55 protein-coding genes and 3 pseudogenes (1 of these 58 only partly in view) are annotated in these 57,318 nt (G+C 59.8%); 19 read left to right on the forward strand and 39 right to left on the reverse strand.

Annotated features, from left to right (window positions below; all coding sequences use genetic code 11):
* From HNW77_RS04825 to HNW77_RS04865, 8 genes are all read right to left on the reverse strand, one after another.
* A partial coding sequence (locus HNW77_RS04825; protein WP_172155764.1) for a transposase occupies window positions 1-239 on the reverse strand: 239 nt, incomplete at its 3' end.
* A gap of 644 nt (window positions 240-883) precedes the next feature.
* A complete protein-coding gene (locus HNW77_RS04835; protein WP_241694302.1) occupies window positions 884-1,093 on the reverse strand; it encodes an efflux RND transporter permease subunit in 210 nt (69 codons plus the stop codon).
* A 93-nt stretch (window positions 1,094-1,186) separates the two neighbouring features.
* A complete protein-coding gene (locus tag HNW77_RS04840; protein ID WP_172155766.1) occupies window positions 1,187-1,705 on the reverse strand; it encodes a Fur family transcriptional regulator in 519 nt (172 codons plus the stop codon).
* Window positions 1,706-1,750: 45 nt separating this feature from the next.
* Window positions 1,751-2,632, reverse strand: coding sequence for an energy transducer TonB family protein (locus tag HNW77_RS04845; RefSeq protein ID WP_408886763.1), 882 nt, complete (start codon window positions 2,630-2,632; stop codon window positions 1,751-1,753).
* A complete protein-coding gene (exbD, locus tag HNW77_RS04850; protein WP_172155768.1) occupies window positions 2,629-3,138 on the reverse strand; it encodes a TonB system transport protein ExbD in 510 nt (169 codons plus the stop codon). The genes HNW77_RS04845 and exbD overlap by 4 nt, the downstream gene beginning before the upstream one ends.
* Before the next feature lie 4 nt (window positions 3,139-3,142).
* The gene (gene exbB, locus HNW77_RS04855; protein ID WP_172155770.1) at window positions 3,143-3,883 is read right to left on the reverse strand and encodes a tonB-system energizer ExbB; all 741 of its coding nucleotides are present in this window, start codon (window positions 3,881-3,883) and stop codon (window positions 3,143-3,145) included.
* Window positions 3,880-4,134 (reverse strand): hypothetical protein, encoded by a 255-nt coding sequence (locus HNW77_RS04860; RefSeq protein WP_172155772.1) that lies wholly within the window; start codon window positions 4,132-4,134, stop codon window positions 3,880-3,882. The genes exbB and HNW77_RS04860 overlap by 4 nt, the downstream gene beginning before the upstream one ends.
* Window positions 4,131-5,369, reverse strand: a complete 1,239-nt coding sequence (locus HNW77_RS04865) for a PepSY-associated TM helix domain-containing protein (RefSeq protein WP_172155774.1) — start codon at window positions 5,367-5,369, stop codon at window positions 4,131-4,133. The genes HNW77_RS04860 and HNW77_RS04865 overlap by 4 nt, the downstream gene beginning before the upstream one ends.
* A 467-nt stretch (window positions 5,370-5,836) precedes the next feature.
* Between HNW77_RS04865 and HNW77_RS04870 the strand changes: the two genes are divergently transcribed.
* The 4 genes from HNW77_RS04870 (at window position 5,837) to HNW77_RS04885 (ending at window position 11,498) form a co-directional block, all read left to right on the forward strand.
* Window positions 5,837-6,343, forward strand: a complete 507-nt coding sequence (locus HNW77_RS04870) for a sigma-70 family RNA polymerase sigma factor (protein ID WP_172155776.1) — start codon at window positions 5,837-5,839, stop codon at window positions 6,341-6,343.
* An 85-nt stretch (window positions 6,344-6,428) separates the two neighbouring features.
* Complete coding sequence (locus tag HNW77_RS04875; RefSeq protein ID WP_172155778.1) at window positions 6,429-7,418, forward strand: FecR family protein; 990 nt, start codon at window positions 6,429-6,431, stop codon at window positions 7,416-7,418.
* A gap of 276 nt (window positions 7,419-7,694) precedes the next feature.
* Window positions 7,695-10,232 (forward strand): TonB-dependent siderophore receptor, encoded by a 2,538-nt coding sequence (locus HNW77_RS04880; protein WP_172155780.1) that lies wholly within the window; start codon window positions 7,695-7,697, stop codon window positions 10,230-10,232.
* A 282-nt stretch (window positions 10,233-10,514) separates the two neighbouring features.
* The gene (locus HNW77_RS04885) at window positions 10,515-11,498 is read left to right on the forward strand and encodes a LysR substrate-binding domain-containing protein (RefSeq protein WP_172155782.1); all 984 of its coding nucleotides are present in this window, start codon (window positions 10,515-10,517) and stop codon (window positions 11,496-11,498) included.
* On the opposite strand, the gene HNW77_RS04890 is transcribed toward HNW77_RS04885, so the two are convergent.
* The 13 genes and pseudogenes from HNW77_RS04890 to HNW77_RS04950 form a co-directional block, all read right to left on the reverse strand.
* Window positions 11,449-11,691, reverse strand: coding sequence for a DUF2274 domain-containing protein (locus tag HNW77_RS04890; protein WP_172155784.1), 243 nt, complete (start codon window positions 11,689-11,691; stop codon window positions 11,449-11,451). The two genes, HNW77_RS04885 and HNW77_RS04890, sit on opposite strands and share 50 nt — an antisense overlap.
* On the reverse strand, window positions 11,684-12,895 hold the full coding sequence (locus tag HNW77_RS04895; protein WP_172155785.1) for a TrbI/VirB10 family protein: 1,212 nt from the start codon (window positions 12,893-12,895) through the stop codon (window positions 11,684-11,686). The genes HNW77_RS04890 and HNW77_RS04895 overlap by 8 nt, the downstream gene beginning before the upstream one ends.
* A complete protein-coding gene (trbG, locus tag HNW77_RS04900) occupies window positions 12,892-13,884 on the reverse strand; it encodes a P-type conjugative transfer protein TrbG (protein ID WP_172155787.1) in 993 nt (330 codons plus the stop codon). The genes HNW77_RS04895 and trbG overlap by 4 nt, the downstream gene beginning before the upstream one ends.
* Window positions 13,881-14,564: a conjugal transfer protein TrbF gene (trbF, locus tag HNW77_RS04905; RefSeq protein ID WP_172155789.1), complete on the reverse strand. Its 684-nt coding sequence runs from the start codon at window positions 14,562-14,564 to the stop codon at window positions 13,881-13,883. The genes trbG and trbF overlap by 4 nt, the downstream gene beginning before the upstream one ends.
* A 5-nt stretch (window positions 14,565-14,569) precedes the next feature.
* Complete coding sequence (trbL, locus tag HNW77_RS04910; RefSeq protein WP_172155791.1) at window positions 14,570-15,997, reverse strand: P-type conjugative transfer protein TrbL; 1,428 nt, start codon at window positions 15,995-15,997, stop codon at window positions 14,570-14,572.
* Between the two features lie 5 nt (window positions 15,998-16,002).
* Window positions 16,003-16,737, reverse strand: coding sequence for a P-type conjugative transfer protein TrbJ (gene trbJ, locus HNW77_RS04915; RefSeq protein WP_172155793.1), 735 nt, complete (start codon window positions 16,735-16,737; stop codon window positions 16,003-16,005).
* Window positions 16,734-19,174: pseudogene (gene trbE / locus HNW77_RS04920) on the reverse strand (conjugal transfer protein TrbE). The gene trbJ and the pseudogene trbE overlap by 4 nt, the downstream one beginning before the upstream one ends.
* A gap of 13 nt (window positions 19,175-19,187) precedes the next feature.
* A complete protein-coding gene (locus HNW77_RS04925) occupies window positions 19,188-19,463 on the reverse strand; it encodes a VirB3 family type IV secretion system protein (RefSeq protein WP_172155795.1) in 276 nt (91 codons plus the stop codon).
* Window positions 19,463-19,831, reverse strand: coding sequence for a TrbC/VirB2 family protein (locus tag HNW77_RS04930; RefSeq protein ID WP_172155797.1), 369 nt, complete (start codon window positions 19,829-19,831; stop codon window positions 19,463-19,465). Before HNW77_RS04930 ends, HNW77_RS04925 begins: the two co-directional genes overlap by 1 nt.
* Complete coding sequence (gene trbB / locus HNW77_RS04935) at window positions 19,828-20,832, reverse strand: P-type conjugative transfer ATPase TrbB (RefSeq protein WP_172155798.1); 1,005 nt, start codon at window positions 20,830-20,832, stop codon at window positions 19,828-19,830. Before trbB ends, HNW77_RS04930 begins: the two co-directional genes overlap by 4 nt.
* A 130-nt stretch (window positions 20,833-20,962) precedes the next feature.
* Complete coding sequence (locus HNW77_RS04940; RefSeq protein ID WP_172155799.1) at window positions 20,963-21,406, reverse strand: ribbon-helix-helix domain-containing protein; 444 nt, start codon at window positions 21,404-21,406, stop codon at window positions 20,963-20,965.
* A gap of 2 nt (window positions 21,407-21,408) precedes the next feature.
* Window positions 21,409-23,418 (reverse strand): conjugal transfer protein TraG, encoded by a 2,010-nt coding sequence (locus tag HNW77_RS04945; RefSeq protein ID WP_172155800.1) that lies wholly within the window; start codon window positions 23,416-23,418, stop codon window positions 21,409-21,411.
* A gap of 117 nt (window positions 23,419-23,535) precedes the next feature.
* On the reverse strand, window positions 23,536-23,826 hold the full coding sequence (locus tag HNW77_RS04950; RefSeq protein ID WP_172155801.1) for a DNA -binding domain-containing protein: 291 nt from the start codon (window positions 23,824-23,826) through the stop codon (window positions 23,536-23,538).
* Window positions 23,827-23,969: 143 nt separating this feature from the next.
* On the opposite strand from HNW77_RS04950, the gene HNW77_RS04955 reads away from it, so the two are divergent.
* Entirely contained in the window at window positions 23,970-24,170 is a 201-nt protein-coding gene (locus HNW77_RS04955) for a helix-turn-helix domain-containing protein (RefSeq protein ID WP_241694303.1), read from the forward strand.
* Between the two features lie 20 nt (window positions 24,171-24,190).
* Here HNW77_RS04955 and HNW77_RS04960 read toward each other — a convergent pair whose 3' ends face one another.
* The 13 genes from HNW77_RS04960 to HNW77_RS05020 form a co-directional block, all read right to left on the reverse strand.
* Entirely contained in the window at window positions 24,191-24,535 is a 345-nt protein-coding gene (locus HNW77_RS04960; RefSeq protein ID WP_172155803.1) for a type II toxin-antitoxin system RelE/ParE family toxin, read from the reverse strand.
* 5 nt (window positions 24,536-24,540) lie between these two features.
* Window positions 24,541-24,810 carry a ribbon-helix-helix domain-containing protein gene (locus tag HNW77_RS04965; protein WP_241694304.1) on the reverse strand — a complete coding sequence of 90 codons (270 nt, stop codon included), beginning with the start codon at window positions 24,808-24,810 and terminating at the stop codon, window positions 24,541-24,543.
* A gap of 19 nt (window positions 24,811-24,829) precedes the next feature.
* Complete coding sequence (locus HNW77_RS04970) at window positions 24,830-26,629, reverse strand: DUF3363 domain-containing protein (protein WP_276592044.1); 1,800 nt, start codon at window positions 26,627-26,629, stop codon at window positions 24,830-24,832.
* A 462-nt stretch (window positions 26,630-27,091) separates the two neighbouring features.
* Window positions 27,092-27,781 carry a lytic transglycosylase domain-containing protein gene (locus HNW77_RS04975; protein WP_187353181.1) on the reverse strand — a complete coding sequence of 230 codons (690 nt, stop codon included), beginning with the start codon at window positions 27,779-27,781 and terminating at the stop codon, window positions 27,092-27,094.
* Window positions 27,778-28,119: a DUF736 domain-containing protein gene (locus HNW77_RS04980; protein ID WP_172155805.1), complete on the reverse strand. Its 342-nt coding sequence runs from the start codon at window positions 28,117-28,119 to the stop codon at window positions 27,778-27,780. The genes HNW77_RS04975 and HNW77_RS04980 overlap by 4 nt, the downstream gene beginning before the upstream one ends.
* A 58-nt stretch (window positions 28,120-28,177) precedes the next feature.
* Window positions 28,178-28,804, reverse strand: coding sequence for a S26 family signal peptidase (locus HNW77_RS04985; RefSeq protein ID WP_172155806.1), 627 nt, complete (start codon window positions 28,802-28,804; stop codon window positions 28,178-28,180).
* The gene (locus tag HNW77_RS04990) at window positions 28,801-29,289 is read right to left on the reverse strand and encodes a DUF2840 domain-containing protein (RefSeq protein WP_172155807.1); all 489 of its coding nucleotides are present in this window, start codon (window positions 29,287-29,289) and stop codon (window positions 28,801-28,803) included. The genes HNW77_RS04985 and HNW77_RS04990 overlap by 4 nt, the downstream gene beginning before the upstream one ends.
* Window positions 29,286-30,356 carry a replication initiator protein A gene (locus tag HNW77_RS04995; RefSeq protein ID WP_172155808.1) on the reverse strand — a complete coding sequence of 357 codons (1,071 nt, stop codon included), beginning with the start codon at window positions 30,354-30,356 and terminating at the stop codon, window positions 29,286-29,288. Before HNW77_RS04995 ends, HNW77_RS04990 begins: the two co-directional genes overlap by 4 nt.
* The gene (locus HNW77_RS05000; protein WP_172155810.1) at window positions 30,356-30,616 is read right to left on the reverse strand and encodes a helix-turn-helix transcriptional regulator; all 261 of its coding nucleotides are present in this window, start codon (window positions 30,614-30,616) and stop codon (window positions 30,356-30,358) included. The genes HNW77_RS04995 and HNW77_RS05000 overlap by 1 nt, the downstream gene beginning before the upstream one ends.
* Before the next feature lie 272 nt (window positions 30,617-30,888).
* On the reverse strand, window positions 30,889-31,377 hold the full coding sequence (locus tag HNW77_RS05005; protein ID WP_172155811.1) for a DUF2285 domain-containing protein: 489 nt from the start codon (window positions 31,375-31,377) through the stop codon (window positions 30,889-30,891).
* Window positions 31,378-31,465: 88 nt separating this feature from the next.
* On the reverse strand, window positions 31,466-31,666 hold the full coding sequence (locus tag HNW77_RS05010) for a transcriptional regulator domain-containing protein (protein ID WP_144032620.1): 201 nt from the start codon (window positions 31,664-31,666) through the stop codon (window positions 31,466-31,468).
* Window positions 31,667-31,828: 162 nt separating this feature from the next.
* Window positions 31,829-31,966, reverse strand: a complete 138-nt coding sequence (locus HNW77_RS05015) for a hypothetical protein (protein WP_172155813.1) — start codon at window positions 31,964-31,966, stop codon at window positions 31,829-31,831.
* A 344-nt stretch (window positions 31,967-32,310) separates the two neighbouring features.
* Window positions 32,311-32,634, reverse strand: coding sequence for a DUF736 domain-containing protein (locus HNW77_RS05020; protein WP_172155815.1), 324 nt, complete (start codon window positions 32,632-32,634; stop codon window positions 32,311-32,313).
* An 884-nt stretch (window positions 32,635-33,518) separates the two neighbouring features.
* Between HNW77_RS05020 and HNW77_RS05025 the strand changes: the two genes are divergently transcribed.
* Window positions 33,519-34,121: a plasmid pRiA4b ORF-3 family protein gene (locus HNW77_RS05025; RefSeq protein WP_241694305.1), complete on the forward strand. Its 603-nt coding sequence runs from the start codon at window positions 33,519-33,521 to the stop codon at window positions 34,119-34,121.
* Between the two features lie 209 nt (window positions 34,122-34,330).
* Here the strand turns inward: HNW77_RS05025 and HNW77_RS05030 are convergent, their stop codons facing one another.
* Together HNW77_RS05030 and HNW77_RS05035 are read right to left on the reverse strand one after the other, a co-directional pair.
* Window positions 34,331-35,266, reverse strand: coding sequence for a DUF2493 domain-containing protein (locus tag HNW77_RS05030; protein WP_172155817.1), 936 nt, complete (start codon window positions 35,264-35,266; stop codon window positions 34,331-34,333).
* A gap of 310 nt (window positions 35,267-35,576) precedes the next feature.
* Window positions 35,577-36,656 (reverse strand): DUF7146 domain-containing protein, encoded by a 1,080-nt coding sequence (locus tag HNW77_RS05035; RefSeq protein ID WP_172155819.1) that lies wholly within the window; start codon window positions 36,654-36,656, stop codon window positions 35,577-35,579.
* A gap of 89 nt (window positions 36,657-36,745) precedes the next feature.
* Here HNW77_RS05035 and HNW77_RS05040 point away from each other — a divergent pair, with 89 nt between their 5' ends.
* Window positions 36,746-37,021: an HU family DNA-binding protein gene (locus HNW77_RS05040; protein ID WP_007400755.1), complete on the forward strand. Its 276-nt coding sequence runs from the start codon at window positions 36,746-36,748 to the stop codon at window positions 37,019-37,021.
* Between the two features lie 77 nt (window positions 37,022-37,098).
* Here HNW77_RS05040 and HNW77_RS05045 read toward each other — a convergent pair whose 3' ends face one another.
* Both HNW77_RS05045 and HNW77_RS05050 read right to left on the reverse strand, forming a co-directional pair.
* The gene (locus HNW77_RS05045; RefSeq protein WP_172155820.1) at window positions 37,099-38,286 is read right to left on the reverse strand and encodes a DUF932 domain-containing protein; all 1,188 of its coding nucleotides are present in this window, start codon (window positions 38,284-38,286) and stop codon (window positions 37,099-37,101) included.
* Window positions 38,287-38,424: 138 nt separating this feature from the next.
* Window positions 38,425-40,506 (reverse strand): ParB/RepB/Spo0J family partition protein, encoded by a 2,082-nt coding sequence (locus HNW77_RS05050; RefSeq protein WP_172155895.1) that lies wholly within the window; start codon window positions 40,504-40,506, stop codon window positions 38,425-38,427.
* Between the two features lie 368 nt (window positions 40,507-40,874).
* On the opposite strand from HNW77_RS05050, the gene HNW77_RS05055 reads away from it, so the two are divergent.
* Both HNW77_RS05055 and HNW77_RS05060 read left to right on the forward strand, forming a co-directional pair.
* Window positions 40,875-42,641 carry a caspase family protein gene (locus HNW77_RS05055; RefSeq protein WP_172155822.1) on the forward strand — a complete coding sequence of 589 codons (1,767 nt, stop codon included), beginning with the start codon at window positions 40,875-40,877 and terminating at the stop codon, window positions 42,639-42,641.
* Between the two features lie 119 nt (window positions 42,642-42,760).
* The gene (locus HNW77_RS05060) at window positions 42,761-43,498 is read left to right on the forward strand and encodes a hypothetical protein (RefSeq protein WP_196781819.1); all 738 of its coding nucleotides are present in this window, start codon (window positions 42,761-42,763) and stop codon (window positions 43,496-43,498) included.
* Between the two features lie 284 nt (window positions 43,499-43,782).
* On the opposite strand, the pseudogene HNW77_RS05065 reads toward HNW77_RS05060, so the two are convergent.
* Window positions 43,783-44,970 (reverse strand): annotated as a pseudogene (locus HNW77_RS05065) (IS3 family transposase).
* Window positions 44,971-45,044: 74 nt separating this feature from the next.
* Here HNW77_RS05065 and HNW77_RS05070 point away from each other — a divergent pair.
* The 10 genes and pseudogenes from HNW77_RS05070 to HNW77_RS17650 all read left to right on the forward strand — a co-directional run.
* A pseudogene (locus HNW77_RS05070) lies at window positions 45,045-45,799 on the forward strand (IS5 family transposase).
* An 80-nt stretch (window positions 45,800-45,879) separates the two neighbouring features.
* The gene (locus HNW77_RS05075; protein ID WP_172155826.1) at window positions 45,880-47,226 is read left to right on the forward strand and encodes a GTPase-associated system all-helical protein GASH; all 1,347 of its coding nucleotides are present in this window, start codon (window positions 45,880-45,882) and stop codon (window positions 47,224-47,226) included.
* Between the two features lie 102 nt (window positions 47,227-47,328).
* Entirely contained in the window at window positions 47,329-48,198 is an 870-nt protein-coding gene (locus tag HNW77_RS05080) for a TRAFAC clade GTPase domain-containing protein (protein WP_196781820.1), read from the forward strand.
* The gene (locus HNW77_RS05085; protein WP_172155829.1) at window positions 48,195-49,037 is read left to right on the forward strand and encodes a TRAFAC clade GTPase domain-containing protein; all 843 of its coding nucleotides are present in this window, start codon (window positions 48,195-48,197) and stop codon (window positions 49,035-49,037) included. Before HNW77_RS05080 ends, HNW77_RS05085 begins: the two co-directional genes overlap by 4 nt.
* Window positions 49,038-49,043: 6 nt before the next feature.
* Window positions 49,044-51,521 (forward strand): GAP1-N1 domain-containing protein, encoded by a 2,478-nt coding sequence (locus HNW77_RS05090; RefSeq protein ID WP_172155831.1) that lies wholly within the window; start codon window positions 49,044-49,046, stop codon window positions 51,519-51,521.
* Between the two features lie 33 nt (window positions 51,522-51,554).
* Window positions 51,555-52,619 (forward strand): caspase family protein, encoded by a 1,065-nt coding sequence (locus HNW77_RS05095; protein WP_172155832.1) that lies wholly within the window; start codon window positions 51,555-51,557, stop codon window positions 52,617-52,619.
* A 632-nt stretch (window positions 52,620-53,251) separates the two neighbouring features.
* Window positions 53,252-53,449 (forward strand): hypothetical protein, encoded by a 198-nt coding sequence (locus HNW77_RS05100; protein WP_172155834.1) that lies wholly within the window; start codon window positions 53,252-53,254, stop codon window positions 53,447-53,449.
* Window positions 53,450-53,544: 95 nt separating this feature from the next.
* Window positions 53,545-55,233, forward strand: coding sequence for a recombinase family protein (locus tag HNW77_RS05105; protein ID WP_172155835.1), 1,689 nt, complete (start codon window positions 53,545-53,547; stop codon window positions 55,231-55,233).
* A gap of 174 nt (window positions 55,234-55,407) precedes the next feature.
* Window positions 55,408-56,577 carry a site-specific integrase gene (locus HNW77_RS05110; RefSeq protein WP_034931190.1) on the forward strand — a complete coding sequence of 390 codons (1,170 nt, stop codon included), beginning with the start codon at window positions 55,408-55,410 and terminating at the stop codon, window positions 56,575-56,577.
* 478 nt (window positions 56,578-57,055) lie between these two features.
* A protein-coding gene (locus tag HNW77_RS17650) for a DUF2946 family protein (protein ID WP_228122168.1) crosses the window boundary here: on the forward strand, window positions 57,056-57,318 show its 5' portion. The gene runs 109 nt beyond the window's last position; only the first 263 of its 372 coding nucleotides appear in the window; its start codon is at window positions 57,056-57,058; the stop codon falls past the right edge of the window.

Consider the following 57,318-nt stretch of genomic DNA (forward strand, 5'->3'; position numbering starts at 1 on the left):
CAGCCGGCATCCATCCAACGACGAGACTGCTGATAAACCGCCGACCACGGCGGCAGATCGTTTGGCATCGCGCGCCAGGCAATCCCGTAGCGGATCACGTAGCGCAACCCGTTGAACAGTTCGCGCAAGTCATGGCGCCGCTGTTCCGCGTCTTCACGCATCAGGACCAGATACGGGACAACCAACGACCATTCTTCGTCTGATACGTCAGATGGATACGGCTTGCGGGCTTGCGTCATTCAGCATTACTGAACCAATCGCGCACGAAAGTACATAACACCCTCTAGATACACTGGGTTCACGTATACGGATAACGTCGAGTCTTTTAAGACACGACCCTATATTTTATTTGATGCCGGTGTTCATTATGATTTTGGACAGACAATTCCTTTTTTGAGAGGATTAACGGCACAAGTGGCAATGTCTAATCTTGCCAACACATATTATGAAACGAGATGTTCAAAAACTGTATGTTACCTTGGTCAGGGTAGACGAATTTACGGGAACTTAACGTATAATTGGTGAAATTTTTCCGCCGAAAACTGCACCGACTTTCCTTATTTAAAATCAATGTGTTGCCCCTCATCTCGATGCCAGAGTCGTGGGGCAACATCGCTGCAAGTTCCGAGGGGCATCCCATGCAACAATCATGGGTTATCCCCGGCAATATCCATGGGGCCATCCATGCCAAACTCGAGGGACGCTCCTGTGCACTATCCGTGAGGTTACACGGCAACAGGCGTGGAATGCGCTCCCCGCCCCAAAAACTTTCGCGAAACTGGAGAAACCTGTTCGGAGATATATCCAGTGGGATCACACCAGAATGATGCGCAGAACGACCGGAACATGCTCTTCCGCCTGATCGTCAGCGGCCAGATATCCCTTACCGTTCCAGCGGGGCGGCCACCGTGCGGGCCATGACCTCGGGCGAACCGCCGGCATTTGACGCTGAGACCGAGATCACCGGCAGGTCAATATCGGGCAGGTCCGAAACCGGCAGATGGGGCAACGCCATCAGGCCCGACAGCACGGTGGAGAGCAGCAGCAGGAGTGTCGCTACCGGGCGACGGACGAACCAGGCGATGAATTTCAAGGAAGATGTCCCGTCCCTGCGGGAGGGCTCTGTCTATAAAGACGATCGGCCACTGCATTTTTTCACCGATTAGATAAAAAAATGCTTCAGCACTCAGCGAATGTCCGCATCCCCGGTGGCCGGTACCGGTGTCACGGTAATGGCGGCGGCCTGCACGGCCAGCCCGTGTTCAGCCGCGGCCCGGCGCAACAGGGCCGCCACTTCCGGCATCCGGCACGGAATCTTCCGTCCCGTGCCCGCCTCGACAAAGGTGACGGCCAGCCTGCCTTTGCGTTCGGGCGCAATGCTGTAATGCCACAGCCGGTCGGGCGAGACGTCGCGGCGCAGGATGTCGCGGGCGACGAGCAGGTTCAGGTTGCGCTGGATCGAGCCCTGGCTGGGTGGATGGCCGTCGGTCATGGTGCGCAGGGTCTTCCAGATCTCGATGGCCGTGGCCCCCGCGCCCGCTTCGAGGATGCCATGCAGCAGCACCCGGCGCAGGTCGGTCATCTTCACGCCCGCCTCCCGGCAGCGATCCTCAAGCTTGCGCACCGCACTGCGACTGGCGCCCATGCCGGGACGGATCTGGCTCAGGGCGGGCGGAGAACGACGGTGTTCGGAAAAGGCGAGCATGGTGATGATCCTGTCACGATCAGAATAAGGGAATGGCCAGAAACCTCAGTTCCTGTCGGGGTGGATGTAGAATTCGACGGGCACGGTCAGGGTGATGGGATCCCCTGCGACACTGTCCGGCGGGATGGGCAGAGGCTGGGCGCGTTTGGGGAGCGCTATGGCTTCCTGATCCAGCAGCGGATGGCCCGAGCTGCTGGCGAGTGTCACCGAGAGCACATGGCCCTTGCGGTCCATGGAGAAGGTGACGGTCGGAACACCTTCCTGATGATCGGTCATGGCGTCGGCTGGGTAGCGCTTGAACTTTTCAAGCTGCGCCAGCAGCGCACCCTGCCAGGTCACTGGGTCGTGTGACGCATGGGCCGATGACGAACCGGGGGCGGGGGCCGCCTGTGTGGGCGCGGGCGGCGCTTCCGAGGACGGTGGTGCGGTTGTGGCCTCGGCGGCCGGCGTTTTGTCCGGGATCGGCTTTTTGAGCATTGGCACCGGCTTGCTCTTCCTGACGATCTTGCGCGGTTTCTCGGGCTTGGGCACCGGAACTGGCGGATTGGGCGCGGGCGACGGCGGGGCAGTGATCTTCGGTGGCTCGACCGGGGCCGGATCGGGAATGGACTGGGTCTGCTTCAGGCCGATCGGCGCATCCGTCGGCGGCGTCGGTGTCGAGACAGGTTCCGGGGCCATGTCGATGGCAATCGCGGCTGGGGGCGGTTCCGGCACGGCCATGACCGGTGGCGGCAGGCGCATGATCCACCAGACCGCCCCGCCACTGACCGCGAGCACGGCGAGGAAGGACAGGCCCCAGCGGAGTGCATCGTGGCGCCGGGCCAGATGGGCCTGCCTTTTCTGCCACTCGGCAAAGGATGGCGGGACCGTCTCCTCTGTCACGCCAGCAGGATGTGTTGTACCCGCCATGTCAGCCGTGCCGCTCACGGGGTGCCTCCTACAGCGGGAGCCGTGGCAGAATCACTACCCGAGGTTGTGGAACCGGTCGGCACCGTTGTCGTGCCAGATGCACTGCCTTCCTCCTGTCCCTGCAGGTTGACCAGTGCGACCTTGAGGTAGCCGGCGGTGCGAAGCTTATCCATCACCCCCATCAGCGTGCCGTAATCCACCGTCTTGTCGGCGCGCAGGAAGATCCGTTCGTCCCTGTTACCTTTGGTGGCGCTTTCCAGGGCACCTGCCAGACCGTCCATGGTGATGTCATCTTCTCCCAATGCCAGGCCGTGATCGGCCTTCACCGTCAGGAACACAGGGTCGTCCGGGCGCGGCGTGGGCTTCTCGGTCGAGGATGGCAGGTCCACCGGCACGTTCACCGTGGTCAGCGGGGCGGTGACCATGAAGATCACCAGCAGCACCAGCATCACGTCGATGAACGGCGTGACATTGATCTCGCTCGCCTCATGCGGGTTCTCATCGGTATGGCGGATGCGGATCATGCCGCTACTCCCCGGCCACCGAGCGGCTATCGCGCGATGCGCCAAGCCGCACCACCTGCCCGCTGGCGGTCAGCGCCTGCATGCGGCCTAGATCGCGCGAGACCAGACGCATCACCAGCGCGGTCAGATCCGCCACCTGCGCGCGGCACGAGGCGGTCTGACGGGCGAGATGGTTGTAGATCACCACCGCCGGGATGGCGGCCACCAGACCAAGGGCGGTGGCCAGCAGGGCCTCGGCGATGCCGGGCGCGACCACGGCGAGACTGGTCGCCTTGCTGGCGGCAATGCCGGTGAACGAAGTCATGATCCCCCAGACCGTGCCGAACAGGCCGATGAAAGGCGAGGTCGCGCCAATGGTGGCCAGAACGCCGGTGCCACGCAGGAGCCTGCGCCCCTCGGCCGCCTCCAGCCGTTCGAGATGCAGGACGATGCGTTCCTTCAGCCCCTCGCTGTCGTCAGGAATGTCGGCAGAGCGTTTGCGCTCGGTCTCGGCGGCCATGACCAGCGTGTGGGCGATGGACGAATTCCCCCGTGTCCATTCCTCGCCAAGGTCCAGCGTATTGGCCTCTTCCAGCGCTTTTTCGGCCTTCTGGAGCCTGAGCCGCACGCGCAGCAGTTCGAGCGACTTGGCGATGAAGATGGTCCAGGTCAGCAGCGAGGCCACGGCCAGCAGGATCATCACGCAGCGGACGACGGGGCCAGCGTTGAGGAACATGTCCCACGGGGAGAACGAGATCGGGGTCATGACTGACCTCCTTTGACAGACGGTGTGCGGCACCATGCCCGGAGGACGCAGGCGACCGTCACGATGAGGGGAATGGAGAGGGCAGCCCAGGACAGGGCCAGCCAGACGCCATGCTGGCCCAGCAGGGCGGACAGCAGGCCGAAGATGGTCAGTAGTCCCAGTGCAATCGGCCACGGCCAGACGGCAACGGGGTGACGTGATGCCGACACAGGAAGGGATGGCGTGGGGATTTCTGGAGAGACGGCGTTCATCGCGTGCCCTCCACCAGAGCAGGCAAGTCGTCCGCATCATCCAGATCGTAACCCAGAGCCCGCAGTCGGGCGTCGGTGGCGATCCTGCGCTTGCCCGCCCACAGCGCCACACCGCTGACCAGCACGCCGATCACCACCACATCGAGCAGCGCCCACAGGATTTTCAGCGGCATGCCACCGTAATCGCCGAAATGCAGGGGGCGGGAGATTTCGAGGAAGCGAAGATACCATGGCATCGGATAGGCACCGGTCAGTTCACCCGTGCGGGCATCGACCAGAACCGGGGTGAACAGTCGGGCGCGCAGCGGGGTCGCACCCCGGGTCCACAGCACGTAATGCACGGGGCTGCCGAAGGAGGCGCCGGGGAAGGAGAGGCCGGTCACCTCATTGCCAGGAGCTGCCTTTGCCGCCGTATCGAACGCGGCCTGCACCGAGGACAGATGGTCCTGCGAGGGTACCGGCAGATTGGCGTAGGGACGTAAAATCTGCCGCACATCGGTCACGCGCCACAGACCGAACAGCGGGGTCTGGAGTTCGTTGACCAGCCCGGTGAAGCCCACGACAGTCGCCCAGACCAGTGTGGCGGCCCCCAGCAGGTTGTGCAGGTCCAGCCATGTCAGCCGCGAGGCCCGGTCCCGACGCACCGAACCGAACGGCAGCCGCTTCATGAACCGGCCATAAAGCACCGTGCCGGACACCAGCGAGGCGACGAAGACGCCGCCCATCGCGCCGAGAAACAGGCGGCCTGTCAGTCCTGCAAACAGACTTGTGTGAAGCTGGTTGCAGATGCCCATGATGATGCCGGTCCAGGTGCGCGGCTCCTTGGGCGCATCGGCGGGACGCGACTGTTCCAGCACCCTGGCCGTGCGGGCGTCGAACTTGATCCAATGACCGGAGTGGTGGTCCGGGTAATTTTCGTCGTCCTTGAGCGCCTGCCAGCTTGGAGCCATCGAGACCAGCACCGCCGGTTCATCGTCATCGGGGTTGACGCTGGTGACGATCTGCCCCGGATAGAGCGCCCGCGCCTTCTCGACGATCACATCCAGGCTGGCGTTGGGCGTACCAGGCGGCAGAACCTCATAGGGCGGGTCATCGTCGCCGACGAACGTGTCCCATATCTGCTCGGAAAACAGCAGGGGAAGGCCGGTCACGCAGACGATCAGTAGGAACAGCGTGCAGACCAGGCTTGTCCATTTATGGATCACGAACCAGCGACGAAGCGTGCGGGTGGTCATGAAAACCATGCGCTCACAAGTGCGTGTAATAGTGATTCGCAACTCTGTTTTGCGTAAAATTCTGCCGGGTCCATTACATCTACGCGCCTTCGTATGCGTCGGAAATCGGGAATATTTCGCTGATGACCGGCTGATCACAAACGGTCCGCGACAATTCCCTCACCTAACAAAGACGATCAAAAACCGGCTTTTTTCTCGGAGCCCTGAATTTTTTTAGATAATACGTTGAAACGCCTGCCTGTCACTTCATCGAACAAAGCGGATCACATCGCTTGCCGCTCCGTTCCATAGCACCAAGACATTCTGGTTTATCCCAAGCGACGGCCATTTCCTGCGGCACTGTGGAATATGAAAATATTGCGACTTTTTCTCATTTGCGTTACAGGCATGAGTCGCATTGACATGCTGCTCGTCTCTACGGATCAACCCAAACCCGTCATGACCGATGACATGAATGGACCAAGCACGTGACGTCCTGGAGCATACTTCTGACAACGCTTTTCCGCTCTGAACAGCGAAAGGTCGAGGCGCTTGCCAGGAGGAAATGTGCGGATCCGGAACAGGCTGCGGACGTGGTGCAGGATGCGTTCATGCGGCTCAGTCGGCTGGCTAAACCTGAGGCTGTCAACAATCCGGGACACCTTCTCTTCACCACGGCATCCAACATCATGCTGGATTATAACCGTCGGATCAGACGTGAACGCAACCGGGATGGAGGAAGTATAGCCCCCGATCTCCCCTGCCCCGTTCCCGATGCCGAGGTCCAGCATGCTGAAAAGCAGCGCAGGGCCATTTTGCGAGAAGCAATCGCCGCTCTCCCCGACGAGACACGTGACATCTTCATCCGCTTCCATCTCGAGGGACGCAGTTACCGTCAGATCGCGGAAGAAAAAGGGATGGACCTCCGCCGTGTCGAATATCATCTTCGTGACGCCATGAAAGCCTGCCGCCAGTACGCCCGCGACCATCAGTGACAGTCATTTACGCGTCACCGCAAACAGGATCATGGTATCCCGACCTGTCGCCTGTTACACCTGCGGAAACAATAAACGAGACAGCATGTCCGCCTTCTGGGCGACTGGATATCTGAACGTGCAGAACAGGAATGAACCGTCAGGTGACGCATTTGATGCGGCCAATGCCTGGTATCATCGCTTGCAAGGAGACAATGTCACCGAGGCAGATCGGGATGCTTTTCGTAAGTGGTGTGCACAGAGCCCTGACCATGAGGCGGCGTGGGAAGACATCCAGACTTTTGCATCGGACATCAGGATAACGCTTGCGCAAAAACCACCAGTGCCAGCGCGCAGCACCATCCAACGCCCCCGAAGTTCACGCCGTTCGGCCCTGGCGTTAGGCAGCCTTGGTCTGGCCGTCGCCTGCATCGCCATGCTGTCCAGCGGGTGGAGTGACTGGCTTCAGGCGGATTACCGCTCTGGCCAAGGCGAACAGAAAACGGTGACATTGGCGGACGGGTCTGTTGCAACGCTCAGCCCGAATAGCGCCCTGAAGATCCTGCCTGACACACATGGACGAGGCCTCGCCCTACTCCATGGAGAGGTATGGTTCTCCGTCCACCCTGATAGCGCGCACCCGTTCTACGTTCTTGCCGGCAAAGGCCGAGTGACCGATGTCGGCACGCGCTTTGATCTCAGATATCTGGACGGACAGACAAACATTGCAGTGGAAGAGGGTATGGTTGACGTTGCCTATGGCCCCCCTCCCCCCGATCACGTCAGGCTAACGGCAGGACAGAATATCTCCTACGGCACAGGCGGTCTTGGCGGCATACAGGCAGTTGATCCTGATGACATTGGCGCATGGCGCAAGGGGAACCTCGTTTTCCGTCAGAAGCCGCTTGCGGAAGTCGTCGCGGAACTCAACCGGTATGGCAGCACGACGCTCGTGCTCGCCAGCATTCAGGGGCGTAACAGGCCCGTTTCCGGCACGTTCGTCATCGGTCAGGAAGACACAGCCCTGAACGCCCTCCACGAGGCATTTGGACTCAGGATTCTACGCTTCACGCGTTATGTCACCGTCCTCTACTGATTCTTCGTCCAGCTTTGACACGCTCAGCTATGACCTGATCCAAGAGCAAGATACCCTTTCCGACACCGGACAGACCTCTCAGACAGCACTCTTTTTCACATCACAAAAAATAAATTCATAAAAATTTTCCGAAAGTGCCGGGTTCCGTCGTCTTCACAAACAAGATGCAAGTGAGAATGCTTCTCATATAAGAAAGCATTCCCGGAAGATGACAGGGAACCAGAACAGGTGAGCGGATTTCATACACACTCCAGGTGCCTCCCCTCGCGGTGCGGAATGGCGCGACTGCTGCTGACAACGTCTCTTTGCTGCTCGGTCGGCATTGTCGCCAGCATCGGGCAAGCCAAAGCAGCAGCTACCGTCAGCTCCACCGAACAAACTTTCTCCTTTTCCATTCCGGCACAATCGCTGGATGGAGCACTCGCCGCTTTTTCAAAGATCACGCATATCCAGACTGTCGCTGCGGGTGAACTGACGCGTAGTGCGCGTTCACCGGGTATCAGCGGAACTATGACACCTACCGCTGCTATGAATGTCCTGCTCGGTGGCACTGGCCTAAGCCCCCGGACAAGTGGAAATGTCATTATTGTTCAAAAAGCGGCAGCCAACATCACGCTTGGTCCCGTGCGCGTAGGCGGTAGCTTAAACGCACATGAGGCTGCAATCGGTCCCGGTGTCGGCTATGTAGCAACTTACTCCGAAGCCGGGACAAAAATGGATACTCCGATTACGGAAATCCCTAATTCAGTTTATGTCATAACTAAACAGGAAATTTTAGATCAACAAGCTCAGACAGTGAACGAAGCACTACGCTATATGCCTGGGGTGTACGCTGAAAGACTGGGGACCGCGAACGTAAGTACTGCCGGAGGAAATGCTAACGGTACCGGGTCCGTCATGATGCGTGGATTTGCCGCTACACAGTATGTTGACGGTATCATGTCTAGCTCTAGTTCAGCAGGTGAAACGGCTTTTGTCGAACGTGTCGAAACACTTAACGGCCCCGCTTCAGTTCTTTATGGCCAAGTTGGACCTGGTGGACTGATTGCCACGCGCTTAAAACAACCCGGAGAAACACCTGTACATAATGTGAGTGTTGGATTTGGTAATCACGGACGTTACGAAGCGACGTTTGATGTGGGTGATAAGATCACGAAGTCAGGAAATCTAAAATATAGAATAGCGGGAATAGGTGTTACGCAAGGATCTCAAACAGACTACCTCCATTACAAAAGAGTCGGTGTGTTGCCGTCTATAAAATGGGATATCGATGATAAGACTAGCCTTACTCTGATCGGGCAGTATATGTATACGCCAGAAGATGGACAGGATACCGGCTACCCAAGTATTGGCTCGTTAGTACCTGGCACCCATGGTTATCTTCCGAGGTCTCTCTATCTTGGAGACCCGGCATATAATACCAGCGGTGAACGAGATGCGGCTTTCGAGTATCAATTTCAACATAAATTTAATAAGTTCATAGAGTTTCAACAAACATTCCGATATGAAGATTCGTCTACACATATAAATAATTTATATTTATTTGGTTCTATTCAAGAAAATGGCAATATTAGTCGTAGGGCATGGAAGCAAAACAGCAGAGATGCCACAGTTGCACTCGACAGTAGATTTATAGAACACTGGAACACCGGTCCGGTAAAACAAACCTTCGTGGAAGGGATGGACTTTAGGCGGATATCCATTGCACAAAATATCGCTTACGATACGAGTGGAGCGGGAGCCATAAACGTATGGGATCCCATATATTACGTCACACATTTGAATTATAGTTTGTATGGACCCGATGATATAGAATTAGATAATATGAAAGAAACGCAATATCAGAGCGGTATTTATTTTCAAGATCAGATAAAATACGGACACTTGTCGGTTCTTCTTGGAGGCCGGCAGGATTGGTATAATTATAAAAATGCTTTAATTACCGGCGATAATTATGAAACAGATGCAGGGCATGGCGTTGTCACACAACCCTATGTTTATGAACGACAAAATCCATCTGATTCGAAATTCACGTGGAGAGCAGGTTTAACGTATAATTTTGATTTCGGGCTTACACCTTATTTTAGTTACGCAACATCATTTATACCGCAGACTGGAGCATTTCAGTATAATGGACAGGCAGCAAAGCCTTTAAATGGCAAGCAGTTTGAGGCTGGATTGAAATACTTGATCCCACACACAAATGTTTTCTTAACGGCCGCGGCATATCATATTCAAGAAAATCATTACCAGATCACGGATATGGAACGTCCTGGTTATGAAGCTGATGCCGGCACGGTTACTTCGAAAGGTGTTGAGTTGTCAGCTCACGCGAACGTCACAAAAGACTTGCGCCTATCTTCTTCCTATTCGTTCAACGAAACTCGCGCCACGAAAAGCGATACAAGTGTAATACTTCGTGATATGGCTGGAAACAATCTTGGTACTGTGAGTGAACAGGGGAAGTACATTGCTGGACTCCCCCGCCATATGGTGAACATGTTTGCTGATTATACTCTCCCTAGGAAGATATTTCATGGTTTGGGGGTGAACTTCGGCATCCGTTATATTGGAAGCACTTATGCAGACAACGCAAATAGTTATAAAGTTCCATCTTATCTACTGTTTGATGTTGGTGCTCACTATGATTTCGAAAATGCTTCGCCATTGCTGAAAGGTTTGCGTGCACAGTTGGCGATTTCGAACCTTGCGAACACCCGGTATGTGACATCGTGCAGTTCTGGTTACGGCGGTGGTACGTGTTATTACGGTCAGGCTCAGCGCATTTATGGTAATTTTTCCTACAGTTGGTGAAATTATACCGCCCGAGACTACACCGACTTTCCTTATTTAAAATCAACGCATTGCCCCTCGTCTCGAGGCCAAAGTCGAGGGGCAGCATCGCTGCAACTTCCGAAGGGCATCCCGTGCAACAATCATGGGTTATCCCCGGCAAGATCCATGGGGCCATCCATGCCAAACTCGAGAGACGGTGCTGTGCACTATCCGTGAGATCACACGGCCACTGGCGTGGGATGCGTTCTCCGCCCGCAAGACTTTCGCGAAACTGGAGAAACCTGTTCGGAGATATATCCAGTGGGATCACACCAGAATGATGCGCAGACCGACCGGAATCTGCTCTTTCGTCTGATCGTCAGCGGCCAGATATCCCTTACCTCGCTGGTTGAGGCTCTCGCTGTGGCGGAACATCGTAATTTCCGAAAGGCCGGTGAAACCTTACGGATTTCACAATCTGCTATCAGCAACCGGATCGCCACCCTTGAAGATATTATCGGTTTCCGCCTGTTTGAACGCCGCAACGGCGTGCATGTCACCTACGAGGGACAGCAGTTTCTCTCCGTCATCAACGAAGCGGTCAGTCTTATTGACCTTGCACTCCGTCCCACCCGCCTGCTTCCTGTCACCACTGAAAGCAGGCTGATGGTCGGTGTCCAGTCCTCAAGCGCGGGAGGATTTCTGCGCAATATCCTCGACCGTTTCGTAAAATATTCGCCTTATGTCCGGCTGGTCTCGGGCGAATTCGCCCCTGATCTGCTGATCTCCGGCCTGCGACGACGCGAGATCGATATTGCCTTTACCCCTGACATTCCACCACGTCGGACACTGGCCCATGATATTCTGTGCGTCATGCCCTTGTGGACCGAAACCATGATGGCGGCACTGTCCGAGCATGACCGGCTGGCCATGCAGGAGGCCGTGACATGGAACGATCTTGCGGATCATACCTTTTTGGTTCGCCGGGAGGGCATGGGATCGTGGCTGATGGCGCAGGCCCTTCCCTATCTCGAACAACATGGCGCTCCACCCCGGATCGAACATATGATTGTCGGGCGAGACACCCTGCTGACCGATGTCGTGCGCCGCCGGGCGGTGGCCCTGACCTCGGCCGCGACAACAAGCCTGTCGGTTCCAGGCGTGCGCCTGCTTCCTCTTGCAGGTGATCCCATCACCCTGACCTTTCATGCCCTGTGGTCACGCCAGAACCACAATCCAGCGCTCCAGACGCTTCTTAAACTGGTGAGGACGGTGAAGGACCCAAACGTTTCTGACGCCATCTGAGAAAAGCCCTGTCGGAGAGCATAAATTTCTCGATCATTGGGGCTATCAATTTCTGTGGCGTGACACTCTGCTGGTGCAGGGCGTTCATGGCGTCCGCATAAGCCAGAAGATCCCGATGCACGGACGCGGGCAGATCGATTGTAAGCCGAACCGGTTTTTCATCGGGCAGAGCACTGATTTTCAGATCACTCATGATCCGTTTCTCCTTTTACATGCCATGGTCGCACAACCAGATCCCGATTCAGAACCAGGGTAAATGGCAGGCCGGGCCGGTCGGTCAGGGTGGGCTGGACGTTGAGACTTCGGTCAATCAGCCGGTTGCCGACCATGGAAAAGCCGTTGCTAGCGCCGGAGCGGATTGCCTGGGCCAGATTGTTTTCGCTCTGGCTGGTGCCCGCCTCGGAGCCGACGCTGAGGAGCGTGGTCACCAGGGCCGCTTTGAAAAGCTGGCCCCAATGATTGTCGACCTCGTCAGACAGGCCGGACTGGCCGATGGCGTCACCACCGGACAGCTTCTCCAGCACGAGGCTCTCGCCGTCGGGGTATAAGAGTCGCGTCCAGATGATCTGCGTGCGCTGCTGCCCGAAGGAAATCCCGCTGTTATAGGCTCCGAACAGCGTGCTGCCCTGCGGGATCAACAGATAACGACCGGTCGGGCTGTCATAGACGTTCTGGGTCACATGACCCACGATCTGGCCGGGCAGATCGGAACTGATTTTCGTGTTCAGTGCGCCAGCGATCACCGTGCCCGCCTGGAGGACATAAGGTGAGGCAGGCGGCGCAATGCGGTCCGGGCTGGTCGTCGCGCGGTCGGGCTGCCCTTCCAGAAAGGCAAGGTTCCCAGCCTGTGGCCCGGTCGTGGTGGAAGCCCGCCCTTGAGTGGCAGGAGCGCCCGGCGCGGGCGGCATCGTCTGTTCGCCGGCGCGGTCACGTTCCCCCGTCTGCACGAACAGCCGGCTGGCGATCGCGGCCTCGACTTCCTGTTGCGCGCGCCGGTCGTCGCTACCCGACGCCGCCTTTCCCTGCTCCTGTGCCTTCAGGATAGTGTATCCCGGATCTCCTGGCAGAGCAGGACCGAGCTTCGGCACGCCGTTGCCGACATAGTCTGAGGGCAGCCCCGTCAGCCCATCGGCGGACGGGCGCACATCCGTGTCCTGGCTGGCGGCGGGTGGCGCTTTGTGGCTGCTGTTCTCCAGCGCGTAGCCAAGTGCGAGACCAATGGCGAGCATCCCTGCCCCACCGAGCGCCCAGACCACGGTGCGGTTAAGACGCACCACGCGCGGCCGTTCCGCCCGCAGGCGCAGATCGGGAGGAGAAGGCGAGGATGATGGTCCCGATCCGCTTCCGTCGGCCGACACGTCCCCACCCTCATCCTGACGATCCTGCGTGTCGGTCATGACTTCCTGCCATCTGTGCGTACGATACGCACCCGCTGCTCGGAATGCTTATCGCCCAGCCGCAGTTCGGCGGCCGCGAACAGCCGGTCCACGATCATCCAGTTCTGCCGCACCCGGTAATTGACCAGTTCCGGGCCGCCATCGGCTCCCAGCACAAAGAGCGGCGGCAGTTGCCCCTGCCCTATGCCGGCCGGAAAGGCGATGTAGACCTTGTGGCCGTCATCGAACGCCCGGCTCGGAAACCAGGGCGGTGTGGCGCCTTTAACCGGGTTGATGGCATAGCGGAAATTCAGCGCGTCGAGATTCAGTCCCGCATCCACAGGGGTGGCATCATCAGCGTCACTGTCCCGCCGATGCAGGGCGATCAGGTCATCCTCGGGATAGTCCCACGACACCGATGCCATGTAAGTCGCGGGCGTGGAGCGCAGTTCGGCGAGATAGGTCCGCCGGTCGGTATTGACGATCAGATTGGTGGTCAAATCCGGCCGCGTCGGCTTGACCAGGATATGAATCCGCTTTGTCGCCCCAGCCCCGCTTTCGGTATCGCCGATGATCCAGCGCACGGTGTCACCGGCCGCGACAGGCCCGGTGCCGACCAGCTTCTCCCCCTGCTGGAGCATGATGTCGGTGATCTCGCCTGGCGAAGTATAGACCTGATAGAGAGCGCCGGGGCTGTAGGGATAGACCTGCACCGCGTTGATAAACCCGGCTCGCGTGGGCTGAATGCGCGCCGCCAGATTGGCCTGCGTCACGCGCGCGGTCGGATCGGCAACTTCGGGGGCCGGATGTGTGACGCGTCGTGATGGCAGCGGCTTGAGCTGGCCCGGCAGGGGAAGTGGCTGCGGGACTTCAACGACCTGTACCGGTTTCGGCGGATCCGGCAGACGCGTGGCCTGAACAGCATCATCGTACCGGATGACCGGCGGATGGTAATGCTGCGCGCATCCGGCCAGAGGCAGGACCAGCAGCGGGAGAGCACGACGGATCATTGGCCCAGCTCCTTCGACCAGTTGATGGCGGAGACGTAGATGCCCAGAGGATTTTTCCGAAGATGATCAGCGTCGCGCGGCGTGCGCAGAACGACCGAGACGATGGCGGTCCAGCGCTCGGTGCCGGTGAACGCGCCGTCACGGTAATGGCGCTCGGTCCAGGCCACACGGAAGCTGCCGGACGAGGCCCGGATCACCGAGGCGATGTCCACCTCGACCTGCTCGTGCCCGATGCGCGAGAACGGATCGTTGAGGCGGGCGTAATCGTTAAGCGCCTGGGCGCCCAACGTGGTGGTGAAATCATAGGACCGCAGCCAGTTCTGCCGGACCACAACGGGGTCCGACGACAGGGCGCGCACGTCGTGGACGAACTGCGCCAGATACCAGGAGATCTGCGGATCGGCGGGCATATAGCCCGCTGTCGCGGGGGCCACGACCTGCGCCTGCCCCAGCCGGTCCACCTGCACCACCCACGGCGTGATGGTGCCGCGCGCGGACTGCCAGACCAGCCCGGCCCCGAGCCCTGCCGAGAGGAATAGCGACCCGAACGCCATCAGCCGCCAGTTGCGGGCCTGGATGCGGGCGGAGCCGATCCGCTCGTCCCAGATCTGGGCGGCTTTCTGATACGGGGTCACAGGTTCGGGCGTGGTCCCGTAGCGGGTGGTGGAGCGACGGAACATCGTCCTCATTCCTTTTCTGACAGATCGATTGAGGAAGATCCGCCCCCGCCGTCGGCGGAGCGGATGACATGGGCGGCCTCGGCGGCATGGGTCGCTGCGTTACGGCGCTTCATCTTCTGCGCCCAGCGGGGCGGTTCGCCGGAACCGCCACCATCTCCACCAGATGGACCCTCACCGGTAGGGCCGCCACCCGTGGGGCCACCCCCTTCTCCGGCAGGACCACCCCCACCTGATGGAAACGGCCCGCTGCCACCGGTTTCGTCACCCTCTCCACCGCCCATCCCGCGTGCGGCCCAGCGTCCACCGGCGGCATAGTTTTCTTTGAGGGATGAACCGGCACGGGAGGCCGCTCCTTTGACGGCATTCGCGACGTTCCCACCGACAGCCCGGCCCATGCCGCCGATCCCGGCGGTCATGCTGCCCGCGCCGCCAGACGCGCCAGCAGCACCAGCCGAATAGGCGGAGGTGGCGGCCCCGGCGATCGCGGCCCCGCCCCGCGCGGCGGCAGCTGTAGCGCCCAGCGCAGCGGCACCTCCGGAAATTGCGGCAGCGGGCGCGGCAACAGCGGCAGCCCCCATGGCGCCAACCGCCATGCCGGTACCGACTGCCGCGCCCGCACCAAGCTGCGGGGCACCGGAAATCAGGCCATTGGCGATGCTGCCGCCATAAATGGCGAGCCCGACGATCGAAAGCGACGCCAGCACAACCGAGACGGCCTGGCCGATGGTCGGCACATCGCTGCCGTAGGACGTCGTAAACTGGGCGAACAGAACCGACGCGATGGCGGAAATGATCGCCAGCACCATGATCTTCACACCGGACGATACGACATTGCCCAGCACCTTCTCGGCCAGAAAGGCGGTGCGATTGAACAGGGCGAACGGGATCAGCACGAAGCCTGCCAGCGTGGTCAGCTTGAACTCGATCAGCGCCACGAAAAGCTGCACGGCCAGAATGAAGAACGCCGCCAGCACGATCAGCCAGGACAGACACAGCACGAATATCTGGATGAAGTTGGTAAAGAAGGCGACCGGACCAAGGAGATTGTGAACAGAGTCCAGAAGCGGCTGCGCTGCCGTGAACCCCGTGGAGGCCAGACGACCGGGCCGCAGGAAGTCTCCCAGCGCCAGACTGCCACCGCCGACCTTCAGTCCGAGGGCCGCAAAACTGTCGAAGAGGATCTTCGAGAGCGCATCGAAATCGTTGATGACCCAGGCGAAGAAGCCGATATAGAGCGTCTTCTTCACCAGACGCTGGATGATGTCCTCATCCGCAGCCCAGGCCCAGAACAGGCCAGCAAGAGCAATGTCCAGCACAGACAGCGTACCTGCCAGCGAGATCACATTCCCCTTCACCAGACCGAAGCCCGTATCGATCGTGGTGGTGAAGGTGTTCAGAAAGGTATCGATAACGCCGACATCGTTCATGGCCATGATGGTCAGTTCCCGCTACTGCCGAACATGGAAACCGAAGTCGGGCTATAGGCGTTATATTGGGAAAAATGCTGATACTGAGCTTCGCTCTCGACTTCGGTGGCCGCATTCCGCGCCCGCTCCAGCGCCGTGGCCCGCCCGTTGGCGGCGAGTTCGGCCTGGATGTCGGACAACTGGCGCGACTGAAGCGCGAGAAGCTGATTGCCGGCCTGCGCCGCCTGCAGAGCACCTGTGGAATCCTGGCTGGCCGAAACAAGCTGGGTCATGGCACTGCTGTCGGAAGGAATATTCCCCACAACACGCGCCTGCAGTTTCAGGGCATCCTCAAAGCCGCCTACGGAATTCTGCCACCTTGTCTGCGCCTGGCTGAACAGGGCGCTGTCGGACATGCCCGATGAGACCGACGTATAGGATTGCTGGTACTGCTGCTCGACGGACTGGACGCTGTAGGCAATGTTCTGCGCCTGCGCGAGCAGTGCCGTAGTCTGGGAAATCGTCGATTGCAGCGATGACAATGTCGAAAGCGGCAGGCTCGCCAGATTACGTCCCTGATTGACCAGCATCTGTGCCTGGTTGGCCAGCGAGGTGATCTGATTATCGATCTGCTGGAGGGTCCGTGCCGCGATGAGAACATTCTGGACATGGTTGGCTCCATCATACACCGCCCATTGTGCCCGGGCCTGTGGAACGCCAAGCGACAGCAGGGCCGCCGTACCGCAGAGAAAGACCGCCTGCCTCATGACACAGATCCTTCCCGCAGAAGGTCCGCAGCCCACGTTATACCGCGCGCCTCAAACCAGGCCGGGAGAAATCCGGGACGGCCATGTTTCGCCAGCACTGCATCGATCAGCCGGTGATCGTCCTTGCCGGATGCCGCACACAGGGCAAGTGCTACCGGCCCGAGCCCCAGTTCAAACAGCCGGTTTCCCCGCTGCGTCTGGCAGTAATATTCCCGCTTCGATGCCGCACGAGCGATGATGGCGGTCTGCCGGTCGTTGAGACCAAAATCGCGATAGAGGACCGCGATCTGCGGCTCGATCGCCCGTTCATTGGGCAGGAAGATCCGTGTCGGGCAGCTTTCCACTACGGCCGGGGCGATCGGGGAATTGGCAATATCCGATAGGGACTGCGTGGCGAAAATTACCGATGCGTTCTTCTTGCGTAGGGTTTTCAGCCATTCCCGGAGCTGGCCGGCAAAGTCCCCGTCGTCCAGGACCAGCCAGCCCTCATCGATGACCAGCAGCGTCGGCCGGCCGTCCAGACGGCCCTCAATGCGGTGAAACAGATAGGACAGCACGGATGATGCCTCGCCCGAGCCGATCAGACCTTCGGTCTCGAACACCACGACATCGGCGTCGCCCACCGCTCTGCGTCCGCGTCGAGCAGGCGGCCATAGGGACCACCCAGGCAGTATGGTGCCATTGCCTGCTTCAGGGCGTTGGACTGGAGGAGTGCTACCAGACCTGAGATCGTGCGTTCATGGGTGGGCGATGATGCCAGGGAATTCAGGGCCGACCAGAGGTGAGACTTCACCTCCGGGGTCAGCGCCACGCCCTCTCCGACAAGGATCTGGCCGAGCCATTCGCTGCCCCATTTTCGCTCATCCGGATCATCAATCCGCGCCAGCGGCTGGAGCGATACACTGCCACTCTGTTCTCCCGACAGATCAGCGTCTGTCAGCCCACCGCCGAGATCATGCCAGTCCCCATTCATCGCCAGCGTCGCGGCCCGCATCGACCCGCCGAAATCAAAGGCAAAAATCTGCGATCCCGCATAGCGACGGAACTGCAACGCCATCAACGCCAGCAGGACAGATTTGCCCGCGCCTGTCGGTCCTGCGATCAGCGTATGACCCACATCGCCGACATGCAGGGAGAACCGGAATGGCGTGGCACCCGCCGTCCTGCCGTAGAACAGAGGGGCTGCCCTGAAATGCCCGTCCCTCTCCGGCCCGGCCCACACGGCTGAGAGTGGAATCATATGCGCCAGATTCAGTGTCGAGATCGGGGGCTGACGCACATTGGCGTAGACATGCCCCGGCAGAGATCCCAGCCACGCTTCCACCGCGTTGAGGCTTTCCGTCATGCAGGTGAAGTCGCGCCCCTGGATGATTTTTTCGACGAGGCGAAGTTTTTCCGCCGCTATGCTGGCGCTGCCATCCCACACCGTCACCGTGGCCGTGATGTAAGCCTGCCCGACATCATCCGCGCCCAGCGACTGCAACGCCAGATCGGCATCGGCTGCCTTGTTGGCGGCATCGTTATCCACGAGAACTGATGCCTCATTGGTCATCACTTCTCGGACAATGGCTGCGATACTCTTGCGTTTTGCGAACCACTGGCGCCTGATTTTCGTCAGCACCTTGGTGGCGTCGGTCTTGTCGAGCAGGATCGCGCGGGTGGACCAGCGATACGGCATCGCCAGCCGGTTCAGGTCATCCAGGATTCCGGGGAAAGTCCGCGACGGGAAACCGGTGATGGTTAGCGTCTTGAGGAAAGCATCGCCGAGTTTCGGCTCCAGTCCGCCCGAGAGCGGCTGGTCCACCAGGAGCGCATCAAGATGCATCGGGATTTCCGGCACCCGCACGCGCTGGCTCCGGGTCGAAATGGTCGAGTGCAGGTGGGTCAGGGTCTCCCCGTCATCCAGCCACGCCGCTTCGGGCATGAACCCGTCCAGCAACGCCAGAAGCCGATCACTGCGATCCACGAAGGCATGGAGCATGCCGTGTGGATCTGGGCCGCCCCGTTCCCTGCCCTCATAGAGAAAACGCTCTGCACGCCCTGAAGATTCCGCAGGTGGCAGCCAGACCAGGGTGAGGAAATACCGGCTCTCGAAATGCGCGCCCTCATCTTCGAAGGCTTCCCGGCGCTCAAGGTCCACCATGTGCGAAGCGGCATCCGGAAAATCGCTCTCGGGATAGAGCGTGGCGGGAACGCGCTGCGCTTCCACGAACACGGCCCAGCCGGAGCCAAGGCGACGCAGGGCATTGTTCAGCCGCCCGGTGACACCGACCAGTTCGGCAGGGGTGGCGCTATCCAGATCGGGACCGCGTATCTTTGCCGTGCGCTGAAGGCTGCCGTCTTTGTTCAGGACCACGCCTTTCTCCACGAGCGCCGCCCATGGCAGGAAGTCGGACAGGAGGGCAGCACGGCTGCGATATTCACCAAGGGACATCATGGCCCTCCCCTTCCTATGAGCGAAGCCAGGCGGGATAGCGCAGATGCCGCCGCCCTACCTCGATGAAGAAAGGGTCGCGCTTCGCCCCCCAGACCGCGAGCCCATGCCCCACGATCCAGAAGACGGCTCCGATCAGCCACAGCCGCAGGCCCAGCGCGATCGCCGCCGCCAGCGTGCCGTTGGCGATGGCGACAGCACGGGGCGCGCCACCCAGCAGGATGGGATCGGTCAGCGAGCGATGCACCGGGACATGGAACCCCGGCACCGCGTCATCGTCATATCCCACCATCAGATCAGTGCCCCGCCGGAGAACGAGAAGAACGACAGGAAGAAGCTGGACGCGGCAAAAGCGATGCTGAGTCCAAAGACGATCTGGATCAGGCGGCGGAACCCGCCAGATGTTTCGCCAAAGGCCAGGGTCAGACCGGTCACGGTGATGATGATCACCGAGATGATCTTGGCCACCGGCCCCTGCACGGATTCCAGGATCTCGTTCAGGGGCGTTTCCCACGGCATGCTGGATCCTGACGCCCATGCCGATGACGCGAAAGCAAGCCACAGCAGCATGGAGGTTCCGAACACACGCAGATCCGGCACATGCCGGTCAGAACGTGCGACAGCGCACACGACGGCGCGCAGACGTGAAGGCGGCATCATGATGACTCTCCATTGGCAGAGCAGGATGTTTCGGGAGAAGAGAGGCTGACCGGACGGATGCGATAGGCGCCCGTCACGGGATCGAGGCCGTCGATTTCCGCCAGTTCGGACAGGCGGCGTGCCGTGCCGCGTCCGGACAGCACGGCGATGACATCGATGGTTTCGGCGATCATGTCGCGTGGCACCGTGACCACCGCCTCCTGAATCAGCTGTTCCAGACGATACAGGGCCGCCAATACCGATCCGGCGTGCAGCGTGCCGATGCCACCCGGATGGCCAGTCCCCCATGCCTTGATCAGATCAAGGGCTTCGGCCCCACGCACCTCACCGACGGGAATACGGTCTGGGCGCAGACGGAGACCGGAGCGGACAAGGTCCGAAAGGGTAATCACGCCTTCACGGGTCCGCAGGGCTATGAGATTGGGCGCCGTGCATTGCAGTTCGCGCGTATCCTCGATCAGGACGACGCGGTCATCGGTTTTTGCCACCTCGGCCAGCAGAGCGTTGACCAGCGTCGTCTTGCCGGTGCTGGTCCCGCCTACGACCAGGATATTCTTCCTGTCCGAGACCGCATGCCGCAGGAAATCTGCCTGGGCATCGGTCATGATCCCGGCTGCGACATAGTCATTGAGCGTGAACACGGCGACAGCGGGCTTGCGGATCGCGAAACTTGGGGCGGTCACAACGGGCGGCAGCAATCCCTCGAACCGTTCGCCGGTTGGCAACTCGGCCGAGACACGGGGTGCTGTTTCATGCACCTCAGCCCCGACATGGTGGGCCACGAGACGCACGATGCGCTCGGCATCGGCTGGCGTAACCCTGTCGCCGGTATCGCCCAGCCCCTCGGACAGACGGTCGATCCACAACCGCCCATCGGGATTGAGCATGACCTCGACCACGGTAGGATCAGCGAGATGCCCCGCAATCGCCGGTCCCATCGCCGTGCGCAGCATGGACATGCCGCGCTGTCGGGCACCACTTTCAATCGGTGTAACCGCCATGGGAATCCCCGTCTTTACGGATCATCCGGCCTCTCCGGACGACGACGGGGATTATTAGAAGGGAGCGGATTTATCTGCTGGCAACAAGGATTTCACGGGATGCGGTAAAAGCGTATGTAATTGGGAGCGTTCAGGCGGGATCGGTGCCCGACGGATCCTGTCGTGCCGCGACATCACGCTGACGGTCGCGCAGGAATCGGTCCCCCGTCGCCAGCCGCCGCTCCAGCGCGGTCAGGAAGCCCTCGAACCGCTCCAGCCCCATGGCCCGAGCAGAGGCCCGGGCGCTATCCGGGAGCGGTGGTGTGCTGGTCAGCCAGAACCGGATGAACAGGGTCAGTGTCTCGGCCATGATCGAGACGTCTTCCTCCAGCCCGGCCATCTGGCGCGACAGCCGGTCGAGACGCCGCGACGTCGCGGCTTCCTGTCTTTCCGCGGCATCGTCCGTCAGGAACGACAGCACCGCCGTCTCCACCAGCGCGGATTTCGAAATATCCCGCCGCACGGCACGGGCCTCAAGCTGCTTATGGATATCGGGATCGAAATAGACGTTCAGGCGTCGGCTGCGCTTGTGCATGGTCAGTTTCCTCCCAGTTCCAGACCGTCATTGCGATCCATGCCGGCCTGACGGATGATGTTCCCCTGTCGGCGCAGTTCCGCCGCGCGCTGCACCTCGGCCTCGGGATCGCTGTCGGGAATTTCGAACTCGGCGGCCGGATCAGGCCGCTCAGGCGCAATATCCTCATGCTCGGGCAACTCCGGCTCCCGGCGGACGCCACTGTTGGCGTCGTCGGTATCGTCGGCATTGGATCCGGCATCCGGGGGCGACGGCACACTCGGCATATCCTCTGCGACCACCCGTCCACACCACACATCGATGGCGGGATTCCCGTCCCGCACCAACGTTGCCAGATCGGGGGACGGCAGGATGCGCGTGGTAAAGCGGCGATCCTGATAGTAACGGACTTTCAGGGCGCGGATCGGTGGGCAGCCCGACAGCATCACCAGTTCCTCATGGTCGGGTAACTGCTGGACCTCGCCCACGGTCAGGAGCGGCCTGGCAGTTTCCTGCCGGGAAACCATGAGGTGCCCGAGCCAGGGCGACAGGCGATGCCCGGCATAATTGGTGGAATCCCGCTGCTCCGTTGCCGTGCCCAGGGCATCTGACACCCGTCTGGCGGTCCGTTCGTCATTGGTCGCGAAGCTGACGCGGACCTGGCAATTGTCGAGGATCGAATTGTTCGGCCCGTATGCCTTCTCGATCTGGTTCAGCGACTGGGCGATCAGGAAGGCCCGGATCTGATAGCCTGCCATAAACGCCAGCGCGCTCTCGAAAAAATCCAGCCGCCCGAATGCCGGAAATTCGTCGAGCATGAGAAGCAGCTTTCGCCGTCTGGCCGCCGCCTCCAGATCTTCCGTCAGACGGCGTCCAATCTGGTTGAGCATCAGCCGGATCAACGGCTTGGTGCGGCTGATATCCGAAGGCGGCACGACGAAATAAAGTGAGGCCGGTCGCGCCGAGGATACGAGATCCTCAATCCGCCAGTCGCATCTTCTGGTCACCATCGCCACGACGGGATCACGATAGAGCCCGAGAAACGACATGGCGGTAGAGAGCACGCCGGAGCGTTCGTTATCCGATTTGTTGAGCAGTTCCCGTGCGGCGGACGCCACGACGGGATGTGGCCCCTTCTCCCCCAGATGATTCGTCCGCATCATGGCGGACAGGGTCGTCTCGATGGACCGTTTCGGGTCGGAGAGGAATTTCGCCACACCGGCGAGCGTCTTGTCGGCTTCGGCATAAAGCACATGCAGGATCGCGCCGACCAGCAGCGCATGCGAGGTTTTCTCCCAATGGTTGCGTCTCTCCAGCGCGCCATCCGGATCGACCAGGATATCGGCGATGTTCTGCACGTCGCGGACTTCATATTCCCCCAGACGGACCTCCAGCAGCGGATTGTAGGCGGCCGATGCCGGATTGGTCGGGTCGAACAGCAGCACGCGCCCGAAGGTCGCGCGAAATCCCGCCGTCAGTTCCCAGTTCTCGCCCTTGATATCGTGGATGATGGCCGAACCAGGCCAGGTCAGCAGGGTCGGAATGACCAGCCCCACCCCTTTGCCCGAGCGGGTGGGCGCAAAGCACAGCACATGCTCGGGACCGTCATGCCGGAGATAGGCCCGGCGGTATTTACCCAGAACGACCCCGCTCTCGCCCAGCAATCCCGCCGCACGAATATCGCGGGCGGTGGCCCAGCGGGCCGAACCATAGGTTTCGACCCGACGCCTTGCCCGCGCCCGCCAGATCGACAGGGCGAAGGCCACGGTGACGGCCAGAACAACGCCCGCAACACCAATCCGCGCGCCATGCACGAAGATGCCGGGCGCATAGGCATCGAACTCATACCACCACCAGAAGAAGAGCGGCGGCGCGTAGACAGGCCAGCGATGCCCGAGCATGAACCAGGGCGCCCCAAGCTCAGGCTGGAACCCGAGACGCCAGGCGGTCCACTCGGTCGCGGCCCACCAGAACAGCAACATGATCGTGAAGACCAGTATCACCTGGCCCCAGGCCACACGGGACGCGGACATGACGACCTCCATGACAGGATGATCCGTCCGTCAGGAGGAATAACTACGCGCGGGGCAAGGTAATTCAGGAACCGTGCGGCAATCGGCGGTCTTTGTGTAAGAAATCGGATGGAGCGTTCAATGCGGCGTCTTTCCGCCGGGAATGGTCAGGAGCTGGCGATAGCCGGTGTCACGCATCCAGCGCGCCCGCGCCATATGCGAGTCCCAGCATCGCCGCGCGCCGTCCCTGTCGGCTACCGGATCGCGGCCGAGCACGATCCGCGCCACCTCGCACCAGTCGGCGCCTGCTTCCTCGGCATCGAGGATGCGGAGATAGATGCCATGATGGAGATGGTCATACGCTGTCAGCAGTGGGCAGTCCGGTGCCTCATCGGCTGGAACGGCTTCGTTCTCGGGTTGGGACGTCATGATCCTGCCCTTTCCTTCAGGTCCGCAGATCATATCCTAAAATGGGATAATCCCGATACGGGATTATTGGGACGGTTCCTCTGTTTCAACCGGAACCGCACCCTATGCCGAAATCGCTGCGCTCTCCGCGACAGCACCGTCTCATGGAATTGCTGATCGCAGCAAGGCGCGACAAGGGACTGACCCAGGCCACACTGGCGGAGCGGCTCGGCAAGCCCCAGTCCTATGTTGCAAAATACGAGACCGGCGAGCGCCGAATCGACGTGATCGAGTTCCTCGACATCACGACCGCCATCGGACTCGATGCCGCTGACATTCTTGCCAGTCTCATGGAAGATCACTGAATCGGTTCGGCCTCATCCGGTCACTGTTCCGAACTGTCGTCCCCATCGGGATTTCGCAGCCAGCCCGGAATGTCCTGATGGGCGTGCAGAATGCGCCAGACATCCAGATGGTCCTCACGCTCCACGTAGAAAACCACGAACGGCCAGTTCCGGAAAGTGAGCGCGCGGAGCCCCGGAAGATCAAGTTCATACCCGCAACGCGGCGAGCCGATGCCAGGATATTGCCCGATCAGGGTCATCGCCTCTTCGAGCGCCCCGATAAACCGGTCCGCCACAGCGCCTCCGGCTTTCCCGACATAATCGTCAATGATCCGATCAATATCCCGCTCGGCCTGCTCGCGCAGCACCGCGCGTCTGGTCGTCATGATGATCAGACGCCGCGCACACGCGATCGCAGGCGCTCGAAATATGGGGCGTCCGCCGTGGCGCCCGGTGCGGACTGGCCCCCTTCAAGCAACAGGCCGCGCAGACGCTGTCTGTCCTGATCCTTGCGGATCAGTTCGCGCACATACTCGCTGCTGGTGCCAAACCCACGGCCGGCAACCTGCTGGTCAACGAAGCTTTTCAGGGCTTCTGGCAGAGAGATGTTCATGGTGCTCATGCGAGCAGGATAGTCGTGTATGGCAAAAATTGGCAACATGATTCACGCCTGTCCCGCATCACAATCCCAGCCCCCGCTGCCGTCCGAGTTGCCAGTCCATGGTGCCCCCGCGCATGACGCCGACAATCTCCTGGCCGATCCGGTTCTCGATGACAGGCTTCCAGGGCACCAGCACGAACTCCTGGGCATTCTCGACCAGCGCGTACGTTCCGCTCGCCAGCCGGACCTTCTCTTTCAGCGTGCCACGCATTTTCTCCCCGTCCGCCATCATGCGGTACGACATGCCGCGTGATGCCCCCAGTTCCTGGCCAACACGGTCCAGTTCCCGCCGTTCCAGCGTCGCCAGCAGCCCCTTGCGGTAGCGGACATGCCCTTCCCTGTCGTGCCAGGCGTCGCCTCGCTCGACCAGCACGTCCTGACGCTGCTTGCGGGCCTCGGTCACCTCATGACCGAACCCGGCATCAACCACATTCGACCTGCCGCGCGACACCAGCCCCCGGTCCAGCCATGTCGCACCATCCGCCGAGACCTGGGCCTCGAGATCGAGACTGGACAGGACGCGCACGGACATCTGTTTCGTGCGGCTCGTATCATACGCCGCAGCCCGTTCCAGATAGTCGCCGGGGATCTGCCACCTCCCGTCCTCGATCCGCTCGACAACGCCAGCACGACGCAAGGCTTCCAGGCGGCGCACATGGGAGGCGACATAGGTGTCGGCATCGCCTCCGGGAATACGTGGCATGGAACGTGCCTGCGCAAGATGCGCGTCCGCGCGATAGACACCGTCACGGCTCGCGACCGACACGATTTCCCGGTCGGCGGGACGGGGGCCTGTGACCTCCGGGCCAACCGCGACAATGCTCCCGTTTCGCACCCCTTCCAGGGAAACCGGGTTGATCCCGACAACATGATGGGTACGCCCGTCCACCCCGTCGATGACCAGCCCGATCTGCTCGCCCAGTTCGTCGGAGAGATGGCGGTCAAGGATCCGTCCCTCCACCGTGTCGCGTGAAGCCGGGCCATGGAACACGAACAGGCTGGGATCCGGCGCACGCCCCTGCTCGTGCATCGCCCGGTTCATGGCGCGGATGATGTCGCCCCGCTCTCCGAGTTCGCGCAGCGTTTTCTCCGTCTTCGGCGCGAGCGTCCACACACCGGGCTCGGTCTGGCTGGCGAGGCCCATCCGCTCCAGCTTCGCAAGCCGCCGCTGGCGCAGGACATGATCGCCGCCCTGCTCGCCACGCATGTCGATCGGACCATCTTCCGCCAACGCCAGCAACTGCCGGTCGATCCGTGTGTAGCGGTCCTGCCCGACCATATTCTCCAGCTTGCGACGTTGCTCCAGCACTGTTTCCGGACCCAACTCCAGCGTCACCAGTTCGGTCGCCCGTTCCCGCACGCCCTGGGTAATGTAGTCGCCATTGATGACCAAATCATCCCCGTGGTCGTCACGGCCATTGATGACGATGTGGACGTGAGGATGACCGGTGTTGAAATGATTGACGGCAACCCAGTCGAGCTTAGTGCCGAGGTCCGTTTCCATCTGCTTCATCAGGTCGCGCGTAAAGACACTCATATCCTGCACCTGCTCGGCATCCTCCGGCGAGACGATAAAACGGAACTGATGCCGGTCGTCATGCCCGCGTTCGAGGAAGGCATCGCCATCGGCGCGATCGGCTTCCGGGCCGTAAAGCTGCCCGCGCTGCCCCTCGCGGGACGTGCCGTCACGCTGGATGTAATTGAGGTGAGCGCGCGCCCTGCCATCACGGCCCGGCCCACGGATCATGCGCGACTTGACGATAACGCGGCGGCTACCGGATTTCGCATGATGCCAGCCCGCGAGATGCCGCGCCCGCACGAAGGCGGCGCCACGTCCTTTCCGGACGCCGGATCGCCCGCTGCGACGTGGGGCGGTACCCCCGGAACCACCGGGCGCATTCGTCCCAGACCCGCCGTGAGTTCGGAGCGAGCGGGACGCCCCCGACCGTCGCATAGTGGCGCGCATCCGCGAGAGAAAACTTCGTGTCTTTCCGCCCCCCTTGCCCCGGATGCGGCCCGGCCTGACGCGGAACCGCGTATCGTCGTCAGACGACATGGCCAGCACCGCGAAACACCGCCGTTTCCCGCACAGTGCCGTGGGGGATGACGGAAGCCTGCCTGTTTCCGGAAAACCGGCGCACTCCACGCGAAAAATCGACAGTGCTGCAAAGCGGGACGCCAACCCCATGTGCAGACAGAGAAAACCGCAGGTTCGGGCCGGACAGAGTGCCGCACCCTTTAATCTTGCCGTGCCTCCCTGCCCCTCTTCCCTTGCCTGATCTCATGGTTTCATGACCTCTGCCCGCACATCCCCATCCTGCTCTGGCGCAAGGTGAGAGACGAAAAAATCGGCCGGAAAGGGATGGAGAGAGACGGCATTTTTCTCCACGGAAATCGGCGTCGGCCGGATGGATTCCGGGATCATTTTTCCTGCCGCGATGAAGAGTGATCCGGCACGCCAGTCGGCCACGATTTTCGGTAGGAATCCAACGGTGGAAACGATCGGGTTTCCGATCAAAGTCCGGACCTGCGCGACATAGGAAACCGTCTCGGCGGGCAATGGCCGACCGGTCGCCAGATGGTCGTCATAACGACCGGGACCAGCGTTGTAAGCAGCGAGAAACCCTGCATCGCCGTAGCGGTCATGCAGCCATCGCAGATAGGCTGCCCCGGCCGCGATATTGTCGTGCGGATCGAAAGGATCGGCCCCCAGATTGAGTGTTCGCCGGGCATCCTTCCAAGTGCCCGGCATGAGCTGCATCAGCCCCATTGCACCGGCTCCCGAAACCGCGTGGGGATCGCCAGCGCTTTCAGCCCGCAGAACCGCCCGCACCCATGTCGCCGGGATCGCGTTTTGCTCCGCCACCTGACGCACCAGATTATCAAAATCCTGCGCCCGGACGATCGTCGGCGAGAGCGGCAGTGCGAGCACGGCCAGCACGCCCGCGGACATGAAAAACCGGGCACTCATTCCCGGCCTCCTGGGCGTTTCACAGGCCGGTTCCAGACCAGTTGCCACTCGCGGCCACCACGTCCGGCCTGGAACAGCGTTGCGCGGATTGGCTGCATGAAAGTGGGATCGTCCAGGAGCACAGAAACATACTCACCAGCACGTTCCCCGGTGCGTTTCCATCCCGCGCCCAGCTCGGGGCCAGTATCCCCGTCACCCAGGTGAATACGATAATCTGGAGCGTTTTCCGCGCCATTGTTTTCCACTGACACGAAGGTCAGTTCAGCATCCAGCAACAGGGTGCGCACACGCCCGGCAAATCCATCGGCAGTGCGGGTAAAAAATCCGATCTGGCTCATGAGAAAAATCCTTTCAGACAGAGTGGGAATGACGGAAAATCCGACGACCATGTCACCATCATTGGATGGGCGGTTCGCTCTCTTTCGCGGGCAGCATGGGCGGAGCCAGGAGCAGTCCCTTCCGCACGGCATCATCCAGGTCCGGAAGGGGATCGAAATGCGGCGGCGGCTCCGCCTTGCCAGTGCGGACATGAACCGGCACAGCACGACCGATGACAGTGTTCATCGACAGGACACCGAAATACCGTCCGTCCAGACTGGTCGGCACGGCGGTGTTCATGACGAACACCTGCCCCGGTTCGAGGCGTTGGCAGCCCTGCCAGACCGACAGCTTGCGGCCCCGATGATCGACGGTCTTCGCATCACCGGCCGGTTTCCCGTCGATGGTGACATGCACGCTGTTGCGGCACACTCTCTGCCCGGAGAGTGCTGCCACAGGCTTGAGCAACGGCACACCAAACGGCAGGTAGCCGCGTGTCGCCAGCAGCATGGCCTCGCGCTCGGGCAGGCGAAGCGCGACGATGTCGCCGACACGGAGCGGCACGGTGGGCTGGATGCGATACAGACCCACCGGAACGCTGGCCGTTTCGTTCCAGACCCAGCGCGGCGTGGGATGAAACGCCAGCGAGGCGCCCACGCCGAGCACGGCGAAATACGTGGTGAAAAACCAGCCGCGCCGGGTCATGACATGGCCCTCCGGCGCAACCACGCCTCGTGGCGTTCGCGCGTGTACGGACGTGGCTCCTGCGCCGTTGTGAGGCGATGATGCAGGTGCCGCCAGTGATCGGGACAGGCGGTCGTAGGATCAATTCCCAGCGCCTCCACGCCGTCGATCGCTTCCAGCACGCGCCGCACCTTTGGCCAGCCGCTCTGCCGCAGCAGGCTTTCGCCGCCGGGATGCACGAACGGCACGGTCTGGCAGGCTTCCTGAGCGCCCACGGCCCGCACGATGTCGATGCAGGACACCACGGTGCCGAAATCGTTCGCGGCCCAGCGGATAAACGCGAACACGCTGTCCGGCGCGAAGCTCATCAGCCTGCGCCGACGGTCGAGAATGCGATCCTCGACGGGGCGGCCGAAGCGTATCCAGTGCTCAATGCGCTTCTCGATCCAGGTCAGTTCGACCGTTGTGAGCACATGGCCCTGCGGCGAGAAAGAACGGGCGGTCATGGGACACCGACCATGCGATCCGTGACCACTTCCCGAGCCTTTTTTCCATGCCCCGACCGACCTATCGGGAAGGTGTCTGAAAGACCGAAATTCCCTACATAATAAGTTATTATATTAGTTATATAAGTTACGGGTCCATTTTCTCCTTTTGAATCAGATGCTTCGACGGGTTTTTGCACCTGTAGCAACGGTAATTCCGCACCTGCACCAACGGTATGTTCCGCATCTGAAGCAACTGTATGATCCACATGGTTTTCCCCAGGCACTGTGGATCGACCCGTTGGAACAATGCGCAGGACTCCCGGTTTTCCGCCGGGAACGAGCTGAAAATCGTATCCTGGAATACTCTGGCGGCGCACGATGGTGCCGATATCGATCATGAAATTGCGCAACGGGGTGAGACTGCCGGAACGGGCATGAAGCTCCGCCACATCGAACGTCCACCCGGCCTTCTGCCGACCGGCATGGCGGCGCGCCAGCCGGTAAAGCCAGCGTTCCAGACCACCGGCCAGCCGGAAATAGGCGGGGTCGAGGGTCAGGACGCGGGAGCAGTCGCAAACACCTTCCATGAACCAGATCGGCAGGGTCAGCGACACACCCTCCGTTCTGGAAATTCCCAAGTCACTGATCCAGGCGAAGGATTGCGCTGGCCAGTCAGGAGGGGTGCGTAGGCTGGTGGCGATCCGCGTGGTCTCCAGACGCACCAGGGCACCGCGAAGACGGCGGTACTGGTGCGCACCGTCTGCCCAGCCAAGATCGTGGAACAATTGCCAGGGCGTGAAACGGACATGGCGTGATACCCAGCGGCCATGATTGAGAGCCTCGACAATCTGGCCTGCGAGCCAGAGCAACACGTCGGCATCCCAGATTGTGGCCATACCTTCGTCCGCCGATGCCCGGACGATCACATTGATCTGTCGGGACCGGTAACGGATCGGCTCAAAGCGCGGGCGTCTCGCCAGTGCGAAGAATGGTCGGCCCATCAGATCGCGCTGGTCACGCGGGCTCGCCGGTCCGCTGACCACGAAGCGGCGGTCTGGCTCCCGCCAGCTTTCATCGGCGGCCATTACAGGCTCTCCCGTTCTTCGGGAGTCAGTGGGCGCGCCGGAAAAACACGGCTCGACGTCGTTTCCGACGGTGAATGGCGCGCCCCCCCGGCGGTCCAGGCCATCATGTCCTCGACGGAATACAGAACCCGCCCACCGACTTTCCGGTAGAGCGGTCCGGTGCCGTAAGTACGGTGTTTTTCGAGCGTGCGAAGCGAGATACCCAGAAACCGGGCCGCCTCACGAACACGCATCAGGCGTGGTGCGATCACCATGACCATGTCTCCTTTTTCATACAGATCCCGGCAAAGACCGGGGCGTATGGAGGGACGCTGGTGGATAATCGGCGGCTCAGGGAATGGACGTTTTTATCGACGGCAAAAGCGTCCATGAAATGAAACAGGAACCAGTCCTTTTCACCACCCGAACACCGCCGCTTGCCGCACGCCTTCGAAAATACGTTCCGGCAAAACTGCTTTTTGTGCTTCGCTATTATCAGGGAGACGTCATGAAAATCAGGGACAAAACAATGCGGACGGATGCGGCCCTGCACTCACCTGCGGCGCGACAGTGGATAGCCCATGAGATCGCGGTAACCGCCTTCAATCAGCCGGTCCGCCAGATTCTTGAGACGACGAAACCGCCCACGGCCGGAAATATCCGGCCAGTCATAGGCGCGCGCCGTCGGTTCACCGAGAAGACGATCGGCGATCACCCTTTCGCTCACGCCCATGGCAAGAGCGTCTTTGACACGAAGGGCGAGAATGTGGCGTGCGATGGACTGCGCCGACATCCTGTGCCAGGGACCGGGATCCGGGAATCCCGCGAGCACCCGCCAGAAGCGGATTGTCTCGTGAGCCCGCAATGGCGTGAAGCTGTCGTATGCCTGCTCGAAAACATAATGGTGCGGCCCCGGCCATTGGTGTTCCATCCAGAGCTGCCAGGTCACGCCAGCACAGACACAACAGATGTAGATTCCGTCGTATGTTTCGACGAAACGCACATCGGACAGCGTCTGGAGATCGAGACGGCGCGGGGTCAACGTCTGGGCTGGCGGCAATGGCCGGATGACCAGGATCGTCGGCAGGGCCAGACGCGACCAAAGCGCGGTCAGCCCGCTGAATCGCTGATCAGGATCGGCGGCGAAATCGCGGACCCCAGCGGCGGGCGAATTCCGCCTGGGCCGGATCGTCGGGAGACAGGTCGGCGCAGGCGCGCTGTTCGTCGCGATAGCGACGATTGCGCCGAAGATATTCCCAGCCGAGTTCCGCCGGGATCGCGTTGCGCAGATACTCGTACCGCGCCTGGTCGTGCCAGTGTGCTCCGGGCATGACGCCCTCCCTCGTTTGCCTGAGAACGGGTGGCGACGCCTGCCCGGACGTTCAGTATCCACGGCGCGTCATCCGATGAGAACCCGGCAATTGGAGATCATATGATCGTGGTGAACGATTGAAAAACTCCGTATTGCTTCGCCGCAAACCGGAAGCCCCCCGTCAGGCGGGGGGCTCGGCATCGCGTCGGGCAAGCGCCTTTTTGAGTTCGCGCTCGATCTGCCGGCGCTCGCGACGACTGAGGTGAACGCTGGTCAGTTCGGCACGCAGCATCTGGATGTGGTCGTGGTGCGTGGTCATCGTCCTGCTCCTTTCGTTTCTCGAAGACAGGACGGACGGCTCATGCCGGGGCGGACCGGGTCAGGGATCGCCGCAGGCGACCGGCCTGTCGGCGCGTGGGGGAGCCGATTTTGTTCGGCGCACCCGGCACGGGTGCATCGGGCAAAATTGGGGGGACCACGTGTCCTTGACGCGGTGCGCCCTCGCGCATGGCACAATGGGAAGGCTGAGGGAAAGCCTCGTATTCTGCCTGCGTCTCACGTCGGGCGACCAGCACGATCGCCCGCGCCCTGGAAGGGCACGTAGAAAAAGAAACCCCGGAAGGCCCCGCCCGGAGAGACCGGACGGGGTTGGGTGTGGGAGGTTCAGTCCCCGTTCCGGCTGCGGGGCCGGGTCCAGATGAGGGAGTAGCCCTCGCCTTCCTCGTCGGTGAACAGGTTGGCGAAGATCGGGGCGGCGAAGGAGGGATCATCCAGCTTCAGGCTCAGATAGGTGCGCCCTTCGCTGGAGCGGCGGCTCCAGGCCGCACCGAGTTCAATCCTGCCCAGATAGACGCGGTAGTTGGGGGCGTTGTCGTTGGGGCGGTTGGTTTCGGCCACCAGCCGGACATTGCGGGCCTGCAGGGCCAGGGTGACGATTTCGCCTTCGAAGCCTTCGCCCACCTTCTTGAAGGAACCGATGTTAGCCATTGTCGTATCTCCATGCTGTTATCGGGCCGCGACCACCGTGGCCTCGATGGCGATCGACCAGCCGGAGGCGAGCGGCAGAGCACCCCATAGGGGCCGCAGCGCAGCGGAGGACGGCAGGGCCGGAACTTTCTTGTCCCGCGAGGAATGGCGGCGCAGCCGACAGGGGAAGAAAGTTCTGGAACGCCGTTGCGGCCAGCCGATCGAGGCGTAGCCGGTCTTCGGCTAGATCAGCCATCCAACAGAGGCCATGGTGTGCGGACCCGACAGCCCCCCAGGAGATACGATGCCGGCATGGCTGGTCCTTCAGAGGGTGACGATGCAATCTGGCGCGAGACTGTCACGCTGCCACTGTTGTAAACTGGCCCCGTCCGGTGGTCGTTTCTGCCGTCCCCGATGTTACGCCCCCTTTTCACCCGCTCATGGGTAGGGTTGCGTCGTGCGGTGCGACAGGCCCCCGCTCCCGGCACAGGCGCATCCCGTCAAAGCGGACAGGATGGTCCCTCGTTAGCTGCCTGCCGTCCCGGCCCTTTCGCCGATGAGGGTGCCATGGGCTTTTCATCCCGATGGACCGTCCCCGCACGCGCACGGGGCTGCCTCGAACTCCGTCCCGCCGGTTCTCCGGGTGGGGCCTTCCGAGTGACGGGTGAACGTGCTTCCCGCCATCAGGTGCACAGGAACTGGGAAGCCGACGTCATTGCGAATCAGATGTCAGATTTCATGTATCATGACTGTTTTTACAAACCGTCGTGGAAATGATGCCCACCACGCTATGTGAAAACAGTGCGAGAAATCGGCACTGATCTTACACCTCACCACACGCAACTTTCTTGACTTTGTCAGGAATTGCCATTTTTCTTGCAATCATGTTTGGACCTCCCAATGCTATGCAGATCAGAGTCTCGATCGACGATATCAAACCAGCCGTCTGGCGGCGTCTCGTCGTGCCGAGTGAATGGAACCTAGAGCAGCTTCATCTCGCTATCCAGGCGGCCTTTAACTGGTGGAATTCTCATCTCCATGAGTTCGAGATCGGGGGACTGCGTTACGGAAATGCCATTGAGGCTGCGGAAGGATCTGCCATCGGCGATCCTCAGGTCTTTGACGCGCGCCAGGTCCGGTTGCGGGATTTCCGCAACGCGGGCACGACGTTCACCTACGTCTATGATTTTGGCGACGACTGGCATCATACTGTAGAAATCGAAGATCTGCTTTTCCTCGAAAGCGCTCCCCTGCACGCGACCTGCGTTGACGGCGCGCGAGCCCGCCCACCCGAGGACGTCGGTGGCATTCCAGGCTATGAGCAGTTTCTGGAGGTACTTGACTCCCCCAAGGATCCCGAGCATCGGGAAACCAAGGCCTGGTGTGGTGGCCATTTCGATCCCGAGTGGTTCGATCTTGCAACCGTCGACAAGGATGTCCGAAACGCGTTGAAGCCGAATGTGAAAAGAAGGCTTCATCAGCCAAAACCGAAGAAAAACAAGTTGTAGATACCACTAAGTCAATCAGGCGTGTTTTAAGGTAGAAGGCCAATGTTGTCGATCGGGATCGACGGCAGAATATGCTACAATGCGCTATTGGATAGCCGGATTGAATGCGTCGTGCTTTATTTCTTTTAGACGCTGAACAGCAGTCAACGCGCTAGCTAGATGCTACATGCTACCATGCCGATTTCTCGGCACGGTTTCTGCAAAGCCTGTCAGATGCCACTCTCTTTCTGGAACCTCCAGACCGGGATACCCATCTGCTTTGCCTTGTCGGCCAGATTGTCCTGAATGCCCGATCCCGGGAACACCATGACCCCCATGGGCAGGACTTTCAGCAGGGCGTCGTTGCGCCGGAACGGAGCGGCCTTGCCATGCCGGTTCCAGTCGGGCTTGAAGGCGATCTGCGCCACCTGCCGGTGATCGGCCCAGCGGGAGGCGATGAATTCAGCGCCCTTCGGTGAGCCGCCATGCAGCAGCACCATGTCAGGATGCTTCTCACGCACCTTGTCCAGACGCTTCCAGATCAGGAGATGGTCCTCGTAGTCGAGCCCACCGGTGACCGCGACCTTGGGGCCAGCCGGCACCAGCAGCTCCGTTTCAGCTTTCCTGCGGGCGTTGAGGAAATCACGGCTGTCGATCATGGAGGCCGTCAGGGTGCTGCGACTGACCAGCGAGCCGGAGCGTGGCCGCCAGGGCGACATCGTCAGACGTTCGAACTGGTCGCAGGCGAGGTCGCGGAAGATCTCGTACGCGTTGCGTCGCTCCAGCAGGGTCAGCCCTTCAGCAATGAGGCGTTCCAGTTCCACCGAGCGGATCTCGCTGCCATCCTGTTCCTGCTGGCTGCGTTTCTGCGCTACCTCGTTGCGGTCAAGATCGCGCTCGACCTGCCCGACCATGCGGTGGAAGACGTTGACCGTGGACCAGAGCAGCGGTTCGAGATCGGGCTCCAGCCGGGTTTCGGTCAGCGTGGCTGACAGGGCGTCGAAGATATCGGCAACCGCGCCCTCGATCTGGCTGGCGTCGGGCAGCGGCCTCGGGTCCGGTTCGTCCTCGAAGGGACGATGGCCATAAAGCTGAAGTTCGGCCAGCACGTGGGCGGTGGAAGAGGTGGCGTGTGCGGGTTCGAAATCGTCCTGTGTGCGGGTCATGGGTCTGTCCTCCGGTTCTGGCCGCGCCCCTCGCGGCCTTTCCGGGGGCGGATAGCGGCAGACGAAGGCCGGGCCGGAACCGCGCGCGGCCGAAACGCAGTGGAGGATGGCAGGGAGACGGCTATTTTGCTTCGCGATGCAAAGCGCGGCACGCGCGGCGGAAAATAGCCGTCTCCGCCATTGCAGGCCCGGTCTGGCTGACGCCCGCTCCCCTTCCAGAAAGGCCGCGGGCGCGCCCCATCCGGAAACGGGACACCCCCCGCGTCACACTGGAAAAAAGAAGCCCCTCACACCCCCTTCCCGGCCCGCCTCAGTGCATGACCGGATGCAGAAACCGCGCCACGTCCTGCGGGGCAAGCTGGGGATGCAGGATTGCCCGCATCGCCCCACGCCCGAGATAGCGGAGATCATCGTTGAAGTCCGCCAGACGCGGTGACAGCACAAGGCACTCGATCCCGGCCTCCTGCGTCCGGGCCTGCAGGGTCGTCACCGCATGGTCTCCGGCCGGGTCGTCATCGCGCAGCACGTAGAGGCGACGCAGCGTGGGCGGAAACGTCATGGCGGCGAGATGCGCCGAGGACAGGCAGACGGCCAGCGGCAGATCGGGCATGACCTCATGAAGCGAGATTACCGTCTCGATCCCCTCACCTGCCGCCAGAACGTCGGACACCGTGCCAAAGCGCACGGCATTGCCAAGCAGGTCGCCCATCGCCCGACGAGGCATGGCGACGGGCGCCTTGCCCTTTCCGTCCCGCGCCAGCCAGGTGCGGTGCACACCGGTCAGAGTGCCGTTGAGATCGGTCACGGCGGCAATCAGCGCGGGCCAGGTCTCGGTCGGGCTGTCGGCATCGGCCCGGTAGTAACAATCCGGGTGGAAACGCAGCGATGGCAGGTCCGTCAGGCGGGTGAGGTCACGATGGCGCAGCCAGGTTTCCGCCAAGGTGCCCTCAACCGGGCGGGACATGGCCCAGAGCCGACATGCGGCGTCTGCGGTGCCAGATACCTTCCCCGAAATATCGTGGCTGAACGCATGAGAACGACCACGATCAGCGGTCTGTCGTGGCTGTGGTTGCGGCAGGCAGAGAAAACGTTGGGCCTCGTCGGCGACATCGCGAAAATCCAGCAGCCCGAGGCTTTCACGGATGATGTCGAGCAGATCGCCGTGCTGTCCTGTCGCACCATCCGTCCATTTCCCAGCACGGCCACGCCCGTCCAGACCACCATGCAGGCGGACATAGAGCGACCGCCCAGGCGTGTTGTGAACGTTGCCGACCAGCCAGTAATTGCCATGCCTTCGCCCGGCTGAAAGGTAATAGCGACACACCGCCTCGGCATTTTCGGCCAGCCTGCGGGCCAGATCGCCAGCATCCCATGACTGCGCATTGGTCATCTCACCCTCCCTGCAGGCTTGATGCCGCCATGATTCCCCCGTAACGGCAAAGGCAACGGGCACAGGCCCGAATGCAAAAGGATAGTTTCATGAAGATTGCCGATCTGGTCGATCATATCGCCACCACCACCGACACAAGCAAGACCGATACCCGCAAGGTGCTGGACGCCCTGATCGAAGCGATGACCGCCGCCGCCAAGGCCGGTGATGAAATCACCCTGCCGAACTTCGGCAAGTTCAAGGTCAGGGAAGTCGCCGCCCGCGAAGGCCGCAACCCGGCCACGGGTGCGACCATCCAGATCGCAGCCTCGCGCAAGCTGGCCTTCACACCAGCCAAGGCGCTCAAGGACAGCCTGAACGACTGACCTGCCGACAGGCAAAAGGCGGCGGCCCTTGTCCGCCGCCCCTTCCCCACCACGTCACTTTCTGATGACAGGCCCGCTCATCCGACCTTCTCCATCAGCTTGCGTGCCCTGCCCTCCAGATCCAGTCGTGTGTCCTGGTTGGTCTTCGTCCGCGCCAGTGCGGTAATCCCCTGCACGAAATCGAACACGCTCTCGGGCTTGCGTCCCTCCTCGTGCAGCACTGTTTCGATGATTCTGGTGGTTTCCGGTTTCGAGAACCCGCGCCGCCGCAGGAAACTTTCGCGATCCTCATCGGTTCTGGCCACCTGCGCCCGGCGCGAGGCCTGAATGCCAGAGACGAACGACGCCGGGCTGGCCGTGGCGAAATTCCGCAAGGCCGGCGTGGCCTGATGCACGAAACGCGAGGCGGCGAACTTGCTATGCCGGATCGTGATCTGTTCGAAATTTTCGACGCCCCACAACATACGATTTTGACACACTCCACGCAGATAGAATGACGCAATGCCAAGGCTCTTGCTGCCGACTTCCGAATTCCAGGCATAGAAACCCCGGAAGTAGAGGTCGGGGTCACCATTGGGCAGGCGTCCGGCCTCGATCGGGTGTGTATCGTCCACGAGGAACAAGAACACATCGCGATCCGATGCGTAGAGCGTCGTGGTTTCCTTGGTAATGTCCACATAGGGATTATGGGTCATGGTCGCCCAGTCGATGACACCGGGCACCTTCCAGTTGGTGTCACCCGTGCCATCTCCAGCGATCTTGCGCACCGCACCGACCAGTTCGTGGTCCCAGATGCGACCGTAATCGGGGCCGGTCACGGCGCGAAGTTCCACCCGCCCGTCCTCGGTTTCCAGCGTTTTCACCAGTTCGGCGCGGTGCGACAGCAGCCCGTACTGCAGATTGATCGCCGCCAGTGGAGCCGGAAGGTTGCGCAGATAGGACGACGGTGCGCCAACAAGGCTGCACATCTGGCCGAACGACCAGTGCGTCGGTGCAATCGGCTCATTCTGCCCCGGCACGGTCAGGGTTAGACGCTCGGCATTATCGCGGGACGCCTCGACACGAATGGCGCGACTTTCCACCGTACGAGCGGTGGCCCGATCCGCCCGCGCCAGTGTGGCGGCATGCAGGTCGGACAGGGACAGGTAACGCTCGTCATCGGGACGCGAGAACCATTCGGACGATACGCGGGCACTGCGCTCCCCGCGCGATGGATCTATACGGAAGCCGCGGGACGCAGGGGGCAGGATGGTGGTCGTGGTCATGGAAAACTCTCCTCTGATGCCGGTTATTCGGCACCCAAGGCGAAGCCGACCTCTCCCTCTTTCCGGGGCGCCGGACATGAAAAAAGCGGCTTCCGGGCACCGGAAGCCGCTGTCTCAAAGTTCCAGACCTCATAAAGGCTACTCGGCGGCGATGGCCTCCATACCCTCGTCTACCGTTGCCGTTTCAACCAACACCTGCTCTGCACCACCTGTCGTGCGCAACGCTTCGGGCAACCAGCCCGAACCCTCCAGCAGTTGCTCGGCCTCGCGGGCCATGTCGGGCTTCTTCAGGTGGGCGATGCGCTCGGCCGCTTCGTCGCCACGTGCTTCCCGCACTGCCTGGAGAATACGGGCCTTGGTCACCCGGCCGAGATAGTTCTCGACGGTCGGCTGCCAGCCAGCCTCGACCAGATCGAGGCTGAGGACTGACGCCAGTCGATCAGCCCGCTTGAGGCGCTCGGTCACGGTGCGCTGGGACACTGCGCCGTAGGCGGGCATGCGCTCGTAGAGCGCGTTGATGCCGAAGGACAGGCAATGGGCCAGCAGTGCCATACGGCTGGCATCGTCTAGGCCGTCGATCCACCGCCACAGCGCATCCTCGTCATCCGGTAAATCGTGCTTCCAGCCCTCATTGCGCTGGCGCAGCGCGTGGGCAGGAAGGCTGCCGGGCATGTCGGGCGAATGGATCGGCAGCAAGATTTCCCGGACATAGGCTTCAAGGCAATCCGCACCCGGTGTCTGCCAGTATACATCGCGCACCAGTATATGCAGCAGTTCGGTCAGGGCGATGTGCGGGTTGCTGGCAAACGCATCCCGCAGGGCCAGTGTGCGCCAGGCCGTCAGTTCGGTGAGAAGCCGGTCAGGCAGTGGTTTGATCCCGTCTTCTTCATCGGGCTCGACGTCGGGAGCGGAAGTATCGCCCTCCCCGCCCACATCGCCGCCATCATCAGCAACACGCTCATCCTGCCCGTCATATGCAGCGTGATCGTATTCACCGGTGCCGCCGACATCATCGGCCTGTTCCTGCTCCGTCGGCATGTCCTCCGGTAATACGAAGCCCCGTTCCACCTGCAATGTGCCGTCGCTGGCGAGGCTGACGAAGGCCCCGGCCCGTGCCATGTCGGCGGGATCGAACGCCAGAGGCCGTTCCTCCAGGGCAAGAATGGCCTGTTCGATCTCACCCAGCCTTGCGTCCACCTCATCCGGATATTCATCGGCCTGGGCGTATTCAGCCTCGATGCTTTCCTGCTCGCTATGCAGGGCTTCGAGACGGGCCGTCTCTTCATCAGTCGGAGGTAATTCCGTGCCATCGATCTCCGCGAACTGCCGTGTGTGGCCCCATAGGAACGACAGCGCCGTCTCGACCCATTTCCAGCCCTCGGCACGGATGTCTTCGGCGGCTGCATGCAGCTTTTCCATGACCAGCCGGTCCAGAATGGCCGGATCCTGCAGCCAGCCGCCGTCATCGGCCTCGAACAGGTCGCGCATGATAGGCCCACCGGCCGCGAGATAGGTGTCCAGCCCGACAAAGCACACGCGACGATCCGACGCCCGCACGGTTTTTTCTGTCAACATGCGGCGGATGACATAGGGCTCGCGGTTATGGCTCTGGGATACGATGTCCCAGACCTGTTCCTGGCGGGCATGATCATCGCTGATGGAAAAGGCCATCAGCTGTTCCAGCTTCATGCCGTCCTGCTCGTAGATCTCAAGCAGCTTGTCGGACACGGTCATCAACCGCAGCCGCTGTTTGACCACGGCCGGCGCTACAAAGAACGCTGCGGCGATTTCCTCCTCGGACATGCCTTTTTCCAGCATGTCACGGAAGGCACGAAACTGATCCAGCGGGTGCAGGGCCACGCGCTGGACGTTTTCGGCCAGGGAATCATCCTCGGCGAGAATGGTCGATCCGGCCTCACGTACGACGCAGGGCACGGGCGCCGTCTTCGCCAGTTTCTTCTGCTTCACCAGCAGTTCGAGCGCCCGAAAGCGTCGTCCGCCAGCAGGCACTTCATAGGTACCGGTCTCGGTCCCTTCGCCGTCAAGAACGGGGCGGACGTTCAGGCTCTGCAGCAGACCGCGGCGCTCGATGTCGCGGGCCAGTTCCTCGATCGACAGGCCGGACTTCACACGCCGCACGTTGGACTGGGACAGCACCAGCCGGTTGAACGGGATGTCGCGAGAGGAACTCAACGTGATTTTGGGAATGGCGGTCGCCATAGCGCAAAACTCCATGACAGGCGGACAGGAGACTCTCTCCTACCCTCTCAACCCGTCATGAAAATCCGCGCAGCCCTCTGACTCTGACGGCTGCACCCGAGCCAGCACGCTCTCCCCTTTCCCGGCAGAAAAATGTCGGTAATGGGGGGTGAGCAGATTGTCCGCTGTCGGACAAAATGAATAGAAAATGGTCATTATTACGCTATGGTATCACGCTGTCCCTCCCTTTGAATTTGTTCCGAGAAACAGAAAAACCGCTTGAAAGAGGGTAGATCTGAGGTTGCCCCTTCTGTAACTGTTTAATAAGCGCCTTTACATCTACTACGTGCGCCACGTTCAACGGTTGCCTTGTGTAGGAGAAAGTCAACTTGGTTAAATTGTGTTTGACGATTGGGGTGTCAAAGGCACAACCACTGTCCTTCTTGCCCGGCGCCATTACGGCGGCAATGGAAATGAAGAAATGGGCCGACCAAGCCGACTTTAACACGAAGATCATCACGGATGACGGGGGAGAACCGGTAACAGTTTCCCGTATTCGCACCGCGCTTCTTGCCCTCCTTCCGGGCAATGAAGTCGTGGAGGCTTTTATCTTACATTTCGCAGGGCATGGTTGCCGGTCCGGCGCCGAGCAAAACCTATGGCTTCCGACCGACTGGAACACCGAACTGCGTGCCATATCGGTGGAAGTACTGAAAAGACGACTATATCGCCACGGCATCCAGAACCTTACGATAGTAAGCGATGCTTGTCGTTCTCTTCCGACTGGAATGGACATGGCAGACCTCACCCCGGACGGTATTCTGCCTTGCGGACCGTATCAAGAAACTATTCCGATCATTGACCGTTTCAACGCCGTAGCGGACGGCGGTCAAGCGTACATGTTAAACGGCGACGAGCAATCGCCCGCCCGATGTATCTTTTCTACTGTGATGCTTGAAGGGCTCAGTGGTCATCGCAGTGACTCGTTCGACAGATACCTCAAAGACTGTGTTACACCAGAGTCGCTAGACCTCTTCAGTAAAACTAGGATGACAGAGATTAGTGAGTGCTACCGCCTCAAATGCTCTCCTGAAAACATCGTAGGCACTCCAAGGGATCATATCATCTATTTCCGCCGTAACGAGTCCGGAAATGGCAATTTCGACACTCCCCGGTGGCCAGAGCCTCCTCAGACGCCGTCGAGTTCGGCGCCCGACAGCGAGGTCATCCAATCCAAGATTACCCCGCCACTTAATATTGTGGAGAAGGCTGCTGCAGCCACGCGCGTCAACACGCTTCAGCTAGACATCCGACGCAATTTTACTCTTGGACAAAGACGCTTCCTTCCCAGTACAAATCTTGTCGTGCTTGGGCAACCAGCCGTAAGAATTTGGACAAGTATGGCACCGGGTTTTGGCGTGAGACGCAGGTGTTTACACGAGTGGCATGTGAAAGTTCCATGCGAACGTTCGGTTCAGATCCTTATCGAATTCGGTGATGGCATTTTTGCGTCGACTGTTGTTTATGGGGGCCTTCTAACCATCCTGAGCCGTGACGAACACGGCGTGATCGGGTGGGCCTGTGCCAGTCGCTGGGGCGAAGCGCAGGATCAGATTAACTCTTCTGTGGAAGCCATAACAAATCTTCAAGCGGGAACACTCACCGCCGACCAAGTTGACAGCATAGCTGCTCAACTTAGACAGATGAAACATCTCAATCCGATTTTGGGTACGATATCGAGCTATCTTTACGACTATAGTGGCGACATCGATAGTATTCGTCGGATGGCCTATTTCTACTGCCATTATGGTCAAAGCATTCCGTTTGATATCGCATATATGGGATTGCTGCCCATTCATTGGGACAGACGTGGTTATTCGGCTGAGGTGCCGTCAGTGACCGCACGCGAGGTTTCTTCGGAAAATAGAAAATTGCCGCACTGGGTCACAAGAGCGACCGATCAAATTTCTGGCTCTGTCGCTGGCCTTTGGCCTTGGTTGCGTCAGGGGTGGGAATTCGTCGAAGAACCGGAACTTGAGTCTGCAGAGAGCATCAGGGACGCAATGCCTTTCCTGCTTCCGTCCCAATTTACCTCATTCAGCCGGGAAGGTGCTGAAATTCTAATTCGAAAATTTGATATGGAGCCGAACTTTTGAAAGTTTTGATGATACATGGAATCGGACAAGAAAGGTCAACGCAAGAAGAACTTCTCGAGATGTGGATCGAGAGTCTTCACACCGTAGCCCCTGGGCTTCTCAAGGGGGCCGAAACCCAGATGGCCTACTACGGCACAACTCTTGCCGATTGGACAACTGGTAATGCAGCGGTGGCGATGGGTGCCGGTCAGACCGACGTGAACATCGACGACAAAGATGAAATGACCTTTCTCACAACCGCACTCGAAGAAGCGGCATCTGAACAAAACCTCACAATGGCCGACATTGTTGCTGCGGGACAACTGGAACATGATGCCGTCCCAATGGATAGCACTTTGGGTCGGTTTCTAGTTGGTCTCGTGCGTGCGCTGGAAAAGATATCTCCGTTAAAGGGATCAGTTTTGCTGCGCGTCCTGAAGCAAGCCCACACCTATTTATCGTCGCCCGGAGCTGGCAATGCGGTGGACAATATTATCCGGCCTTATCTGCAGAGGAGCCCACAGGTTCTGATCACGCACTCACTGGGAACGGTTATCGCATTCAGACTCTTGCGGGAAATGCAGGAGCGGGGAACGGAAATCGATATCCCACTTCTAATAACCATGGGTTCTCCGTTGGGATTGGAAGTATTCAAGCAGAAGCTCGGACCACCTCGGATGAAGCCGGATTGCGTAAAAAGATGGATGAATTTTTATGATCCATCGGACTTCGTCACGCTGGGCAAAGCTCTGCAAAAAGAATTTGCAGCGGGCATTGAAGACGACGATACTGTCAACAATTTTACGAACAACACTCATGGTATTGCTGGATATTTACCTCACTACGGTGTTGTAAACGCTTTAAAAAGTGTCCTTTAACCATAATAGAGATCGCCGCTGAACAGTGGTAGAACATTTACAATTGGGATTACTTATGCGCGGGGGCTGTCTTGTACAATAATGAATTGCCCTGTCGCACTTCCACTAAAATAAAAGTCAAGGATCGCTCTACGGCGTGTCGTCAGTTACCGCCTGAGAGTGATGCCTGAGTGTTGTACTTTCTGGTTTCATGTGGTGACTGTTTCCTGTTTTTCGGGGAGGCAAGAGGTGGGCCCGTCTGTGCGGACAGTTTTGTGGGCTTGATAAGCTATACCCGGTTGTTGTTATGCCGCCCTTCTGACGGCGTTGCTGTTGGCCATCTGGTCCGGGGTTAACCCCGGACCAGATGGCGTCGGCACGTCATGATACGCCTCATCGGGCGTACGTCCAGCCAGCGCCGTATGCGGACGCCTTTCGTTATAGTGGGCGATCCCATCTGCCAAGCCCGGCCCGTAGCTCCGATCCGGTCTCGAACGCGTGCAGGTAGACGCATTCATATTTCAGCGACCGCCACAGACGCTCGATGAACACGTTATCCAGCCATCGCCCACGCCCGTCCATACTGATGCGGATCTGACGCTCTTCCAGTATCCCGGTGAAACGGGGTGTCGTAAATTGCGCCCCCTGGTCAGTATTGAAAATGTCCGGGGCGCCATAGCGCATGAGGGCATCCTGTAGCGCCTCGATACAGAACTCCACGTCCATCGTGTTCGACAGATGCCAGGACAGGACCTTGCGCGTGAACCAGTCCATGATCACCACGAGATAGAGAAATCCCCGTTTCATGGGAATATATGTGATATCGGAACACCAGACTTGGTCAGGCCGATCAATGACCAGATCCCGCAGCAGATATGGATATTTCCGATGCTCCGGATGGGGCACGGTCGTGCGCGGCTTCTGGTAGATCGCCCGCAGGCCCATGATCGCCATGAGCCGCCGGACCCGCTTGCGGCCCACTTCATGTCCCAGGCGGCGCAGATGCCATGTCATCTGCCGTGAGCCATAATAGGGCGTTTCCAGGAACCGGGCGTCGATCAGCCGCATCAGCTCCAGATTGGCCTCGCTCTGTGGCACAGGCCGATAGTAGACGCCCGACCGGTTGAGTTGCAGCAGCGTGCATTGCCGGATTATCGGCAGGCGTGCTCGCTTCGGGTCAATCATCTGCCGCCTCTGATCACGCCCAACCGAGCAGAGGCATCCCGCAAAAAATCCCGTTCCACCAGCAACTGGCCGATCGTGGCATGCAGTTTCTCTACATCAGCAGGGCTGACTGAAGGTTCCGTTACTGACTTACCAGAAAAAAGGCTTGCCATGCCTTCGATCGCCTGGCGCTTCCATTGGGCGATCATCGTCTGATGCACGCCATGTTTCGACGCCAACTCCGCCAGCGTCAGTTCGCCACGGGTCGCCTCCAGGGCAACCCGTGACTTGAACTCCGCCGCATACCGTTTCCGCGTAACCTTGCCCATAAAACCCGTCCTCGTTCAGGCCAGATGATAGCTTATCGCCCTGTCCGAAAAATGGGGACCACTTCTGCAGACAGATGCGGCGCTATGGTTTACGCGATGACCAGTGGGAGCGGATAAAGGAGCTTCTACCCGGTCGGGAAGGCCATGTCGGCGGCACGGCTGCGGACAACCGTCTGTTCGTGGAAGCCGTGCTGTATTGCTACCGCGCTGGCATCCACTGGCGTGATCTTCATGCCCGTTTCGGGGACTGGAAAAACGTGCATCGGCGTTTGCGCCGCTGGTGCGAAACTGGTGTTATCGAAAGGATCTTTCGATGTCTGGCTGCGGATCACGACAATGAATACATGATGATCGACAGCACGATTCTCCGGGCGCATCAGCACCGTGCCGGAGCCCTGTAAAAAGGGGAGTGGATCAGGTTATGGGGCGATCCCGTGGCGGTCTGGCCACAAAGATCCATGCCATCTGCGATGCCCTAGGCAACCCGGCGGAGATCGACATCATACCGCGTCAGGATACCGATATCACTCAAGCAGAGCAACTTCTGGAAAAGATCGATCCGGATGCCTTCCTAGCCGACAGAGCCTATGACGCGGACCGGTTGATCGACCGGCTGACAGAGCGGGGGATTACTCCGGTTATCCCGTCAACAAGCAACAGAACAACACAACGGGAAACGGACTTCGTTCTTTACAGGTAGCGAAACCTTATCGAGCACTTCTTCAACAAACTTAAACAGTTCCGAGCCATCGCTACCCGCTACAACAAACTCAAATCGACCTTCCTCGCAGCCGTGCAGTTCGCCTCAATCATCATCCTGCTTAAATGACGACACGTCGTAGTCTTGAGTCGTGGCTTAGCTGCTCTATATGCTAGAATTAAATTCGAGCTATATAGAGGGATGAGAGAGTGGACAACGCCACACTTCAAGGATTTTTGAACAAAGGTCTTATCGACGTTGGCGGGGACGACACCAAGTTACAAAAACTCTCGCAGGCCGCGAAAGATCTTGCAGGCATACTGAAAAAGACCCCCTCTAAAGCGCTGAGCTACTCGCTGATTGCGTTCGACCCCGGCGCGCCCGAGGACGATCCCGTGGTCCGAGAGGCGCTGGCTACGCTCCAAAACAGGTGGGCAACCTACCGCAACACTTTCGCGGCGACACCTATCACGGTGATCCGCGCTATTTTGCTTGATGCGCTGGTTGACGCTGCGGAAGAAGACGACCGGGTCGGTGTGTGTTTCGTCGCATCGGCTCGCAACGCGCTCCCTCTCCTACCCGTTGACAATGAGCGTGACATCTGGATCGGCATTGTCGAACAGGTCGAGCGTCGCGTTGACGCACGAGCAGAGGAAGAGTGGGCGACGCCGGAGACCATATCGGTTCCTCCGATGAAATACGAAGTCCCTACCTTCACTGCACCTGAAGTTACGATCGGCGAGGCGTCTGCAAGCGACCTGCAGGCAGGCATGCAAGCGGCTGCTGGCCCATCGTACCAATCACCTGGGCAAGGTGCTGTCGCGACAAATGGTAATCAAAATTGGCCGCTACAAAACCAGCTTCAGCCTTGGGTCTACGAATTCGGAACACGGTCTGGAACGGCGATTGCCACCGCAATCAACGCTGCCATGGCCGAGATCGAAGTCAGGCAGCCGGATTTGGCCGAACCATTCAGCAAATTGGCGAAAGTGGTTTCCGGCTACGTTGACAACACACTCAAATCAATCAGCGTCGCCACCGCTGGGCTCCAGCGGCGCACCAATCTCTTGTGGTGGCGCGAGGCATTATATTCTCCCTCGGCAGGCAAGAGCTACCGTGAACTCCTGCCTTCGGTCGCCGCCGCGCTTATGGCGCTTGACCTGTTCAAGGCGGTGCCATTGTTCTCGCCCGCGAGCGTTTCGGCATTTCTCAGCGAGGCGGTCCTGCACCTGCAGGGTACAGGGGATCACGGCAAGCGGCCTGTGCGCGACCTAGTTGCTGAGGCCCAGAACCACAGCGATCTCGCTTCGCTTCGCGCCACGGCTGCCCTGCTTGCAGCGGCGCCAGATGGCCGTGGGCCGCTTCTCGCCCTGATAGGTCACCCTGCGCGCATCGACGCCCAAAATGCGGACGATTTTCAGCGGTTAACGGGCGTCCCTGCTGCCTCTGAACTGGACGCGGTCGCGTGGGCAGGATGGCTCTTCCGAGAACTCCAGGCATCGAAGGCGACGAAAGACGCCTCGCCTGCCAAGCGTCGCTCTGCGAAGAAGAACTGACCTATGAAGAAGTGCACGCAAACTACGTGCTTTGTCCCTGACACTAGCTGCGAGCTCGGTCACACAGACCTGTCGAAATGCCCGATCTGGCACGGCGCCAAGGTGACCGATACTGCGGACGAAAGTCTTTCTGGCGAGATGCTAATGCCGTGGTCCGGCAGCGCGTTCGGTCTCACAGACCTGGGATTCGTTTCGGGCCGTGGCAAGCCGATCGTAATTGGCGTTGTGGGGCCACAGAACGCTGGCAAGACGACCCTGCTCGCAGCATGGTACCTCCTACTTGGGCGAGGCCTAGCCGACACCAAAGACCGGCTGTTCGCCGGATCCTACACGCTCTCTGGGTGGGAGGCAGTCGCAGGTTCGATGCGGTGGGCACCGGGCCAAGCACCGCGCTTTCCTGCTCACACCACTAGCCACGGTGGAAGGGCACCGGGTCTCCTGCATCTGACCTTCAGTGCCGAGAACGGCCAGCGATCCGTCGACTATCTCTTCACCGATGCGCCCGGCGAATGGTTCCAGCGATGGGCCATCAATGCGGATTCTGAAGAAGGGGCAGGCGCGCGCTGGGTATCCGACAATGCCGACGCCTTCATTATCGTGGCCGACCGCGAGGCTCTTGCCGGCGAATCAATGGGGACCGCTCGCGGCTCACTGCAACGCATTGCGATGCGCTTGGGTGCTGAATGTCATGGCCGTCCCGTAGCTCTCGTCTGGACCAAATCAGACGTCGATATTTCTCCGGAGATGGAGCAGGCCGTTCGCGGTGCCGTCACCGATGCGATGCGCGAGGTGGTCGAGCACTCGGTCAGCGTGCTAGAAACATCCGTCGATGACCCAGCGGGGAACAAGGGTACCGGACTGATCGAGCTCCTCCAGTGGGCAACCAGAGTCAGACGACGCGGGCTTTGTTTGCCGCCGCCTTTATCGACGTCCGACGACCCCCTGTTTATTTACGGGAACCGGAAGCCGTGAGCCAGACGTCCAGCTCAATCCTTCTCATCGGCGAGAGCGGCGTGGGCAAGACCCACTACGGGGCACAGCTGCTACGTCGTCTCATGCGGATACCGGGAGCGCTGCGCATGAATGGTGCGGCCACCAACCTTGAGGCCTTTGAAGCCGCGCTGGAAAACCTTGATGAAGGGCGCGCTGCGGGACATACTGCGCGGTCCGTCAACGTCGACAGCGTCTGGCCAATAGTTAACGCGGCCGGGCGCGAAGGTAATCTGGTTTGGCCCGAATATGGTGGGGAGCAGATCAAGTCGGTGATCGAGAACCGGCGGCTCCCTGATGCGTGGCAAAGGCGTGTCCACGAGGCCGATGCCTGGCTCTTACTCATCCGCCTTCAACAAACGAGCATCGGCGACGACATATTCTCCAAGCGGCTGGTCGATCTGAAGGGCGTCCCGGTCGAAAACCGGGAGGTACATCCTTCCGACCAGGCCAGATTGGTGGAACTACTTCAAATGCTCATTTTCACCTATAGGTCCATGTCAAGGTCGCACTGCCTCCCTCGCCTTGGCATACTCCTCACGTGTTGGGACGAAACTGCGATCGCACCGACGCCATTGGAGGCTCTGGCAGTGAGATTGCCGCTCGTTTCGGCGTTCGTAAAGTCGAACTGGCGGCAACCGCTGATCATGGGCCTCTCCGCGCTCGAACGTCCGCTCAATCCAACGAGTCGCGACACAGAATATGCCAGCAAGGGGCCCGAGCACTTCGGGTATGTCATTAACGCGAACGGTACGAAGAGCAGCGACCTTACCTTGCCGATTTACCACCTTCTCGACGCCAGCGCTCGAGTGGACCGGTAAAGGAAGATGCACGTCGACCAGGCGATCTTTGGCACTGTCAACCACGGGCATGCCCTCATATGTGCGAGCGGAGACCACCAGTTCGCGAGCGAGTTGGCGCAGCGTCTAGACCTGCCAGACACTGAGCCCCCAGGGGCGGACTGGTCACCCGTCACGTCGGGGTTTCCGGTCCGCAACCGGTACGTTATCGCGCGTATGTTCAGCGATCCGACGGCTGGCCGGTCGGGCATGGTAGTCACTCACGCGCTGATCTGCGACTTGGACGAGATAGCCGCTATGGATGATCTCCGTCCGCTTCTCGCGCACCTCATCACATCGTTCGACGTGGCGCCTGCGGTGGTTGATGCGCTTGAGGTACCTTCATTACCGGGAATGCCGCCTGCGACATTCGATCTCGCAGACGCAGCCCAGGCACTTATCAGCCGCGGTGCCGGCCCCGTGGTGCGGATCGGATCGGACGGGTTCGAGAGACTCATCGTCGCGCTGTGGGGACGCCTGTGGCCTGCCCTGCGGCGGAGGCTCGACTTTCGTCTGAGCTTCGGCCCAAGGGACGTGCTGGAAAATCCCGAGCCAACAATCGTCTGCACACCTGCTTCCCTCATCGGGCGATGGCAAGGCGGACAGCGGATCGTCGGCCGCAGCGGCACCGAACGATTCCGAGCCGCAGGAATGATCGATGGCTCGGCCGATGGTGCAGTGCTGCTGGAGTTCAGTGACAGGATCGGCGCCAACCTTAACGACTTCCACGAACTCCAGTTGCTCGAGCAGGCACACGCTATGGCAACGACGACGCCCGATACCGTCCCACGGCTCATCTCAGCCGCGAGGCTAATCGAGCGGCTCTCGCCAGACCCTAAGCTGGGCGTGGTCGAGAAAAGGCACATCGTCAACCGCCTCGTCGAAGTAATCCCCTCAGCTCGGCCATCAGAGATCCTAACACTGCGCAACCTCGCGTTTCGGGGGTTCGAAACCAGCGGCCGCGTCTGGCAGGCGCTTGAGACATGGGTCGAACAGAACAACTACCTTCATTCCGACGATGCTGACGTGGTGACTATCATCACCGACACTCTGATCACTAACAATGCCATCGTGCCTTGGCGCGAGGCTACGAGGCGCGGCCTAGAATGTTCTGTGGCGACGAAGAATGGCCAGTTTGCGGCCGGGTTCTGGCGCTGGGCGAAGTCCGAGCCACGCATCTCCCCATCGCTCGTCGCGCTTGTCGCGAGCGATCAGACGGGACTAGAAGCGCTTGAGGCTGCGGCCCCGACAGACCTAGATACCGTTACCGCGAAGCCAATCATCGCTTCTGCCGCCAAGCATAAGCTGTTTCGGCTGCATGCCGTCGCGGCGGCGGCCAGCATGAAGCCCGCAGATGCGGCAAGCGCCCAGAGCGCCGTAGAGCCCGGTGCTGACACTTTCGCAATGCGGATCGCAATACGCCACGCGACGCCCGGAGAACTCCTTGACGCGGTGGTCAGCGTCCCCGACGAACGGGTACTCGCGATCGCGGGTGAGGCAGTAGCGAAAGATCCGATGCTTCTGGCGAGGCGTGACATGTCGACCGAGCCGAACCGACGCATATGGGCCGCAGCACTTAAGATCGAATCCGGAGCGTGGCGAGGCCCCGAGGATCCACGGAAGGCATTCGACCAACTCCTCGATGAACAGATAGACGGCGGCAAGCCGTCGGCGGAGCTACTTCAGCTTCTTTCCATATCGCCGCTGGCGGACCTAACAGCTTACCAGCGGAGGAACGAGGTTTGGAACAAAGTGCCGAAGCTCGTCCGGAATTGCCTCCTCACAGCAACGAAGGATGCATGGTTCGCAAACGCGAGCACCGGTCAGAAAAACACCTCAATCGAGCCTGAACTGGCTGAAGAAATCGTCCGTGACCCACGGCTCGACCAACTCCTCATGCGCTTCCCGAACAAGACGCTTGCGGAAGGACTTCGCATCATCGAGGGACTCGGCAAGATCGACCATGCGCGGTTCCGCCGGTGGGTTTTGGCAGCAATCCATGCGCTTCAGCCTCTCACCATGTCCGATGCCGATCTGCTTGGACGTAGCCTCGCATCGCGCGGACGACGTGACGTCGTTGACGACTTAATCTCGATCTGCCGTGGTGGCCGCAGAGATGTCGCGCCGGTGCTCTGCCATTGTCTCGATCAGGTCGGCATTCTCGATCGTTGGCTCCTCAGACTCTCGCCTGTCAGCGTCGCCCAAAAGTGGGATGTGCTTGCTGAACTGGCCGCCCAGCTCTTTCCAAACGGGCCGGATCAAGACGCGCTATGGGAGCGGTCCGGTGGACAAGATTCTGATCTGCGCCATCACGGTACCGGCAAGGAGCGTTGGCGTGGCGCAGTCCGCGATATCCAGAATGGAAAAAAACCGCGCGTCTCAAGGCTAATTCAGCAGATGCGGGCCGATTTCCCCGAGAATTATAACCTTAGGCTAATGGCCAACGACCCGCTGTTCCAGAACTGAATCGGCAGCGTATAATATTCAATGGAGTTCTAAATGACGTTCGACAAAGGCCGTGCGTTGGTCATCGGTATCGCCAACTATGCGGCAGTCGAGGATCTTCCCGCCGCCGTGCTCAACGACGCGCTCGATACTGCCGAGATTCTCAAGTCGCCCAAATACTGCGGCTATCCGGAGGCGAACGTCACTGTCCTCACCGACGAGGCGGCCACACTGGAAAACATTCGCCGAGCGCTCGCTGATCTCGCGGCGGCCGCTACCACCGATGACACCGTCGCGATCTTCTTTTCGGGCCATGGTGTACGGATCGGCAAGGATGCCGCTGCGACGAGCGCGCTCGTCCCCTATGATTGCAATCTAACAGACGTCACGGGAACGACGCTCGGCGAGGCCGAGCTATCCTCCGCGATCACCGCCATCAAGGCACCTCGAGTTATCTTTGTCATAGATGCATGCCATGCCGCCGGCACAGTTACCCTCAAGTCCGGAATTGGGGAACATACAGAAGAGGTGATCGACAACGGGTTCGACGAGAAGTCATTGGAGCAACTAGCGAGGGGTGCCGGCCGGGTCGTGTTCGCATCGTCGCGTGCAGCAGAAACGTCTTTGGTGCTCAGACACGAGCGAAACAGCGTATTCACGACCGCAATGCTCACTGGCCTCAAGGGCGCTGCCACCGCCGCCAGCGACGGTGCCATCCGGGTATTCGACCTATTCAACCACGTGTCCGAGACGGTAAGGCAGTCCGTCCAGGGGCAACAGCATCCAGTATTCAAGGCGAGCGACTTAGAGGAGAATTTTCCCGTCGCACTCATGCACGGCGGCACCAAGTCGATTTCGCCAAGCGTTGCCCAGCGCCGTCGAGATCTCGAACAGATCATGCCGGATCTCTTCCCGCTCGGCCCGACGGATCAGGATATCTGGCTGCGGGCAGGCGGCGATGTCTCGCGCCTCAAGCTGAACGGCAACGGACGTGCACAGTGGTTCGCTGCGATCCGTCTGATCTCTCTAGGCGGCGGCGGTGATATTTCGCGCGAGAGCCTGATCGGCGCGGCGTTGGATGAGTTTCCAGCTCACCGCGAGCTCAAGGAGTTGCTCTGATCAGCTGGACTTTTGGGAGCTGCGACAACCAAACTCGAACCCATCAGCAAAACTTAATAGTATGACGCAATCGTGTACTACCGCGGTTGTCGTTGTCGAAGAACTTGCGACGCTTCGGTTCACCGTTGCTAGAGGTCGTGTATTAAATGGATCCATTGATCTCCACTAATTATTAAGTGGAGATCAATGAACCGGTCGTGCGACCCAAACGATGCATGTCATGCTGTTCCAGACGTATGTCAGCATATCGCAGAAGGCGCGGACCGTGCTGGCTTTTCGGAAAGGAACAGCGCTAATGGCTAACAACCGGATAGCCTATTGTTATTTTAGGATTTATGTCCGCTTTACGAAAAGACGAATTCTTACTTATGCGTCCGATATTAGGCGAAACCAGTCGTACGCCGTGGAGTTCGGTTCAACATCTCCCATCTGATCGCTTCTGGCGGCAGAATCCATTGAAACTGAAAACCACTGCTCACCGTGACATACAGCCTCCATGTCTGCCCGTTGAGGTTTGTTCATCTATCCTATTACTTACACAAACACCGCCGATAACCGCATAAGATGATTTTGTTCTTTTCCATGACGCATGACCCTGTCCAATGGCTTCAGTATCGTCTGGAGAAACCGTCATGGACGCACGAGATCGACAAGCGCGGATCGAGATCATTCTTCCCGACGGCGAGACAGCCGCACCTTATGTGACGGATGCCAGCGTGCTCCGCCTGGCGCGGCTCATCGGTCGTCAGATGGCTCGCGAGGGTTATGAGCGTCAGAAGCAGCGCCAACGCCGCACCCGCCATCCAGCAGGGCCTGCCCGAAAAACGTGATGGCGACGCCAACGAATTGACTACCACCCGGCGGGTGGAAGCAAGGTAAGCTCTGACACCCTCTCTTTTTGGAAGATGATGCCCGGAGTCCTGCCATGGTCCGTGTCGCGCTCTATGCCCGCTATTCCTCCGACAACCAGCGGGCCGCCTCGATCGAAGATCAGTTCCGCATCTGTCGCGAGCACGCCAAACGCGAAAAGTGGAAGGTCGCCAGCGCTTATAAGGACGCAGGCATCTCCGGATCCAGCATGATCCTGCGCCCCGGCATCCAGACTCTCTTGCAGGACGCGCAACGCGGCGAATTCACCATCGTACTGGCCGAAGCCCTGGATCGCATCAGCCGCGATCAGGCAGATGTCGCCACCCTGTTCAAGCACCTGAAGTTTGCAGGCGTCATGATCGTTACCCTGGCCGAGGGCGAGATCAGCGAACTGCATGTCGGCCTCAAAGGCACGATGAACGCCCTGTTCCTCAAAGACCTGGCGCAGAAGACCCATCGTGGCATTCGGGGGCGCGTCGAGGACGGCAAGTCCGGCGGCGGTCTGTGCTACGGCTACAAGGTCATCAAGAAGCTGGACGCGCGGGGCGATCCAATCCGGGGTGACCGGGAGATCGACCCCAACGAGGCCAATGTGGTTCGTCGGATATTCAAGGATTTCGCGGCTGGCGTCGGCCCACGCGCGATCGCGCGGACCCTCAATGATGAAAGCGTCCCTGGCCCGAACGGTAAACCGTGGATCGACACCACGATCCGGGGCCACGCCCAGCGCGGCACGGGGATCGTCAACAACGAGCTTTACGTGGGCCGCCTCATCTGGAACCGGCTCCGCTATATCAAGGATCCTTCAACCGGAAAGCGGGTATCGCGGCTGAACCCTGAATCCGAGTGGATCATCACCGATGTGCCCGACCTGCGCATCGTGGATGACGCACTCTGGCAGGCGGTCCGCGACCGTCAGGCAAAGATTGCCGCCCAATACGTCAACGTCATCGCGGCGGTCAGGACATCAGCCGCGAATCGGATGAACGGTATGCGTCGTCCGAAATCCCTGTTCTCGGGGATGATTTTCTGCGGCGTCTGCGGCGGCAGCTACTCGCTCCGCGAGAAGGACCGTTATGCCTGCTCAAACCGGATCGCTAACCGTTCCTGCCATAACAAGGCGACGATCCTGCGCCCTGATCTTGAAGAACGCGTGCTCGCCGGCCTCAAACACAAACTGATGACACCCGAAGCCGCCGCTGCAGCCATGAAAGCCTATACGGAAGAGACCAACCGGCTGAATCATGAGCGCCGTGCCAACAGCGCCGGCTGGAAGGCCGAACTGGCTAAAGTCGAGAAAGGCATCGCCGGTATTCTGACCGCAATCGAAAACGGGATGTTCGAGCCAGAGATAAAGGAACGGATGCGAGTACTACGGGAGCGCAAAGTCGAACTGAACGCCCTGCTCTCCTCCGAACTGGAGGATACACTCGACATTCATCCGAATGTCGCGGCGATGTTCAAGAAGAAGGTGGAGCGTCTGACCGAGAGCCTGAACCAGCCAGAGGACCGGGCCGAAGCGTCCGAGGCTGTCCGCGCGCTGGTCGAGAAGATCGTTCTCTCCCCCGGCGACAAGCGCGGCGAGATCTTCGCAACGCTGTATGGCGAGCTTGGCACGCTGCTGAGATTCGTGAACCAGAAAGACACGAAATCAGGCAAGTCATTGAAAGGACTTGCGAAAACATCAATGTGGGAATCAGTGGTTGCGGGGGCAGGATTTGAACCTGCGGCCTTCAGGTTATGAGTTTGTAGGCAAGAGCTACGCCCTGCCACGAAATTCCCCGACGCATCCCGAAGAACCACTACTATCCTATTATTTTAATTGAATAAGTCGTTCATTTTGGCTCTTCTGTCTACGCTTACTCACGCTGACGTTTCAATCCCACTTGCATCCTATACGCATCCTGTGGAGGCAGCCATGCCCCGGATATCAAAGCGCATAATCGCCACCCTCCAGCCTGCTGAGAAGGACTACATCGTCTGGGACGATCAGGTCGCCGGCTTCGCCCTGCGGGTCTGGCCTTCGGGTCGGATGAGCTACGTGGTTCATTATCGAGCCAATGGCCGGTTCCGACGTTATACGATCGGCCATCATGGTCCCTGGACGGCAGACAAAGCACGCGATGAAGCGATTAAAATCCTCGCTCGTGTGAAAGACGGCAACGACCCAAACACCGAACGCGGCGAAGAGCGGACCTCCCCCACAATCAGTCAGTTCTGCAAGACTTTCATTGAACGGCATGTAAAGACGCATCTGAAATCAACCACACAAGCCGAATATCAACGCGCGATTGACCTGTTCATTATAAAAAAAATTGGCAGCCGGATGGTGGCCACCCTGACCCACTCGGATGTGGTCGCATTCCACCACGCCTATCGCCATATCCCGTATCAGGCGAACCGGACTCTGGGTGTGCTGTCGAAAATGTTCTCTCTGGCAATCCTCTGGGGTGTGCGGACAGACAACGTCAATCCATGCAGGGGCGTGAAACGCTATAAGGAGCAGAAGCGCGAGCGCTACCTCACAACAGAAGAACATCAGCGTCTTGGCAAAGCACTCGACGACGGCCGTTCCGCAATGCCGGAAGCCGTCAACGCGTTCCAACTCCTGCTTTTAACCGGTTGCCGCCTGCGGGAAATCCAACGTCTGAAATGGGAATATGTTTTTCTGGACGAAGGGATAATCAGATTACCTGACAGCAAAAATGGTGCCCGCACGGTTCAGTTGGGCGAGAGTGCGATCGGCTTGCTTGGAGACATCACGCGGGTTGAGGGCAATCCCTATGTCATCACGGGACGGAAAGACGGTGGTCACCTGACCGATCTGGAGAAGCCGTGGCGGCGCATCCGAAAGGAAGCCGGGCTGCATGATGTCCGCATTCACGATCTCCGCCATTCCTTTGCATCCGATGCGCTGGAACTCGGCGAGGATCTGGTCATGATCGGGAAACTGCTGGGTCATCGCGATCTCAAATCGACCGCACGTTATGCTCACCTCAAGAAAGAACCAATCCAGCGTGCAGTCAAAGGGATCGATTTGAAAATTTTTACGGCACTTGTTTCAGGAGGCAGCGAGAGCAACATCTGAACACGTCAATTATGCCCTGCCTCACAGAACTATTTTTAAAAATACCTAAAAATATATTCGGCTTTGTTGCACAATTCACTGATTGGTCGTGCTGAACGCTCTTATGTTTTTTGTTATACGACCGCCTAAGTGATTGAGGTTCCGAGCGTTGTGAAGCGGTTAAAAGTAGCAACGTGGATGTGAACTTCGGCGATCTTCCACGTATTTGCGAAACAAAGCCGCCGCCAAGCCAAAATGGGCTCTTCAAGCATCCTGGTAGGAATGCCTGCCATGTGTGTGCAATATCGGGTTGACAGGCTCGCAACCATAATGGATTTTATAAAAAGTCTACCGTGACAGGAGCATATGTTTTCAAAAGATGGCCCATGCCATACATCCTGCGCCCCGCTCTTCATTGAGCCGCTGGTTTCTGGTCGCGTTCACGCTCATGGGCTTTCTGGGGCAACTCCTGATCCAGAGTCAGGCAATGCCGGGAGAAATGCCTCGTGCTACCATCCTGCGCCTGACAGGCATTGATATCGCTCCACATCTTTATCACACGCCACATAAGCACTCCGTCTGTGCGGATATGCCTGGCATGACAATGGACAATGTGACGCAGGCTGTGTCAGCCGACAATGAGGGCGACCACGACCACATGTCCGGGCATCCTTCTCATCACGATGGAAGCTGTCCGTTATGCCCCCTCCTGCACCTGCCAGTATTCCTGTTCACAGCTCTCGTGATCTTGCTGGCACTGGC

This window comes from Komagataeibacter melomenusus, from assembly GCF_013155395.1.
GTDB classification, from domain to species: domain Bacteria; phylum Pseudomonadota; class Alphaproteobacteria; order Acetobacterales; family Acetobacteraceae; genus Komagataeibacter; species Komagataeibacter melomenusus.

Bases quoted from the DNA above. Each gene is read 5' to 3' on its own strand.
- HNW77_RS05000 (WP_172155810.1), bottom strand. From the start codon at position 30,616: ATGGTCATGGTGATCGCACCACGCCTGATGCGTGTTCGTGAGGCGGCC.
- HNW77_RS05020 (WP_172155815.1), bottom strand. From the start codon at position 32,634: ATGGCTAACATCGGTTCCTTCAAGAAGGTGGGCGAAGGCTTCGAAGGC.
- HNW77_RS04990 (WP_172155807.1), bottom strand. From the start codon at position 29,289: ATGACCGCCCGTTCTTTCTCGCCGCAGGGCCATGTGCTCACAACGGTC.
- HNW77_RS05035 (WP_172155819.1), bottom strand. From the start codon at position 36,656: ATGACCAATGCGCAGTCATGGGATGCTGGCGATCTGGCCCGCAGGCTG.
- HNW77_RS04925 (WP_172155795.1), bottom strand. From the start codon at position 19,463: ATGGTGGGATATGACGATGACGCGGTGCCGGGGTTCCATGTCCCGGTG.
- trbG (WP_172155787.1), bottom strand. From the start codon at position 13,884: ATGATCCGTCGTGCTCTCCCGCTGCTGGTCCTGCCTCTGGCCGGATGC.
- HNW77_RS04865 (WP_172155774.1), bottom strand. From the start codon at position 5,369: ATGACCACCCGCACGCTTCGTCGCTGGTTCGTGATCCATAAATGGACA.
- trbB (WP_172155798.1), bottom strand. From the start codon at position 20,832: ATGGCGGTTACACCGATTGAAAGTGGTGCCCGACAGCGCGGCATGTCC.
- exbD (WP_172155768.1), bottom strand. From the start codon at position 3,138: ATGATCCGCATCCGCCATACCGATGAGAACCCGCATGAGGCGAGCGAG.
- HNW77_RS04985 (WP_172155806.1), bottom strand. From the start codon at position 28,804: ATGACCCGGCGCGGCTGGTTTTTCACCACGTATTTCGCCGTGCTCGGC.
- HNW77_RS05090 (WP_172155831.1), top strand. From the start codon at position 49,044: ATGCACGTCGACCAGGCGATCTTTGGCACTGTCAACCACGGGCATGCC.
- HNW77_RS04940 (WP_172155799.1), bottom strand. From the start codon at position 21,406: ATGCACAAGCGCAGCCGACGCCTGAACGTCTATTTCGATCCCGATATC.
- HNW77_RS04945 (WP_172155800.1), bottom strand. From the start codon at position 23,418: ATGTCCGCGTCCCGTGTGGCCTGGGGCCAGGTGATACTGGTCTTCACG.
- HNW77_RS04895 (WP_172155785.1), bottom strand. From the start codon at position 12,895: ATGACCGACACGCAGGATCGTCAGGATGAGGGTGGGGACGTGTCGGCC.
- HNW77_RS05030 (WP_172155817.1), bottom strand. From the start codon at position 35,266: ATGACCCGCACACAGGACGATTTCGAACCCGCACACGCCACCTCTTCC.
- trbJ (WP_172155793.1), bottom strand. From the start codon at position 16,737: ATGAGGCAGGCGGTCTTTCTCTGCGGTACGGCGGCCCTGCTGTCGCTT.
- HNW77_RS04860 (WP_172155772.1), bottom strand. From the start codon at position 4,134: ATGAACGCCGTCTCTCCAGAAATCCCCACGCCATCCCTTCCTGTGTCG.
- HNW77_RS05015 (WP_172155813.1), bottom strand. From the start codon at position 31,966: ATGACCACGCACCACGACCACATCCAGATGCTGCGTGCCGAACTGACC.
- HNW77_RS04960 (WP_172155803.1), bottom strand. From the start codon at position 24,535: ATGACGACCAGACGCGCGGTGCTGCGCGAGCAGGCCGAGCGGGATATT.
- HNW77_RS04995 (WP_172155808.1), bottom strand. From the start codon at position 30,356: ATGGCCGCCGATGAAAGCTGGCGGGAGCCAGACCGCCGCTTCGTGGTC.
- HNW77_RS05095 (WP_172155832.1), top strand. From the start codon at position 51,555: ATGACGTTCGACAAAGGCCGTGCGTTGGTCATCGGTATCGCCAACTAT.
- HNW77_RS05110 (WP_034931190.1), top strand. From the start codon at position 55,408: ATGCCCCGGATATCAAAGCGCATAATCGCCACCCTCCAGCCTGCTGAG.
- trbF (WP_172155789.1), bottom strand. From the start codon at position 14,564: ATGTTCCGTCGCTCCACCACCCGCTACGGGACCACGCCCGAACCTGTG.
- HNW77_RS05060 (WP_196781819.1), top strand. From the start codon at position 42,761: ATGGCCTACTACGGCACAACTCTTGCCGATTGGACAACTGGTAATGCA.
- HNW77_RS05025 (WP_241694305.1), top strand. From the start codon at position 33,519: ATGCAGATCAGAGTCTCGATCGACGATATCAAACCAGCCGTCTGGCGG.
- HNW77_RS05045 (WP_172155820.1), bottom strand. From the start codon at position 38,286: ATGACCACGACCACCATCCTGCCCCCTGCGTCCCGCGGCTTCCGTATA.
- HNW77_RS04930 (WP_172155797.1), bottom strand. From the start codon at position 19,831: ATGATGCCGCCTTCACGTCTGCGCGCCGTCGTGTGCGCTGTCGCACGT.
- HNW77_RS05100 (WP_172155834.1), top strand. From the start codon at position 53,252: ATGGACGCACGAGATCGACAAGCGCGGATCGAGATCATTCTTCCCGAC.
- trbL (WP_172155791.1), bottom strand. From the start codon at position 15,997: ATGGCCATGAACGATGTCGGCGTTATCGATACCTTTCTGAACACCTTC.
- HNW77_RS05040 (WP_007400755.1), top strand. From the start codon at position 36,746: ATGAAGATTGCCGATCTGGTCGATCATATCGCCACCACCACCGACACA.
- HNW77_RS05010 (WP_144032620.1), bottom strand. From the start codon at position 31,666: ATGCCCGGAGCACACTGGCACGACCAGGCGCGGTACGAGTATCTGCGC.
- HNW77_RS04965 (WP_241694304.1), bottom strand. From the start codon at position 24,810: ATGTTGCCAATTTTTGCCATACACGACTATCCTGCTCGCATGAGCACC.
- HNW77_RS04975 (WP_187353181.1), bottom strand. From the start codon at position 27,781: ATGAGTGCCCGGTTTTTCATGTCCGCGGGCGTGCTGGCCGTGCTCGCA.
- HNW77_RS05050 (WP_172155895.1), bottom strand. From the start codon at position 40,506: ATGGCGACCGCCATTCCCAAAATCACGTTGAGTTCCTCTCGCGACATC.
- HNW77_RS04875 (WP_172155778.1), top strand. From the start codon at position 6,429: ATGTCCGCCTTCTGGGCGACTGGATATCTGAACGTGCAGAACAGGAAT.
- HNW77_RS04955 (WP_241694303.1), top strand. From the start codon at position 23,970: ATGGAATTGCTGATCGCAGCAAGGCGCGACAAGGGACTGACCCAGGCC.
- HNW77_RS04950 (WP_172155801.1), bottom strand. From the start codon at position 23,826: ATGACGTCCCAACCCGAGAACGAAGCCGTTCCAGCCGATGAGGCACCG.
- HNW77_RS04890 (WP_172155784.1), bottom strand. From the start codon at position 11,691: ATGAGTGATCTGAAAATCAGTGCTCTGCCCGATGAAAAACCGGTTCGG.
- HNW77_RS04880 (WP_172155780.1), top strand. From the start codon at position 7,695: ATGGCGCGACTGCTGCTGACAACGTCTCTTTGCTGCTCGGTCGGCATT.
- HNW77_RS05105 (WP_172155835.1), top strand. From the start codon at position 53,545: ATGGTCCGTGTCGCGCTCTATGCCCGCTATTCCTCCGACAACCAGCGG.
- HNW77_RS04980 (WP_172155805.1), bottom strand. From the start codon at position 28,119: ATGAGCCAGATCGGATTTTTTACCCGCACTGCCGATGGATTTGCCGGG.
- exbB (WP_172155770.1), bottom strand. From the start codon at position 3,883: ATGACCCCGATCTCGTTCTCCCCGTGGGACATGTTCCTCAACGCTGGC.
- HNW77_RS04840 (WP_172155766.1), bottom strand. From the start codon at position 1,705: ATGCTCGCCTTTTCCGAACACCGTCGTTCTCCGCCCGCCCTGAGCCAG.